This is a genomic window from Pseudomonas mangiferae, from assembly GCF_007109405.1.
Taxonomy (GTDB): Bacteria; Pseudomonadota; Gammaproteobacteria; order Pseudomonadales; family Pseudomonadaceae; genus Pseudomonas_T; species Pseudomonas_T mangiferae.
The window spans coordinates 224272-278796 of the sequence record NZ_VJOY01000002.1; the positions used below are offsets into that span (position 1 = coordinate 224272).

Sequence of the window (54525 nt, forward strand, 5' to 3'; positions counted from 1 at the left end):
ACAGCCGCGGGCGCTATCGCGAGTCGGACGACTATGCTTTCGGAAATCGCGTGGTGGTGGCGGACACGCCAGTGGGGCGGCTGGGACTGACGGTCTGTTACGACTTGCGCTTCCCGGAGTTGTACACCGCGCTGCGCGAAGCCGGCGCCGAGCTGATCACGGCGCCCTCGGCCTTCACCGCCGTCACCGGCGCGGCGCACTGGCAGGTGCTGGTGCGGGCGCGGGCCATCGAGACCCAGTGCTACCTGCTGGCCGCGGGGCAGGGCGGGCTTCACCCCGGCGGCCGCGAGACTTTCGGCCACTCGGCGATCGTCGATCCCTGGGGCCGGGTGCTCGCCGAGCAGGCCCAGGGCGAGGCGGTCCTGCTGGCTCGCGTGGACGCCGCCGAGCAAGCGGCGATCCGGCAGCGCATGCCGGTCGCCGGCCATCGAAGATTCACCGCATCGGCCGATCCCCGGCCGATGGCAACGAAACGGGACCCGGATTCATGAGCGATCTGTTGTTAACCGTCGGCGAGCATCTGCTGGCCCCGGGCGAATTGAGTATCGAGGCGCTGCCGGCGTTCCTCGGCGATCTGGCCGGGCCGGGCATCGACGCCGCCGACCTGTATTTCCAGAGCCAGATATCCGAGACCTGGGTGCTGGAGGACGGCATCGTCAAGGACGGCAGCTTCAACCTGGACCAGGGGGTCGGCGTGCGGGCGCAGTCCGGTGAAAAGACCGGGTTCGCCTACAGCAACGCCATCACCGCCGAGGCCCTGAGCCAGGCGGCGCGGGCCGCGCGCTCCATCGCCCGCACCGGGCAGAGCGGCACGGTCCGGGCGTTCGCCCGCCCGGGCTTCACCCCGCTGTATGCGCCGGACAACCCCCTGGACGTGCTGGCGCGCGCGGAGAAGGTCGAACTGCTCAAGCGCATCGACGTCGCCACCCGCGCCCTCGACCCGCGCATCAAGCAGGTCACGGTCAGCCTCTCCGGCGTCTGGGAGCGCATCCTGGTGGCCGCCGCGGATGGCGGCCTGGGGGCGGACATCCGGCCGCTGGTGCGCTTCAACGTCAGCGTGATCGTCGAGCAGAACGGTCGCCGCGAGCGCGGTGGCCACGGCGGCGGCGCCCGCACCGACTACCGCTATTTCCTGGAGCAGGACGCCAACGGCGAGGAGCGGGCCATGAGCTACGCCCGCGAGGCCTTGCGCCAGGCGCTGGTCAACCTGGAGGCGGTTCCCGCACCGGCCGGCACCCTGCCGGTGGTGATGGGCGCCGGCTGGTCCGGGGTGCTGCTGCACGAGGCGGTGGGGCACGGCCTGGAAGGCGACTTCAACCGCAAGGGCAGCTCCGCCTACAGCGGCCGGGTCGGCGACAAGGTGGCGTCCAGCCTCTGCACCATCGTCGACGACGGCACCCTGCCGGGGCGCCGCGGCTCCCTGAGCATGGACGACGAGGGCACACCGACCCAGTGCACCACGCTGATCGAGAACGGCGTGCTCAAGGGCTACATGCAGGACAAACTCAATGCGCGCCTGATGGGCGCGGCCCGGACCGGCAATGGCCGTCGCGAATCCTACGCCCACCTGCCCATGCCGCGGATGACCAACACCTACATGCTGGCCGGGCAGAGCGAACCGGAGGAAATCATCGCCTCGGTAAAGCGGGGCATCTACTGCGCCAACCTGGGTGGCGGCCAGGTGGACATCACCAGTGGCAAGTTCGTCTTTTCCACCAGCGAGGCTTACCTGATCGAGGACGGGCGGATCACCGCTCCGGTGAAGGGCGCGACCCTGATCGGCAACGGGCCGGAGGCCATGAGCCAGGTGTCCATGGTGGGCAACGATCTGGCCCTGGACAGCGGCGTGGGAACCTGTGGCAAGGATGGGCAATCGGTGCCGGTGGGCGTGGGTCAGCCGACCCTGAAGATCGACGCCATCACCGTCGGCGGAACGGGCACCTGAGGCACGGTGCCCGGCGAGGGGTCAGCGCAGGCCGCGCTTGGCCTCGTCCAGTTCCCGCAGGTACTTGAACAGCTTGCGGGCGGCGGCAGGGGGCTTGTCCTGGGCGGCCTCGTGCTGGGCCTGGCGGGTCAGCTGGCGCAGGTGCTGGCGGTCCGACTCGGGGTACTCGGTGAAGAACGCATCCAGGGCCGCGTCGCTGCCTTCCAGCAGCCGGTCGCGCCAGCGCTCCAGGGCGTGGAAGCGCTCGTTGTACTGGCGGGTGGAGGCGTCCAACTGGTCTACCAGGGCGAGGATCGCCTCGATGTCCTGGTCGCGCATCAGCTTGCCGATGTACTGGATGTGGCGCTTGCGAGCGATGTGGGCCTTGTGTTTCGGCGCGTCCTCCAGGGCCCGGCGCAGGGCGTCGCTCAGAGGCAGGCGCGCCAGCAGGTCGGGCTTGAGGGTCGTCAGGCGTTCGCCCAGTTCCTGCAGGGCATGCAGCTCACGCTTGACCTGGGATTTGCTCTTCTCGCCGGAGAAGTCGTCGTCGAGGTAATCAGACATGGGGACGGTCCAAAGGAAAACGTCGCCATGATAGCAGCAGGTCGTGGACCGCAGGGGCGAGCGCCCCGCCGCCCGCGGCCGCAAACGGGAGTTCACATGAGTTCAGTCGAGAATATCGGGCCCCAGGCCTTGCCGGACTTGCAGGAGCAGGTGGAGCGGATCATCGCCGAGGCGGCCCGGCAAGGCGCCAGTGCCTGCGAAGTGGCGGTGTCCCTGGAGCAGGGGCTGTCCACCTCGGTGCGCCAGCGCGAAGTGGAGACGGTCGAATTCAACCGCGACCAGGGCTTCGGCATCACCCTCTACCTCGGCCAACGCAAGGGCTCGGCCAGTACGTCGGCGTCCGGCGACGCGGCGATCCGGGAAACCGTGGCCGCCGCCCTGGCGATCGCCCAGCACGCGTCCGAGGATGAGTCCGCCGGCCTGGCCGAGCCGTCGTTGATGGCCCGCGACCTGCCGGAGCTGGACCTGTACCACCCCTGGGCGATCACCCCGGAGCGGGCCATCGAGCTGGCCCTGGCCTGCGAGGCGGCCGCCCTCGATACCGATGCCCGGCTCAAGGCCGATGGCACCAGCCTGAGCACCCATCAGGGCTGCCGCGTATACGGCAACAGTCACGGTTTCGTCGGGGGCTATGCCAGCACCCGTCACAGCCTGAGCTGCGTGATGATCGCCGAGCAGGACGGGCAGATGCAGCGCGATTACTGGTACGACATCAACCGCCAGGGCGAGGCCCTGGCCGATCCCGCCCACATCGGCCGGCACGCCGCCGAGCGCAGCGTTCGGCGCCTGGGCGCGCGACCGGTTCCCACCTGCGAGGTGCCGGTGCTGTTCTGCCCGGAACTGGCCACCGGCCTGATCGGCCATTTCCTTTCGGCGGTCTCCGGCGGCAGCCTGTACCGCAAGACCTCGTTCCTCGAAGGCACCCTCGGGCAGCAGCTGTTCCCGTCCTGGCTGACCCTCGACGAGCGCCCCCACATCCCCCGCGCCCTCGGCAGCGCCGCGTTCGACGCCGACGGGCTGGCCACCTACGCCAAGCCGTTCGTCAAGGACGGCGAGCTGGTGTCCTACGTACTGGGCACCTATTCGGGCCGCAAGCTGGGCATGCCCAGCACCGCCAACTCCGGCGGCGTGCACAACCTGCACGTGAGCCATGGTGATGACGACCTCGACGCACTGGTGAAGCGCATGGGCCGCGGCCTGCTGGTCACCGAACTGATGGGGCACGGCCTCAACCTGGTGACCGGTGATTACTCACGGGGCGCGGGCGGCTACTGGGTGGAAAACGGCGAGATCCAGTTCCCGGTTCAGGAAGTGACCATCGCCGGCAATCTGAGGGACATGTTCAGGCAGATCGTCGCCATCGGCAGCGACGTGGAGTGGCGCAGCAACATCCGCACCGGTTCGATCCTCATCGAGCGCATGACCGTCGCCGGCCGCTGAGCCGCGATCAATCGCTGGCGCCCGGGGCAGGGTGCCAGCGCATCCCCCTCCATCCCCGGTAGGTGCGGGCGTCTGGCCTGAGCGCCTCGGTAACCTCATCCACTCGCAGTCATGACAGGTGTGTCTTCAGGCGCCTGTGCCTCTTTCCATCGGTATGAATTGTCCTCGGGCTAGGCTGCCCTGGCGCGAACGCCTGCACACGAAATAAATTCTTGATTATCATTACCGATTAAGAATAATTATCAGTATCACTGCAGGATGGTGCCCTCTCATGCGCAAGCTGCCCTCCCTCGATCACTGGTACTGGATGAAAGCCCGCATTCGTTGCGCGCTGGCGGCAGACGAACCGCGGTTAATCCGCCGTTTCATCAGCGAAAGCGATGCCATGGTGCATTGCGGGTTGCTGGACGACTGGCGGGCCGGCGAGGGCGCCTTCCGCCTGTTTCTGGACACTGCTACCGACACCGCCTTGCCTTGGCATTGGCGCTGCCTGTGCCTGGACCACGCCTACCGCCCCCTCGACGCCCTGCAGCGCCTGGCCACCGACGCCGGGCGGCGGCTGCGCTTGAGCCAGCTCAACCGGCAGCTGGCCATGACGGTGCTGGCGCCGTCTCTCATCTACAGCGAAAGGAACCTCTCATGACTTCGACCCGTATCGAACGCGACAGCATGGGCGAGCTGGCCGTGCCGCAGGACGCCCTGTACGGCGCCCAGACCCAGCGCGCGGTGAACAACTTCCCCATCAGCGGCCAGTCCATGCCGGAGTCCTTCATCCGCACCCTGATCCTGGCCAAGGCCGCGGCGGCCCGCGCCAACGTCGAGCTGGAACAGATCGCCCCGGCCATCGGCGATGCCATCGTCGCCGCGTGCCAGCAACTGCTGGCGGAACCGTTCATGGCGCACTTCCCGGTGGATGTGTTCCAGACCGGCTCCGGCACCAGTTCCAACATGAACGCCAATGAGGTCATCGCCACCCTGGCCAGCCGCCAGCTGGGCGAACCGGTGAACCCCAACGACCACGTGAACTGTGGCCAGAGCAGCAACGACATCATCCCCACCACCATCCATGCCAGCGCCGCCATCGAACTCAACGAGCGCCTGCTGCCCGCCCTCGGCCACCTGCTGACGGTGCTCTGCGACAAATCCCTGGAAGTGCAGCCCTACGTGAAGACCGGGCGTACCCACCTGATGGACGCCATGCCGGTGCGCATGAGCCAGGTGCTGGACGGCTGGGCCCAGCAGATCCAGGCCAATATCGAGCACCTGCGCGCCCTGCTGCCCAGCCTGCGCGCCCTGGCCCAGGGCGGCACCGCGGTGGGGACCGGCATCAATGCCCATCCGCGCTTCGCCGAGCGGTTCTGCGCCGAGCTGGGGGCCCTGACCGGGCAGCCGTTCACCCCGGGCAACAACTTCTTCGCCCTGATCGGTTCCCAGGACACCGCGGTGGCGGTCTCCGGCCAGTTGAAGACGGTGGCCGTCTCGCTGATGAAGATCGCCAACGACCTGCGCTGGATGAACTCCGGCCCGCTGGCCGGCCTCGCCGAGATCGAACTGGAGGCGCTGCAGCCCGGCTCGTCCATCATGCCCGGCAAGGTCAACCCGGTGATTCCCGAAGCCACCGCCATGGTGGCGGCCCAGGTGATCGGCAACGACGCGGCCATCGCCATCGCCGGCCAGTCCGGCAACTTCGAGCTGAACGTGATGCTGCCGGTGATCGCCCACAACCTGCTGGGCAGCATCGGCCTGCTGACCCGCGCCAGCCGCCTGCTGGCCGATCGCGCCATCGCCGGCTTTCGGGTGAACGCGCCGAAGCTGCGCGAAGCGCTGGACCGCAACCCGATCCTGGTCACCGCGCTCAACCCCATCATCGGCTACCTCAAGGCCGCGGAAATCGCCAAGCAGGCCTACCGCGAAGGCCGGCCGATCCTCGACGTGGCGGTGGAGCGCACCGACCTGGATCGCGCGACGCTGGAACGCCTGCTGGACCCCGAGGTACTGACTGCCGGCGGCCTGTAGCACCGGCCGTTCCACGCGCCGGCCCGGGGGCCGGCGTCCCATTCCCCCTCAACCCGGAGCTGGCCATGGAACACTGGAAACGCACCATCGAAGCAGGCAACCACTGTTTCGCCGCGGGCAACTGGGTCGAGGCCCGGGAGCATTACCTCCAGGCCCTGGCGCTCGCCCAGGTGCTCTACCAGCGCTGGGCGGACGCCGACGCTGCGGTCGCCGCGTTCGTCGTGTCCCACCACAACCTGGCCGACCTGCACCTGTGCCTCGGCCAGCCGGAAGAAACTGCCGAGTACCTCTGCGCCAGCCACGAGCGACTGTTGCAGAGCGTCGCCGACGAGACCCTGCCCCAGGCGCTGCGCGACGCGGCCCTGCGGCACAGCCGCACCACCTACCTGGAATTGCTGCAGTTCATCGGCGAGCACGGCGCCTATCCCCGTACCGAGCGGCTGCTGGGGCAACCGGTTCCCGGCTCGCCGCGCACCGCGCCCGCCACCTCCCGCCGCTATCACTGAGGAGTCACCATGCCTTACGTCCTGCCCGAGTTGCCCTACGCCTACAACGCCCTGGAGCCGCACATCGATGCGCAGACCATGGAAATCCACTACACCAAGCACCACCAGACCTACGTCAACAACCTGAATGCCGCGCTGGACGGGAATCCCCTGGCCGAACGTCCGGTGGAGGAGCTGCTGACGCGGCTGGCGGAGCTGCCCGACGGCGTGCGCGGTGCAGTGGTCAACAATGGCGGCGGCCATGCCAACCACTCGCTGTTCTGGCGCGTCATGTCGCCCCAGGGCGGCGGCCAGCCCCAGGGCCAGGTGGCGAGCGCCATCGAGACCGAACTGGGCGGGTTCGAGGCGTTCAAGGATGCGTTTACCAAGGCCGCGTTGACCCGCTTCGGCAGTGGCTGGGCCTGGCTCAGCGTGACGCCGCAGAAGACCCTGGTGGTGGAAAGCAGCGGTAACCAGGACAGCCCGCTGATGCACGGCAACACGCCGATCCTCGGGCTGGATGTCTGGGAACACGCCTACTACCTGCGCTACCAGAACCGCCGGCCGGAATACATCGCGGCGTTCTACAACGTCATCGACTGGGCCGAAGTGGAGCGACGCTACCGCGACGCGGTGGCATGAGCTCGCCGAACCAAGCTCCGGCCAGCGCTGTCAGGATTCTCATGAATACATTTCCCTTCAGCGTGTCCGGGCAGCGTGCCGGTCGCTACGCGATCGGCCTGTGCGTGGTGCTGTCCGCCCTGGCCTGGTTGCTGATGCAGAACCGTGCCGCAGTGCTGCCCATGGTCGAGGCGCCCATCTGGCATGCCCTACGGGGCGGCGTGCTGTGTGCGCTGGGCACCGCGCTGGGCGCAGTGCCAGTGCTGTTCCTGCGGGGGCTGTCCCAGCGGCTGAGCGACATGCTGCTGGGCTTCGGGGGCGGCGTGATGCTGGCGGCCACCGTCTTCTCGCTGCTGATGCCAGCCCTGAATTCGGCCAAGGACCTGGGTTTTTCCGCCTGGGGCGCGGGCTTCCTGGCCAGCTTCGGGCTGCTGCTGGGGGCTACCATCCTGTTCGGCCTGGGCCGGCTGTTGCCCCAGCAGCCGCTGGTAGTGGGGGAGGGGAGCGACCGTCAGACCCTGGCGCCGCGTATCCTGCTGTTCGTGGTGGCAATCGTTCTGCACAACATCCCGGAAGGCATGGCCGTGGGGGTCTCGGCGGGTGCCGGGCTGCCCGGCTCGGACAGCCTGGCCCTGGGCATTGCCCTGCAGGATTTGCCGGAAGGCCTGATCATCTCGCTGGTGCTGGTGGGGGCGGGTATGTCCCGGGGCAAGGCCTTGCTGATCGGCGCTGCGTCGGGGCTGGTGGAGCCGGTGGCCGCGGTGGTCTGCGCCTGGCTGGTGGGTGTGTCCGCCACCGTGCTGCCCTGGGGGCTGTCGCTGGCGGCGGGGGCCATGCTCTTCGCCGTCACCCACGAGATCATTCCGGAGTCCCATGCCAAGGGCCACGCCACCGAGGCCAGCCTGGGGCTGGCAGCGGGGTTCTGCCTGATGATGGTGATGGATACCGCGTTGGGTTGAGGCGGGGCCTCACTCGCCTTCGTCGAAGCGGTTGTTGATCAGCTCGACCAGGGCGGCCAGGGCGTCGTCCGCCTGGTCGCCCTCGGCTTGCAGCTGCAACGAGGTGCCCTTGCCCGCGGCCAGCATCATCACCGCCATGATGCTCTTGCCGTCCACCAGGGAGTCCACCGAGCGCCCGACCCTGACCTGGCACGGAAAGCGACCGGCGACGCCTACGAACTTGGCTGCGGCGCGTGCATGCAGGCCGAGTTTGTTGATGATGAGGATTTCGCAGGCGGGCATCGCGGCTTCATTCCTTTTAGACGAGGTCGCGGTGGCGAACCTGGACATTCTTCAAATGGGGTTTCAAGGCCTCGCCCAGCCGCTCGGCGAGGTAGACCGAGCGATGATGGCCGCCGGTGCAGCCGATGGCGATGGTGACATAGGCGCGGTTGCTGGCGGCGAAGCGCGGTAGCCACTTGTTCAGGTAGCCGAGGATGTCCTGGTACATCTCTTCCACCTCGGGCTGCGCCGCGAGGTAGGCGATCACCGGCGCGGTACGTCCCGAATGCTCGCGCAGGTCCGGTTTCCAGTATGGGTTCGGCAGGCAGCGCACGTCGAACACCGTATCGGCATCCACCGGAATGCCGCGCTTGAAACCGAAGGACTGGATCAGGAAGGCGGTACCCGGCTCCGGCTGTTCCAGCAGGCGCTGCTTGAGGATATCCCGCAACTGGTGAAGGTTGAGCCGGGCGGTGTCGATCTTCAGGTCGGCGAGATCGGCGATCAGCCCCAGCAGGGCCGCCTCGTCCTTGATCGCCTCCGCCAGGGAACGGTGTTCGTTGGTGAGGGGATGGCGACGGCGGGTTTCCGAGAAACGCTTGAGCAGGGTCTCTTCGTCCGCATCCAGGTAGAGCACGTCGCACTGGATATGACGGGCGCGGACCTCGGCCAGGATCTGCGGGAAACGCTCCAGTTGGCTGGGCAGGTTGCGGGCGTCGATGGAAACCGCCACCAGCGGCTGCGCCAGCTCGGTGTGCAGCAGGGTGCGCTCGGCGAGCTGGGGCAGCAGCCCGGCCGGCAGGTTGTCGATGCAATAGAAGCCGTTGTCCTCCAGGACATCGAGGGCGGTGCTCTTACCTGAGCCGGAGCGTCCGCTGACGATGATGAGGCGCATGGCTATCGTCCGTTCTGGGCGTCCACGACGACGGCGTACAACGCGTCGTTGTCCGGCGCCTGGCGCAGGCGCTCGCGAACGTCGCCACGGTCGAGCATGCTGGCGATCTGGCGGAGCAGCTCGAGGTGCTCGTCGGTAGCAGCCTGAGGCACCAGCAGCACGAACAGCAGGTCAACCGGCGCACCGTCGATGGCGTCGAAATCCACGGGCGCTTCGAGCCGCAGCACGGCGCTGATGGGCGAAGCGCACCCGGCGAGACGGCAGTGGGGAATGGCGATACCGTTACCGAAACCGGTGGAGCCGAGTTTCTCCCGGGCGATGAGATTCTCGAAGAGGGTCTGGGCGTCGAGGTCGGGAAGCTCGCGAGCGATCAGCTGAGCGATCTGTTCGAGGACGCGTTTCTTGCTGCCACCCGGCACGTTCACCAGGGAACGGCCGGGGGTCAGGATTTGCTCGAGTCGGATCATAGAAGGAGGGGGGTGATCAGCGGGCGGTTGCGCCCTGCTGGCGGTTAATCTGCTTCTCCTTGTGCTTGATCAGCTGTCGATCGAGCTTGTCGGTGAGCAGGTCGATGGCGGCGTACATGTCTTCGTGCTCCGCATTGGCCACCACCTCGCCGCCGGCGACGTGGAGCGTGGCTTCGATCTTCTGTTTCAGCTTCTCGACCTCCATGATCACCTGAACGTTGGTGATCCGGTCGAAGTGGCGCTCCAGTCGGCCGAGTTTTTCGACGACGTAGTCGCGCAGGGCGTCGGTCACATCCAGTTGGTGTCCACTGATGTTGACTTGCATACCGCTTTCTCCTTGTTGCCCGTGTAAGAGAGACAGGCTGGGCGACCTGTCACCGGAACACTGGTGCGTCACATCAGTCGCTTGCGTTCGCTGGAGGGCGCGATTCCCAGGGATTCCCGGTACTTGGCGACAGTGCGACGGGCTACTTGAATGCCTTGTGCTTCCAGTAAACCAGCGATCTTGCTGTCACTCAACGGCTTTTTCGGATTTTCCGCGGCCACCAGTTTCTTGATGATCGCGCGGATCGCGGTGGACGAGCATTCCCCGCCTTCCGCCGTGCTGACGTGGCTGGAGAAGAAGTATTTCAGCTCGTAAATGCCCCGCGGGGTGTGCATGTACTTCTGCGTGGTCACCCGGGAAATGGTGGATTCGTGCATGCCCACCGCCTCGGCGATGTCGTGCAGCACCAAGGGCTTCATGGCCTCGTCGCCGTACTCCAGGAACCCCCGCTGGTGCTCGACGATCTGGGTCGCCACCTTCATCAGGGTCTCGTTGCGGCTCTGCAGGCTCTTGATGAACCAGCGGGCTTCCTGCAACTGGTTGCGCATGAAGGTGTTGTCGGCGCTGGAATCGGCGCGTTTGACGAAGCCGGCATAGTGGGGATTGACCCGCAGGCGCGGCATCGACTCCTGGTTCAGCTCCACCAGCCAGCGCTCGTTGTGCTTGCGCACGATGACGTCGGGCACCACGTATTCCGGCTCGCTGGACTCGATCTGCGAGCCCGGGCGGGGGTTGAGGCTCTGGATCAGTTCGATGATCTGCCGCAGTTCCTCTTCCTTCAGGCGCATGCGGCGGATCAGCTGCGCGTAGTCGCGGCTGCCGAGCACGTCCAGGTAGTCGCTGACCAGCCGCTGCGCATCGCTCAGCCAGGGCGTGTCGGCCGGCAACTGGCGCAGTTGCAGCAACAGGCACTCGCGCAGGTCGCGGGCGGCCACGCCGGCCGGCTCGAACTGCTGGAGGCGGTGCAGCACGGCCTCCACTTCGTCCAGCTCGATGTCAAGCTCCGGGTCGAAGCCCTCGGTGATCTCTTCCAGGCTTTCTTCCAGATAGCCCTGGTTGTTGATGCAGTCGATCAGGGTGACGGCGATCAGCCGGTCGGTGTCGGACATGGGCGCCAGGTTGAGCTGCCACAGCAGATGGCTCTGCAGGCTCTCGCCGGCGGACGTGCGGGACGTGAAGTCCCACTCGTCGTCATCGTTGCTGGGCAGGCTGCTGGCGCTGGTCTGGTAGACGTCTTCCCAGGCAGTGTCCACCGGCAACTCGCTGGGGATGCGGTCGTGCCATTCGCCGTCTTCCAGGCTGTCAGCATTGGCGGTGGTTTCGGTGAAGGTGTCCTGGGTGGGCGTGTTGCTGACGGACGCGGCCTCTTCCTTGTCGGCCATGGGGTCGGACGTGTCGAAGTCGTCGCCTTCTTCCTGGCGCTCCAGCATGGGGTTGGATTCGAGCGCCTCCTGGATTTCCTGCTGCAGGTCCAGGGTCGAGAGTTGAAGGAGGCGGATGGCCTGTTGCAGCTGCGGGGTCATCGTCAGCTGCTGGCCCATCTTGAGGACTAGCGATGGTTTCATGGCAGAGGGCTACGCACCTAGATTCGCCGGCGCAGATGCGCCATTCCACAACAGGGCGCCGAGGCGCCGCCAGGAAGCAAATTACATGCCTGAATTTGGCCTATTTTTCCGGTCGGCGCAACTCTTGACAGCCCTGGAACGGCGTTTTAGAGGCGGAACTCGTGACCCAGGTAGACTTCCTTCACCAGCTGATTGGCGAGGATTGCATCGGAATCGCCTTCGGCAATGAGCTTACCGTCGCTGACGATATAGGCGGTCTCGCAGATGTCCAAGGTTTCGCGGACGTTGTGATCGGTGATCAACACGCCGATTCCCTTTTCCTTGAGGTGATGGATGATCTGCTTGATGTCCCCCACCGAGATGGGGTCGACGCCGGCGAAGGGTTCATCCAGCAGGATGAACTTCGGTGAGGTGGCCAGGGCCCGGGCGATCTCGACGCGCCGGCGCTCGCCGCCGGACAGGCTCATGCCCAGGTTGTCGCGGATGTGGCTGATATGGAATTCCTGCAGCAGGGCTTCCAGTTCCTTGCTGCGCGCGGCGCGGTCCAGGTCCTGGCGGGTCTCGAGGATCGCCATGATGTTGTCGGCGACGCTGAGCTTGCGGAAGATCGAGGCTTCCTGTGGCAGGTAGCCGATACCGGCCCGGGCACGACCGTGCATGGGCTGGTAGCTGACGTCCAGGTCGTCGATCAGCACACGGCCCTGGTCGGCCCGTACCAGGCCGACGATCATGTAGAAACAGGTGGTCTTGCCGGCCCCGTTGGGGCCGAGCAGCCCGACGATCTGCCCGCTCTCGATGGAGAGGCTGACGTCGCGGACCACCTGGCGGCCCTTGTAACTCTTGGCCAGGTGCTGGGCTTTAAGAGTCGCCATTACGGGGCCGCGCCTTCTTTTTTCTTCGGCTGGATGACCATGTCGATGCGCGGCCGCGGCGTGGTCACGTTGGTGCCCTTGGCGCGGCCGGCGTTGACGATCTGGCGCTTGGTGTCATAGACGATCTTCTCGCCTTCGAAGGTGTTGCCTTCCTGGATCACCTTGGCCTGGTCGATCAGCACGATGCGGTCGTTGTTGGCGAAGTACTGGATGGTCAGGCCGTAGGCCTTGACGATGTCCTTGTCCGGGGCCGGCCTCTGCTCGTAGTAGGCGGGCTTGCCCTGGGAGGTGAAGGTCTCGATCTCGCCGTTGGCGTTACGGGTGATGGTCACGGTGTTGCCGGTGATCTTCATGGTGCCCTGGGTGATCACCACGCCGCCGTGGTAGACCGCCACGCCTTGCTTGTCGTCGAGTTCGGCGCTGTCGGCCTGGATGCGGATCGGCTGATCGCGGTCGGTGGGCAGGGCCCAGGCGCCATGGCTGCCGAGCGCACCGCCCAGGCCGATCAGCAGGGACAGGGTCCGGACGGAAGAAAAGTTAACGAACCTCATGCTGGCCTCTTACGTTGGACAGCAGGTGCATCCGGCTGTCGTTCAAGTACGCTTTCATTCCTGTCGCCGTGGTGACCCCATTGGCGGCCTCGATTCTAACGTCTTGCTCGGTCTGAGCATATTGCCGGTCCGGGAAGACCGTGAGGCGCGAGGTGGTCAGGACGACGGGACGTTCCTTGGCATCGGTGCGGGCGACCCGCACGTTGTCGATCAATTCGACCTGCTCGCCTTTCGGCCCCACTTCGCCCCGGTCGCTCTGCACGTGCCAGGGGTACTCGGTGCCGCGGTACATCTGCAGGTCCGGCTTGGTCAGCAGGGTGACGTCGCTGGCCTGCACATGGTCGAGCTTGTCGCTGGTCATCTCGTAGCGCATAGCGCCGTCGGGCATGTACTCCACGCTGCGGCCGTTGATGACGTAATAGTCGATGGCATTGGGATCGGCCGCCACCGGGGTGGCGTCGTCCATGAAGCTCTCGGGCCGGATGTTCCAGTAGCCGAGGGCGATCAGCAGCGCGGCGATCGGCAGCAGGATCAGGGCGAGGCGCAGGTTCTTCGGCATGGGAAAAGCCTATAGATAGGCGGCCTGGGCCGCGTCGAGGGTGCCTTGGCCACGCATGATCAGTTCGCAGAACTCCCGGGCGGCGCCTTCGCCGCCGCGGGCCCGGGTTACCCCGTGGGCATGCTCGCGGACGAAGGCGTCGGCGCTGGCCACCGCCATGCCCAGGCCCACCCGGCGGATCACCGGCAGGTCGGGCAGGTCGTCGCCCAGGTAGGCCACCTGGTGCAATTCGAGTCCCAGTTGGCCGCGCAGTTCGTCGAGGACCGCCATTTTGTCTTCGCGACCCTGATAAAGGTGGCGGATGCCCAGGTTGCGCGCGCGGCGTTCCACCACCGGCGTCTGCCGCCCGCTGATAATGGCGGTGTCGACGCCGCTGGCGATGAGCATCTTGATGCCGTGGCCGTCCAGGGTATTGAAGGTCTTGAATTCGCTGCCGTCGACCAGGAAATACAGGCGTCCGTCGGTGAGCACGCCATCGACGTCGAAGATCGCCAGGCGGATGGCCTGGGCACGCTGCAGCAGGCTGGCGTCGTTCATCAGATCACTCCGGCGCGGGTCAGGTCATGGATGTGTAGGGCGCCGATCGGTCGGTTGTCCGCGTCCACCACCACCAGGGCGCTGATCTTGTGGTCGTCCATGATCTTCAGCGCCTCCGCGGCGAGCATATCGGCCAGGGCGGTCTTGCCGTGGCGGGTCATCACATCGTCGATGCTGGCGTTGCGCACGTCGATGCCGCGGTCCAGGGTCCGGCGCAGGTCGCCGTCGGTGAAGATCCCGGCCAGGGTGCCATCGTTCTCCACTACCACGGTCATGCCCAGGCCTTTGCGGGTCATTTCCAGCAGGGCGTCCTTGAGCGGCGTGCCGCGGGTCACCTGAGGCAGCTCGCCGCCGCGGTGCATGATGTTCTCCACCTTCAGCAGCAGGCGCCGGCCGAGGGCACCGCCCGGGTGGGAAAAGGCGAAATCCTCGGCGGTGAAGCCACGCTCCTCCAGCAGAGCGATGGCCAGGGCGTCGCCCAGTACCAGGGATGCCGTGGTGGAGGAGGTGGGCGCCAGGTTCAGCGGGCAGGCTTCCTGGGCGACCCGGGCGTCCAGGTTGACCTCGGCGGCGCGAGCCAGGGGCGAGTCGGGGTTGCCGGTCATGCTGATGAGGGTAATGCCCATGCGCTTGATCAGCGGCAGCAGGGTGACGATTTCGGCGGTGGAGCCGGAGTTGGACAGAGCCAGCACCACGTCCTCCCGGGTGATCATGCCCATGTCGCCGTGGCTGGCCTCGGCCGGGTGGACGAAGAACGCCGGCGTGCCGGTGCTGGCGAGGGTGGCGGCGATCTTGTTGCCGATGTGGCCGGACTTGCCCATGCCCACCACGACCACGCGGCCTTTGCTCGCCAGGATCAGCTGGCAGGCCCGTTCGAAGTCGTCGCCGATCCGCTCCAGCAGTGCCTCGATGGCCTCGATTTCCAGGCGTATGGTGCGGCGGGCGGACTCGAGGGGGTGGCAGGTCGACGTCATGGCAAGGGCGGTCGCTGGGATGAAAAGGCGGGGATTATAGCCAGAAAGCGATCAAGGCTCACCCATCCACTCTGTGAGCCGCGGCGCAAAGCTGTCACGGCGCTGAACGAACGCAGGGGCAACCTTGGGAGGCACGAGCGGTCGATGCTATATTGCGCGCCCCGTTCGGCCCGCCCCGGTTCGTTGCAGGTGTCCCCATCTCCGGGTGCGTCGTCTGCCGGGAATGGATGCATGCAAGGAGTTCTGATGAGCGCCGAAAACGGCTACGCGGTCGAGCTGAAGGGGGTCACCTTCAAGCGCGGCGCGCGAAGCATCTACAACGATGTCGATATTCGCATTCCCCGTGGCAAGGTGACCGGCATCATGGGGCCTTCCGGCTCCGGCAAGACCACCTTGCTGCGCCTGATCGCCGCCCAGCTCAAGCCCGATCGCGGCGAGGTGTGGGTGAACGGCCGCAACCTGCCGACCCTGTCCCGTCCCGACCTGTTCGACATGCGCAAGGAATTCGGTGTGCTGTTCCAGAGCGGTGCGCTGTTCACCGACTTGGACGTGTTCGAGAACGTCGCCTTCCCCCTGCGGGTGCATACCAAGCTGCCCGAGGAAATGATCCGCGACATCGTCCTGATGAAGCTGGAGGCGGTCGGCCTGCGCGGTGCCATCGAGTTGATGCCGGACGAGCTGTCCGGCGGCATGAAGCGTCGGGTGGCGCTGGCCCGGGCCATCGCCCTGGACCCGCAGATCCTCATGTACGACGAACCCTTCGTGGGCCAGGACCCCATTTCCATGGGCATGCTGGTGCGCCTGATCCGCCTGCTCAACGATGCCCTGGGCATCACCAGCATCGTGGTCTCCCATGACCTCGCCGAGACCGCCAGCATCGCTGACTACCTCTATGTGGTGGGTGATGCCCAGGTGCTCGGCCAGGGGACGCCGGCCGAGCTGATGGAGTCGGACAACCCGCGTATCCGGCAATTCATGAAAGGCATCCCGGACGGCCCGGTCCCGTTCCACTATCCCGCGCCCGATTACCGCGCCGACCTGCTGGGGAGCGCTGATGCGTAACCGAACTCTACTGGAACGCATCCGCCTGCTGGGCGCCGCCGGCATCGCCGTGGTGGGGGCCCTGGGCCGCTCGACGATCTTCCTGCTGCGGGCCCTGTTCGGCCGCGGGTCCCTGGGCAACGGTACCCAACTGCTGGTGCGCCAGCTGTACGCAGTGGGTGTGCTGTCCCTGCCGATCATCCTGGTGTCCGGCGTGTTCATCGGCATGGTCCTGTCGCTGCAGGGCTACAGCATCCTCAACAAGTACGGCTCGGAGCAGGCGGTGGGGCAGATGGTGGCCCTCACGCTGCTGCGGGAGCTGGGCCCGGTGGTGACCGCGCTGCTGTTCGCCGGCCGTGCCGGTTCCGCGCTGACCGCCGAGATCGGCAACATGAAGTCCACCGAGCAGCTCTCCAGCCTGGAGATGATCGGCGTGGACCCGCTGAAATACATCGTCGCGCCGCGCCTGTGGGCCGGCTTCATTTCCCTGCCGATGCTGGCCACCCTGTTCAGCGTGGTGGGCATCTGGGGCGGGGCGATGGTGGCGGTGGACTGGCTGGGTGTCTACGAAGGCTCGTTCTGGTCGAACATGCAGAACAGCGTGGAATTCGGCAACGACGTGCTCAACGGCGTGATCAAGAGCGTGGTGTTCGCCTTCGTGGTGACCTGGATCGCCGTGTTCCAGGGCTACGATTGCGACCCCACCTCCGAAGGCATCAGCCGCGCCACTACCCGCACCGTAGTCTATGCCTCCCTGGCCGTCCTCGGCCTCGACTTCATCCTCACCGCCCTGATGTTTGGAGACTTCTGATGCAAACCCGCACCCTGGAAATCGGTGTCGGCCTGTTCCTCCTGGCCGGCCTGCTGGCCTTGCTGCTGCTGGCCCTGCGCGTCAGCGGGCTGTCCGTCAGCGGCAACACCGAGACTTACAAGCTGTACGCCAATTTCGACAATATCGCCGGCCTCACGGTCAGAGCCAAGGTGACCATGGCCGGCGTGACCATCGGCAAGGTCACCGCCATCGACCTGGACCGCGACCGCTACACCGGTCGGGTCACCATGGAGCTGGAGAAGAAGGTGGACAACCTGCCGGTCGATTCCACCGCATCGATCCTCACCGCCGGGCTGCTGGGCGAGAAGTACATCGGCATCAGCGTGGGGGGCGACGAAGAGCTGTTGAAGGACCGCGGCACCATCCGCGACACCCAGTCGTCGCTGGTGCTGGAAGACCTGATCGGCAAGTTCCTGCTCAACTCGGTAAGCAAGGATTCCAAATGAGGAGATTCGCCATGATCGATACCCTGCGTCGCGGCCTGCTGGTGCTGCTGGCCCTCCTGCCGCTCGTCGCCACCGCGGCCCAAACGCCCCAGCAGGTGGTGCAGGACACCACTGACCGGCTGCTGGCCGACATCCAGGCCAATCGCGACAAATACCGCAGCGATGCCGATGCCTTCTACAACGCCCTCAACGGCATCCTCGGCCCGGTGGTGGACGCCGAAGGCATCGCCAAGGGCGTGATGACCGTGAAGTACAGCCGCCAGGCTACCCCGGAGCAGATCAAGCGCTTCGAGGAAGAGTTCAAGCGCAGCCTGATGCAGTTCTATGGCAACGCCCTGCTGGAGTACGACAACCAGAGCATTCGCGTGCTGCCGAGCGCCGGCAAGCAGGACCCGGAACGGGCCAGCGTGAACATGGAAGTGAAGGACAAGAAGGGCACGGTATACCCGGTGTCCTACACCCTGGTGAACCAGGGCGGCGCCTGGAAAGTGCGTAACGTCATCATCAATGGCATCAACATCGGCAAGCTGTTCCGCGACCAGTTCGCCGACGCCATGCAGAAGAACGGCAACGACCTGGAAAAAACCATCGCCGGCTGGTCAAGCGTGGTGGCCAAGGCCAAGGAAACCGCCACCGCCGAGCAGGCCGGCGCGAAATGAGCGACGCCAGCCTGAGCGCCGACGGCGCGCGCCTGCTGCTGCGCGGCGTGCTCGACTACCGCAGCGGCCCGCAGTTGCGGGAAGCTGGCGGCGAGGCGATCCGTGGCGCCAGTGCTTCGGCGCTGGTGCTGGATTGCAGCGGCGTGGAGAAATCCAGCAGCGTGGGCCTGTCCCTGCTGCTGGCCTTCATGCGCGACGCCGCCCGGGCTGGCAAATCCCTGACCATCCAGGCGCTCCCCGAGGAGATGCAGGTGATCGCCCAGGTCTCCGGCCTCACCGGGCTGTTGCCGCTCCAGGCCTGAGTGTCCGGCGGGGGTCCCTCCGTCCGCCGGGGTTCGCAGGCTAGGGGCTTTTTTGTATGATGTCGGCCCCGCGAGCCCCAGGGGCTCCTCCCGAACAACCCCGCTCCGAGTCAACCCGCCGCCTGGTCGCCGCCTTTTCACGTGCCGGCCGCGGCCACGGAGCGACAGGCGACGCTATTCCCGCGAGGTCGAGCATGCAGGCCGTAGAAGTGAAGAACCTCCTGGAAGCCCAATTGCCCGGGACCCAGGTCGAAGTGGAAGGCGAGGGCTGCAATTTCCAGCTCAACGTGATCAGCGACGAACTGGCCGGCCTCAGCCCGGTCAAGCGCCAGCAGCAGATCTACGCCCATCTCAACCCCTGGATCGCCGATGGCCGCATCCATGCGGTGACCATGAAATTCTACAGCCGCACGGCCTGGGTCGAGCGCGCCTGACGCGCCCCCGCTCACTGCATTCCCACCCTGCGCCGGCCCACGTCCGGCGGGCGACGAGATAGCTATGGACAAACTGATCATCACCGGCGGCCATCGCCTCGAGGGCGAAATCCGCATTTCCGGGGCGAAGAACTCCGCCCTGCCGATCCTGGCCGCGACCCTGCTGGCCGACACCCCGGTCACCGTCTGCAACCTGCCGCACCTGCACGACATCACCACCATGATCGAGCTGTTCGGCCGCATGGGCGTGCAGCCGGTGATCGACGAGAAGCTCAGCGTTGAGGTGGACGCCAGCAGCATCAAGACCCTGGTGGCGCCCTACGAGCTGGTGAAGACCATGCGCGCCTCGATCCTGGTCCTCGGGCCCATGGTGGCGCGCTTCGGCGAGGCCGAGGTGGCCCTGCCCGGCGGCTGTGCCATCGGGTCACGCCCGGTGGACCTGCACATCCGCGGCCTGGAAGCCATGGGTGCGCAGATCGACGTCGACGGCGGCTACATCAAGGCCCGGGCGCCGGCCGGCGGCCTGCGTGGCGCCAACTTCTTCTTCGACATCGTCAGCGTGACCGGCACCGAGAACATCATGATGGCGGCCTCGCTGGCGAACGGTCGCACCGTGCTGGAGAACGCCGCCCGCGAGCCGGAGGTGGTCGACCTGGCCAACTTCCTCAATGCCATGGGCGCGCGCATCCAGGGCGCCGGCACCGACACCATCGTCATCGACGGGGTGAAGCGCCTCGGCGGCGGCCGCTACAGCGTGATGCCCGACCGCATCGAGACCGGCACCTACCTGGTGGCGGCGGCGGCCACCGGCGGCCACGTCAAGCTCAAGGACACCGACCCGAGCATCCTCGAAGCGGTGCTGGTCAAGCTGCAGGAGGCCGGCGCCCAGATCGCCACCGGCATCGACTGGATCGAGCTGGACATGAAAGGCCGCCGTCCCAAGGCGGTGAACGTGCGCACCGCGCCGTACCCGGCGTTCCCCACCGACATGCAGGCCCAGTTCATTTCCCTGAACACCGTGGCCGAGGGCACCGGTACGGTGATCGAGACGGTGTTCGAGAACCGCTTCATGCACGTCTACGAGATGAACCGCATGGGCGCCCAGATCCTCGTGGAGGGCAACACCGCCATCGTCACCGGCGTGCCGTGCCTGAAGGGCGCCCCGGTGATGGCCACCGACCTGCGCGCCTCCGCCAGCCTGGTGATCGCCGCGCTGGTGGCGGAAGGCGAGACCCTCATCGACCGCATCTACCACATCGACCGTGGCTACGAGTGCATCGAGGAAAAACTGCAGTTGCTCGGCGCCAAGATCCGCCGCGTCCCGGGCTAGCCCGCTGGCCGCGGCGGCCCGTCCGCCCTAAGGATTCCCGTTCATGCTGACCATCGCCCTGTCCAAAGGCCGTATTCTCGACGACACCCTGCCGCTGCTGGCCGCGGCCGGGATCGTGCCCAGCGAGAACCCGGACAAGAGCCGCAAGCTGATCATCCCCACCAGCCAGGACGACGTGCGCCTGCTGATCGTCCGCGCCACCGACGTGCCCACCTATGTGGAGCACGGCGCCGCGGATCTCGGCGTAGCCGGCAAGGACGTGCTGATGGAGTACGGCGGCCAGGGGCTCTACGAGCCCCTCGATCTGAAGATCGCCAACTGCAAGCTGATGACCGCCGGGGCGGTGGGCGTGCCGGAACCCGAAGGGCGCCTGCGGGTGGCCACCAAGTTCGTCAACGTCGCCAAGCGCTACTACGCCGAGCAGGGCCGCCAGGTCGAAGTGATCAAGCTCTACGGCTCCATGGAGCTGGCACCCCTGGTGGGCCTGGCCGACAAGATCATCGACGTGGTGGATACCGGCAACACCCTGCGCGCCAACGGCCTGGAGCCCCAGGAGTTGATCGCCCCCATCAGCTCGCGGCTGATCGTCAACAAGGCCGCCATGAAGATGCAGCACGCCCGCATTCAGGCGCTGATCGAAACCCTTCGCCAGGCGGTCGCCTCCCGATGACCGTTCGGGCCCTCCCGCGCGCCGCCCTGGCGCGCTCCGGCACTCGACACCGTCGCTGAACCTCCGAGGCGCGGCCCCGCCGCGCGGCCTATCCGTGTCATAGCCATTTTCTCGGGCGTCCATGCGGTGGGCTTGGTAGGCTAGCGACGCCCGAGCACATGCCATACGAGAGGCCCGTCATGACCCGTCCCACCGCCATCCGCCGACTCAATGCCGCCGACCCGCAGTTCGCGCGCCATCTGGATCATCTGCTGAGCTGGGAAAGCGTGTCCGACGAGGCGGTCAACCAGCGGGTGCTGGATATCATCGCGGCGGTGCGCGAGCGCGGCGACGAGGCCCTGGTGGAATTCACCAAGCGCTTCGACGGCCTGGACGTGGCCCGCATGGCCGACCTGATCCTGCCGCGCGAGCGCCTGGAGCTGGCCCTCACCCGCATCAGCCCCGAGCAGCGCCAGGCCCTGGAAAGCGCCGCGGCGCGGGTGCGCAGCTACCACGAGAAACAGAAGCAGGACTCCTGGCGCTACACCGAGGCCGACGGCACGGTGCTCGGCCAGCAGGTGATGCCCCTGGATCGCGCCGGCCTGTACGTGCCGGGGGGCAAGGCGTCCTACCCGTCCTCGGTGCTGATGAACGCCATCCCGGCCAAGGTCGCCGGCGTCGCCGAAGTGGTGATGGTGGTGCCGACGCCCCGTGGCGAGGTCAACGAACTGGTGCTGGCCGCCGCGGCCATCGCCGGGGTCGACCGGGTCTTCACCCTGGGCGGCGCCCAGGCGGTGGCGGCCCTGGCCTATGGCACCCAGAGCGTGCCCCAGGTGGACAAGATCGTCGGCCCGGGCAACATCTACGTGGCCACCGCCAAGCGCCACGTGTTCGGCCAGGTGGGCATCGACATGATCGCCGGGCCGTCGGAAATCCTGGTGGTCTGCGACGGCCAGACCGATCCGGACTGGATCGCCATGGACCTGTTCTCTCAGGCCGAGCACGACGAGGACGCCCAGTCGATCCTGGTCAGCCCGGACGCCGCCTTCCTCGACCGGGTGGCGGCCAGCATCGACCGGCTGCTGCCCACCCTGGAGCGCGCGGAGATCATCCGCACCTCCCTGGAGGCTCGGGGCGCCCTGATTCAGGTGGCGGACCTGGAGCAGGCCATCACCGTGGCCAACCGCATCGCCCCGGAGCACCTCGAATTGTCGGTGGCGGAGCCCGAGCAGTGGCTACCGCGCATCCGCCACGCCGGTGCGATCTTCCTCGGCCGCTACACCGCCGAAGCCTTGGGCGACTACTGCGCCGGCCCCAACCACGTGCTGCCCACCTCGGGCACCGCGCGCTTCTCCTCGCCGCTGGGGGTGTACGACTTCCAGAAGCGCTCGTCGATCATCTTCTGCTCGGCGGAAGGCGCCTCGGCCCTGGGCCATACCGCCTCGGTGCTGGCCCGCGGCGAGTCCCTGACCGCCCATGCCCGCAGCGCCGAATACCGGATCAAGGACTGATCGCCTGTGGAGGCCCCCGCCGTTCGCGGCGGCCTCCGGCCCGACCCTTCATGCATTTCGAGGAGAGCAGACGATGAGTCGCTTCTGGAGCCCCTTCGTCAAGGACCTGGTGCCCTACGTGCCAGGCGAGCAGCCGAAACTGAGCCGGCTGGTGAAGCTGAACACCAACGAGAACCCCTATGGCCCGTCGCCCCAGGCGCTGGCCGCCATGCAGGCCGTGCTGAACGACGACCTGCGGCTGTACCCGGACCCCAACGCGGACCGCCTGAAGCAGGCGGTGGCCGCCTTCCACGGCATGCGGCCGGACCAGGTGTTCGTCGGCAACGGCTCCGACGAGGTGCTCGCCCACGTCTTCTACGGGTTCTTCAAGAATGACCGGACCCTGCTGTTCCCGGACATCAGCTACAGCTTCTACCCGGTCTATTGCGGGCTCTACGGCATTCCCCACGAAACCGTGCCCCTGGACGAGGCGTTCCGCATCCGGGTCGAGGACTACGCGCGCCCCAATGGCGGCATCATCCTCGCCAACCCCAACGCTCCCACCGGCTGCCTGCTGGGCCTGGCGGACGTGGAGCGCCTGCTGCAGGGCAGCCCCGACTCGGTGGTGGTGGTGGATGAGGCCTACGTCGACTTCGGCGGCGAGAGCGCGGTGGCCCTGGTGGACCGCTATCCGAACCTGCTGGTGACCCAGACCCTGTCCAAGTCACGCTCCTTGGCCGGGCTGCGGGTGGGCCTGGCGGTGGGGCATCCCGATCTCATCGAGGCGCTGGAGCGGGTGAAGAACAGCTTCAACTCCTACCCGCTGGACCGCCTGGCCCTCGCCGGGGCGTCGGCCGCCTTCGAGGACGTGGCCTACTTCGAGAAGACCTGCCAGGCGGTGATCGACAGCCGCACGGCGCTGACCGCCGAGCTGGAGGCCCTGGGCTTCGAGGTGCTGCCGTCGGCGGCCAACTTCGTGTTCGCCCGCCACCCGCAGCGGGATGCCGGCGAACTGGCAGCGGCGCTGCGGGAGCAGGGGGTGATCGTGCGTCACTTCCGCCAGCCGCGGATCGCCCAGTTCCTGCGCATTACCATCGGTACGCCGGAGCAGAACGCCGCGCTGGTGGAGGCGTTGCAGGGCATCCTCTGACAGGGGGGGTACCGCAACGAAAAAGCCGGAGCATCGCTCCGGCTTTTTTCATCATTTCTCGCGGCTGGCTGCCGGTGGCGGAGGCGGGCGCAGCCCCACCTCGGCCGTCAGCTTGAGGGTCTCGCCGTTGCGCATCACCTCGATGGCGATCTTCTCGCCGGGCTTGGTGCGCGCCACCTGGTTCATGGAGCGGCGGCCATCGCCGGCCTGTTGCCCGGCGATGTTGAGGATGATGTCGCCCGGCTGCAGCCCGGCGCGCTGGGCCGGCCCGTCGCGGTAGATGCCGGCCACCACGATGCCGGCGCGGTCCTGCAGGCCGAAGGACTCCGCCAGTTCGGCGGTGAGCGGCTGCACCTCGATGCCCAGCCAGCCACGGATCACCTGGCCGTGCTCGATGATCGCCTTCATCACCTCCAGGGCCAGCTTGGTGGGGATGGCGAAGCCGATGCCCTGGGAGCCGCCGGACTTGGAGAAGATCGCCGTGTTGATGCCGATCAGGTTGCCGTAGGCGTCCACCAGGGCGCCGCCGGAATTGCCCGGGTTGATGGCCGCGTCGGTCTGGATGAAGTCCTCGTAGGTGTTGAGGCCCAGCTGGTTGCGCCCGGTGGCGCTGATGATGCCCATGGTCACGGTCTGCTGCAGGCCGAACGGGTTGCCAATGGCCAGGGCAACGTCGCCGATCTGGATGTCCTCGGAGTGCCCGAGGGTGATGGCCGGCAGGCTGTCCAGGTCGATCTTCAGCACCGCCAGGTCGGTCTCCGGGTCGCTGCCCACCAGGCGCGCGATGGTCTCGCGGCCGTCCTTGAGGGCCACCACGATCTGGTCGGCGCCGGAGGTCACGTGGTTGTTGGTCAGCAGGTAGCCTTCCGAACTCATGATCACCGCCGAGCCCAGGCTCGACTCCATGCGCCGCTGGCGGGGCAGGTTGTCGCCGAAGAACTTGCGGAACTGCGGGTCCTCGAACAGCGGATGAGATGGCTTGCTGACCACCTTGGTGGTGTAGAGGTTGGCCACCGCCGGCGAGGCGAGGTTCACCGCGTCGGCATAAGAGGCCGGGCCCTGGCGCGGCTGGTCGAAGCGCGGTGCGACGTTCAGCTGGACATCCTGGCGGGGCAGCCCGACCCACTGGGGAAAGCGCTCGATGATCAGCAGCGCGACCAGCACGCCGACCAGCAGCGGCCAGCCGAAGTAACGCAGGGCCTTGAACATGGGTGGATATCCTGGAGAGTTGCCGGAGCGCGGGCGGCCCCTTTAAGGTGCGGCATTATACGAGGGCGCCCGCCAATAAAGGAGGTGCCGGCAACAGCTTGTGAGGATCGTCATGGCCATCGCGCTGACCACCCTGGTGGAAGAAACCGACCGTTACCTGAACATCGCCCGCATCGCCGACTACTGCCCCAACGGCCTGCAGGTGGAGGGCCGGCCCCAGGTGCGGCGGATCGTCAGCGGGGTCACCGCCAGCCAGGCGCTGCTGGAGGCCGCGGTGGCCGCCGAGGCCGACGCGGTGCTGGTGCACCACGGCTATTTCTGGAAGGGCGAGAACCCCTGCGTCACCGGCATGAAACAGCGTCGGCTGAAGACCCTGCTGGCCCACGACATCAGCCTGCTCGCCTATCACCTGCCCCTGGACCTGCACCCCGAGGTGGGCAACAACGTGCAACTGGCCCGGCAGTTGGACATCGAGGTGGAAGGCCCCCTGGAGCCGGACAACCCGAAGACCGTCGGCCTGGTGGGCGCCCTGGCGGAACCCATGAGCGCGCGGGACTTCGCCCGGCGGGTGGCCGAGGTGCTGGGGCGCGAGCCGCTGCTGGTGGAGGGGGCCGGCAGCGTACAGCGGATCGGCTGGTGCACCGGCGGCGGCCAGGGCTACATCGACACCGCCATTGCCGCTGGGGTCGACCTCTACCTTACCGGCGAGGCGTCGGAGCAGACCTTCCACAGTGCCCGTGAGAATGACGTGGCGTTCATCGCCGCCGGCCACCACGCCACCGAGCGCTACGGCGTGCAGGCCCTGGGCGATTATCTGGCGAAGCGTTTCGCCATCGAGCACCTGTTCATCGACTGCCCGAACCCCGTCTGACACCTCGATTCCGGCGCTATAACGCTAGATCGTTTCGTTCTAGTTGGCCGCCTGATTAGAAGAGGGTGCTGTGCTAGAGTCGCAGGCTCGTCCGCGGCCCGCTGGCCGTCCCGCTCGACCCAACCGTGAGTTGCCATGCTGGATAAACTGACCCACCTGAAACAGCTGGAGGCGGAAAGCATCCACATCATTCGCGAGGTGGCCGCCGAGTTCGATAACCCGGTGATGCTCTACTCGATCGGCAAGGACTCGGCCGTGATGCTGCACCTGGCGCGCAAGGCCTTCTTCCCCGGCAAGCTGCCGTTCCCGGTGATGCACGTCGACACCCGCTGGAAATTCCAGGAGATGTACCGCTTCCGCGATCGCATGGTCGCCGGAATGGGCCTGGACCTGATCGTCCACATCAACCCGGACGGCGTCGCCCAGGACATCAACCCCTTCACCCACGGCAGCGCCAAGCACACCGACGTGATGAAGACCGAGGGCCTAAAGCAGGCCCTGGACAAGCACGGCTTCGATGCCGCCTTCGGGGGCGCCCGCCGCGACGAAGAGAAGTCCCGGGCCAAGGAGCGGGTCTATTCCTTCCGCGACAGCAAGCACCGCTGGGACCCGAAGAACCAGCGGCCCGAGCTGTGGAACGTCTACAACGGCAAGGTGAAGAAGGGCGAGTCCATCCGGGTCTTCCCGCTCTCTAATTGGACCGAACTGGACATCTGGCAATACATCTACCTGGAACAGATTCCCATCGTGCCGTTGTATTTCGCCGCCGAACGCGACGTGATCGAGAAGAATGGCACGCTGATCATGATCGATGACGCGCGCATCCTCGAACACCTGTCCGACGAGGAAAAGGCGCGCATCCAGAAGAAGACTGTGCGCTTCCGCACCCTGGGCTGCTACCCGCTGACCGGTGCGGTGGAGTCGGCCGCCGCCACGCTGCCGGAGATCATCCAGGAAATGCTCCTGACCCGGACTTCGGAACGCCAGGGCCGCGTCATCGACCATGATGCCGCCGGTTCCATGGAAGAGAAAAAGCGCCAGGGGTACTTCTAAGATGTCGCACCAATCCGATCTGATCAGCGAGGACATCCTCGCCTACCTGGCCCAGCACGAGCGCAAGGAACTGCTGCGCTTCCTCACCTGCGGCAACGTCGACGACGGCAAGAGCACCCTGATCGGCCGCCTGCTGCACGACTCCAAGATGATCTACGAGGATCACCTCGAGGCCATCACCCGAGATTCCAAGAAGGTCGGCACCACCGGCGACGAGGTGGACCTGGCGCTGCTGGTGGATGGCCTGCAGGCCGAGCGCGAGCAGGGCATCACCATCGACGTGGCCTACCGCTACTTCAGCACCGCCAAGCGCAAGTTCATCATCGCCGACACCCCCGGCCACGAGCAGTACACCCGCAACATGGCCACCGGCGCGTCCACCTGCGACCTGGCGATCATCCTCATCGACGCCCGCTACGGCGTGCAGACCCAGACCCGCCGGCACAGCTACATCGCCTCGTTGCTGGGCATCCGCCACATCGTGGTGGCCATCAATAAGATGGACCTCAAGGGCTACGACCAGGGCGTGTTCGACGCCATCCGTGCGGACTACCTGGACTTCGCCGAACGCATCGGCCTGGCGCCCACCACTCTGCACTTCGTGCCCATGTCCGCTCTGAAGGGCGACAACGTGGTGAACCGTAGCGCCGACACGCCGTGGTACGACGGCGTCCCGCTGATGGAAATCCTCGAGACCGTGGAGATCGCCGGCGATCGCAACCTCACCGACCTGCGCTTCCCGGTGCAGTACGTGAACCGGCCGAACCTCAACTTCCGCGGCTTCGCCGGCACCCTGGCCAGTGGCATCGTGCGCAAGGGCGACCAGGTGGTGGCGCTGCCCTCGGGCAAGGCCAGCCGGGTGAAGTCCATCGTTACTTTCGAGGGCGAACTGGAACAGGCCGGGCCGGGACAGGCAGTGACCCTGACCCTGGAAGACGAGATCGACGTCTCCCGCGGCGACATGCTGGTGCACGCCGACGACCGCCCGCAGGTCACCGACTCGTTCGAGGCGATGCTGGTGTGGATGGCCGAGGAGCCCCTGCGTCCGGGCAAGAAGTATGACATCAAGCGCGCCACCAGCTACGTGCCGGGCTCGATCCCCAGCATCGTCCACCGGGTCGACGTGAATACCCTGGAGCAGGGCGCGGCCAGCGAACTCAACCTCAACGAGATCGCCCGGGTGCGGGTGAGCCTCGATGCACCCATCGCCCTCGACGGCTACGGGCAGAACCGCACCACTGGAGCCTTCATCGTCATCGACCGGCTGACCAACGGCACCGTCGGCGCCGGCATGATCATCGCCGAGCCGGTGCAGGGCGGCGCCCATGCCTGTCATGGCGATCACGTGGCCGATGAAGAACGGGCCGCGCGCTTCGGCCAGCAGCCCGCCACGGTGCTGTTCACCGGGCTGTCCGGGGCCGGCAAGAGCACCCTGGCCTATGCCGTGGAGCGCACGCTGTTCGACGCCGGTCGGGCGGTTTTCGTGCTGGATGGGCAGAACCTGCGTCACGACCTGAACAAGGGCCTGCCCCAGGACCGCGCCGGGCGTACCGAGAACTGGCGCCGCGCGGCCCAGGTCGCCCGTCAGTTCAACGAGGCCGGGCTGATCACCCTGGCCGCGTTCGTCGCCCCGGATGCCGAGGGCCGGCGCCAGGCGCGGACATTGATCGGCACGGAGCGGGCCCTGACCGTCTACGTGCAGGCCTCGCCCCAGGTATGCCGCGAGCGCGACCCCCAGGGGCTGTACGCCGCCGGCCAGGACAACATCCCCGGCGAGTCCTTCCCCTACGACGTGCCACTGGACGCCGACCTGGTGATCGACACCCAGCGGCAGACGGTGGAGGAGGGCGTCAAGGCCGTCCTCGACCTGCTGCGCCAGCGCGGCGTGATCTGACCATTCCCGCGCTGTGAAAAAGCCCCGCATTCGCGGGGCTTTTTTTGGCTCGAGAGGTGAGCTGCCTGGCCTTGCACCGAAACCCGGAAGGGCGGTGGCAGATAGCTATTGCCGACCCGTGACCGCTCCCTATAATGCGACTGATTATTATTGGCTGATGGTGCTGCGGTGTCACTGGGTCCTACACAGCTTGCGGATCACGACGTGCACCGCCTCTATGCCGACCACCATGGCTGGCTGCAGGCCTGGATTCGTCGCAGGACCGGCTGTTCGCAGCGCGCCGCCGATCTCGCCCAGGATACGTTTCTGAGGGTGCTTTCAGCGCGGGCGAAGGGCATCGCCGTGTACCTCGAACAGCCGCGCGCCTATCTCGCGACCATCGCCCGCGGCCTGGTGGTCGACCAGTGGCGGCGTCAGCAACTGGAGCAGGCCTGGCTGGACACCGTGGCCGCGCATCCCGGCGCGGTGCAGGCTTCTCCCGAGCATTCGGCGCTCATCCTTGAAACCCTGCACGAAGTCGACGCCATGCTGCGTGGCCTGCCTGGCAAAGTGCGTCGGGCCTTCCTGCTGGTACAGCTCGAGGGACTGCCTCATCGTGTCGTCGCCTCGCAGCTTGGCGTGTCCGACCGGATGGTAAAGAAATACCTCGCCCAGGCCCTCGTGCATTGCGCGGTGCTTGAGGCCGAGCTCGATGGGCTGCTGGTGGAATGAGCGGCAAGCTCAGCTACGCCAGCCTGCAACAGGCGGCGCGGTGGTACGTGTTGCTGCAGGATGATCCCCCCTCCGCGCAGGTGCAGGTGCAATGGCTCCAGTGGCTGGACCAGCATGCCGAGCACCGTGCGGCCTGGCAGTATGTGCAGCGGGTCGGCAAGCGGCTCGCGCCGTTGCAGGACGAGGATCGCCAGTTGGCGACGCGCGCGCTGGAGGTTCATGGCGAACGCCAGCTGTCGCGCCGGCAGGGCCTCAAGAGCCTGGTGATACTGGGCGCCGGCACGATGCTCGGCTGGGGTACCTGGCGCGGCACCGCGTTGCCGCGCTGGGTGGACGGATGGCGCGCGGACTACAGCACTGGCACTGCGCAGACCCGCGAGACCGTCCTGGCCGACGGCACGCATCTATGGCTCGCGGCGATCAGTGCGGTCGACGCCGATTATGGCCAGGCCCAGCGGCGCTTGCGCCTGCACTTCGGTGAGATCCTGGTGGACACCGCCAACGATGCGGCCAACCGGCCTTTCGTCGTGGACACCGGGCAGGGCCGCCTGCGGGCAGCGGGCACGCGCTTCGCGGTCAAGCAATGGGAAGGGACCACTCAACTCAACGTCTACCGCGGAGCGGTGGAGATCTGCACGGCCGGGAGCGGTGAGCGAAGGGTCCTGGAGGCGGGCCAGCGCATGGCCTTCACCCATCGGGCGCTGGGTGAGGTGGCGACGGCGCAGACGGCCGGGGAGTCCTGGGTGCGCCATGTGCTCATGGCCGACGACATGCCACTGGGCCAGTTGGTCGAGACGCTGTCGCGGTACCGCCACGGTTACCTGGGTTGCGATCCGGCGATCGCCGAGCTGCCCGTGATGGGCGCCTTCCCGTTGGACGACACCGACCGTGCCCTGCGCCTGTTGGCGGCCGCGTTGCCGGTGAAAGTTCAGCGCTTGACCTCCTGGTGGATCAGCGTCGAGTCCGCTTGAACGGCCAGGTAAATAGTGCTGCAACATGGTTCCCTTTTTCCGTTTTCGTTCGGTCATCCCAGAGAACAGCCTCTCCACCTACCGCACCGAACCCGGGACCATCATGCATTTGCCCTTTTCTTCCTCGCGTCGTCTCGCCCGGCCGTCACTGACGCTGGCCGTTTCATTTTCGCTCTGTACCTTCACGGCGCTGAGCCTGTCGTCATTGTCAGCCAGGGCGGCTTCCGGCGTGCAGCAGGCCGCTCCGCAGGACTATCACATCGCCCCCGGCGCCCTGGCGTCGTCGCTCAATCAGTTCAGCAGTCAGGCGGGTATCTACCTGGCCGGCCACAACACCCTCACCGCCGGCAAGACGAGCAAGGGGCTCGAAGGGCGCTATAGCGTCGAACAGGCCTTGGCCGTGTTGCTCGATGGCACCGGTCTGCAGGCCGTCGCCCAGGATGTGGGCAGTTACGTGTTGCAACCCGGCACGCAGAGCGCCGCGCTGCACATAGAGTCGACGTCGATCGTCGGCTCCGGCCTCGCCGGCGAGCAGTTGGATGACAGCGGTTACAACGCCAAGGCCAGTTCCACCGCCAGCAAGACCCTTACGTCCCTTGCGGAGACGCCCCGCGCGATCTCGGTGGTGACCCGCCAGCGAATGGACGACCAACGGTCCCAGACGCTGACCGACCTGCTCGGCTACGTGCCGGGTATCTTCGCGCCGCCATTCGCCGCCGGCGACGGCCTGGCCGGTGATCTGTTCTTCATCCGGGGGTTCAATGCCACCGACTGGGGCTATGGCCTGTTGCGTGATGGCCTGCGCGTGCAGGGCAACCGCTACGACACCACCAGCGAGCCTTACGGACTCGAGCGTGTGGAGGTCTTCCGCGGTCCGACCTCGATCCTCTACGGCGAAAACGCGCCCGGTGGCATCGTCAATCTCGTCAGCAAGCGCCCGACCGCTGAGGCGCGCGGCGAGGTTCAGCTTTCCTACGGTTCCCATGATCGCAAGCAAATGGGTGTCGACGTTTCCGGCCCCTTGGTCGAAGGCACCGTCCTCGGTCGGCTGGTGGTACTGGGCCGGGACGCCGGTACACAGGTGGATCATCAGCCCGACGACCGCCTCTACATCGCGCCCTCGTTGACCTTCAACGTCGACGACGACACGTCACTGACGCTGCTCTCCACGTACCAACGCGATCGCACGCTGATGGAGCTGGGCTACCCGGCCGCGGGAACCCTGCTGCCTAACCCGAACGGCAAGATCGACGCGGACGAGCTGTCCGGCAATCCAGACTGGGACACGTTCGAGCGCGAAACCTGGACCCTTGGCTACGAATTCAGCCATCGGCTCAACGATGCCTGGCAATTCCGCCAGAACTCACGCTACATGCAGTCGCGCATCGACCGCCGGGAGATGTGGCCAGGCAGCCTCGACGACAGCGGCTTCGGCACCCACCTCAGCTATACCGCCTATGACCGGTACAACCGGTCCATGGCCTACTCCCTGGACAACCAGTTCGAGGGCCATTTCGACAGCGGGGCGTTGAGCACTACCCTGCTGCTGGGTGCGAGCCTGGACCGCACGTCGTTCAGCCAGGATTGGGCGGCGGGCGCAGGCGGTTCGGTGAACGTGTTCGAGCCTGTCTGGACCGCGACGCCGAGCACACCGATCCAGGTCCAGAACGCTTTGCTGAACCAGGACATGTACGGCCTCTACGGTCAGGTGCAGACCCGCTACGACAACTGGATCGCGTTGCTCGGCGGTCGCGTCGACCGGGTCAATAGCCAGTACCGCAACCGTTCCGGCACGACCAACGGCCTGGCCGACCTCGACTACTGGGACCACGACTTCACCTGGCAAGCGGGCCTGATGTACGCGTTCGATAACGGTCTGTCGCCTTACGTCAGTTATTCCACCGCCTTCGCCCCGACCCAACAGACGTCGAGCAAGTCCGGCACGCTCGATCCGACCACCAGCGAGCAGTACGAGATCGGCCTGAAGTATGAACCCGAGGGATGGCATACCGCTGTAACGGCCTCGCTCTACGACTTGCGGAAGACCGATGATGTGATCTACGACAGCGCCGTGGGCGACTACCGGCAGGTGGGAGAAAGCCGCTCCAGAGGCGCGGAGCTGGAGCTCACCAGCGACCTCAGCGAGAACCTGAGCGTCACCGCTGCCTACACCTATACCGACTCTCGCATCACCCGCGATGCGCCGGGCTCGTTGCTGGAGGATCACCAGATGACGGGCGTACCGCGCAATCAGGTGTCGGCCTGGGCCACCTATCGCGTCCTCGAGGGTTCTCTCAAGGGGCTGCGCGTAGGCGGTGGCGTTCGCCACTTCGACAGTGCCTTCGCCTATACCCCCACCTCGCTGTACGGCCGCCTGGACACCGGCGACGTGACCCTGGTGGACGCCATGGTCGGGTATCAGCTCGACGCGCACTGGTCTGCCGAGGTGAATGCCAAAAACCTGTTGAACAAGGAATACGTCGCCGGCTGCAACAATGCCGGGCGCTGTTACTGGGGCGAAGAGCGGACCCTGCTGGGCAGCGTGACGTTCCGCTGGTGATGCCTGCGTTTCCTCGCCATAAAAAAAGCCCCGCACACGCGGGGCTTTTTGCATGACGGCACCGGCTCAGTACTTGCCCTTGAGGCCGTAGCTCTTGTCCAGGGTGCCGGGGGCATCGGGCGCCTTCGGCGCGTAGTCCTTGGGAGCCTCGTGGATCGGCGGCGCGGACAGGCGCTCGCGGTTGGCGCCGCTGGTGTCCTCGGCGTGCAATGCCGCGAGCAGACGCTGGCGGGTCAGTTCGTCCAGGGCCAGGCGATCGACACCGCTGGACAGGTGTTCCTGCACGTCCTGATAGCTCTGGGTGAGCTTGCGGACCATGGTGGCGGTGGTGTTGAAGTGGGTCACCACCTCGCTCTGGTAGGCGTCGAAGCGTTCCTGCAGGTCGTCCAGCTGACGCTGGGTGCGACCCGCGGGCGTGCCGGGGGACAGGCGGGCGATCAGGAAACCGATACCGATACCAGCGAGCAGGGCGAGGGCCGGTAACAACCAGGCGGTGAGCGACTGTTCCACGAATCCTTCCTCTATAAGCGGCTTTGTTTTACGTTAACGGCTCGAAACCGCGCTGTATACCGCGACGCAAGCCCGGGATGGCGGCACGTGCCGCCGCGCAGCGATCCCGCTGCAACCGCGCCGGCGAGCGGGCGGTCGGCGCCGAGCGCGCCGACAGGGCAGCGCTCAAGCCCAAAGTAGACGAGTCGACCCGAGCCAGGGTCACGGAGTTCCCGTTGTCCACCCGCGAAACCCCCCTCATGCTGGACGGCCCCTGCGGCCCGCTGGAAGCCCTTTACCTGGAGGCGCCCGAGCCGAAGGGCCTGGCGCTGATCTGCCATCCCAACCCGGTCCAGGGCGGCACCATGCTCAACAAGGTGGTGTCGATGCTGCAGCGTTGCGCTCGGGATGCCGGCTACAGCACGCTGCGTTTCAACTACCGCGGGGTGGGCGCCAGCTTCGGCAGCCATGACATGGGTAGCGGCGAAGTGGACGATGCCGAGGCCGCCGCCCGCTGGCTGCAGGCCCGGGAGCCGGCTTTGCCACTGACCCTGTTCGGTTTCTCCTTCGGCGGTTTCGTCGCCGCCAGCCTCGCTGGCCGCCTAGAGCGCCAGGGCCACGCCCCGAGCCAGCTGTTCATGGTGGCGCCGGCGGTGATGCGCCTGGAGGGCGAGCACGTGCCCCCGGCGGCTTGCTCGCTGACCCTCGTCCAGCCCGATGCCGACGAGGTGGTGGACCCGGCAGCGGTCTACGCCTGGTCCGACGCCCTGGGCCGCCCCCACACCCTGCTGAAAATGGCAGAATGCGGGCACTTCTTCCATGGCAGGCTGACCGAGCTCAAGGAGCTGGTCCTGCCGCGTCTCTGATCCGCCTGCACAAGCGATAACCCATGACCACGCGCATCCTCACCGGCATCACCACCACCGGCACCCCGCACCTGGGCAACTATGCCGGGGCGATCCGCCCGGCCATCGTCGCCAGCCGCGCTGCCGACGCCGACTCTTTCTATTTCCTCGCCGACTACCACGCCCTGATCAAGTGCGACGACCCGCAGCGCATCCAGCGCTCGCGCCTGGAGATCGCCGCCACCTGGCTGGCCTGCGGCCTCGACACCGACAAGGCGACCTTCTACCGGCAGTCGGATATCCCCGAGATCCCCGAGCTGACCTGGCTGCTCACCTGCGTGGCCGGCAAGGGCCTGCTCAACCGCGCCCACGCCTACAAGGCGTCGGTGGACAAGAACGTGGAGGTCGGCGAGGACCCGGATGCGGGCGTCACCATGGGGCTGTTCAGCTACCCGGTGCTGATGGCCGCGGACATCCTCATGTTCAACGCCCACAAGGTGCCGGTGGGCCGCGACCAGATCCAGCACGTGGAGATGGCCCGCGACATCGGCCAGCGCTTCAACCACCTGTTCGGCCAGGGCCGTGAACTGTTCACCCTGCCCGAGGCGGTGATCGAGGAGGACGTGGCGACCCTGCCGGGCCTCGACGGCCGCAAGATGTCCAAGAGCTACGACAACACCATCCCGTTGTTCGGCAGCGCCAAGCAGCTCAAGGATGCCATCGCCCGGATCGTCACCGACTCCCGGGCACCGGGCGAGCCCAAGGACCCGGACGCCTCGCACCTGTTCACCCTGTACCAGGCATTCGCCACGCCGGCGCAACTGGCCGAGTTCCGCGCCGAGCTGGTGGACGGCCTGGCCTGGGGCGAGGCCAAGCAGCGCCTGTTCGAACGGCTGGACGCCGAGCTGGGCGAGGCCCGGGAGCGCTACCACGGTCTGATCACCCGGCCCGGCGACCTGGAGGACATCCTCCAGGCCGGCGCCGCCAAGGCCCGGCGCCTGGCCACGCCGTTCCTGGGCGAGCTGCGCGAGGCGGTGGGCCTGCGCTCCTTCCGCAGCGACGTGGCGAGCGCCGGGGAAGGCCGCAAGAAGGCGGTGAAGAGCGCGCGCTTCGTCAGCTTCCGCGAGGACGACGGCAGCTTCCGCTTCCGCCTGCTGGATGCCCAAGGTGAGCAACTGCTGCTGTCCAAGGGTTTCGCCGACGGCAAGGCCGCGGGCCAGGCCAGCAAGCGCCTGCAGGCCGGCGAGCCCCTGGACCTGCGGGACGAGGGCGATGCCTTCGGCGTCTGGCTGGACGACGAGTGCATCGCCCTGAGCCCGGCGTTTGGCGACGCCCAGGCCCGGGACGCCGCCCGCCAGCGCCTGCGCGACGCCCTGGACGCCTGACCTTCGCCGCGCCGCTTCCCGGTGGAGCGGCGCCACCGGTGTCGATTTGCCATTCACTGGGGCCGTCGCTAAAGTGACCGCCCCCGATTTTTCGTTGCCTCGCTACCGATATGACCCCCCTAGAACGCTATCAGGCCGATCTCAAACGCCCGGACTTCTTCCGCGATGCCGCCCAGGAAAACGCTGTCCGGCACCTGCAACGCTTGTACGACGACCTGGTGCACAACGCCCGCCACAAGCCCGGCCTGCTGGCCAAGCTGTTCGGCGGCGACGCGCCGCGACCGACCAAGGGCCTGTATTTTTGGGGTGGGGTCGGGCGCGGCAAGACCTATTTGGTGGATACCTTCTTCGAGTCCCTGCCGTTCAAGGAAAAGGTCCGCACCCACTTCCACCGCTTCATGAAGCGCGTCCACGAGGAACTCAAGACCCTCAAGGGCGAGAAGAACCCCCTGACCATCATCGGCAAGCGCTTCGCCGCCGAGGCGCGGGTGATCTGCTTCGACGAGTTCTTCGTCTCCGACATCACCGACGCGATGATCCTGGCGACCCTGCTGGAAGAGCTGTTCAAGAACGGCGTGACCCTGGTGGCCACCTCCAACATCGTGCCGGACGGCCTGTACAAGGATGGCCTGCAGCGGGCGCGCTTCCTGCCGGCCATCGCCCTGCTCAAGGAGCACACCGAGGTGGTCAACGTCGACAGTGGCGTCGATTACCGCCTGCGCCACCTGGAACAGGCCCAGCTCTACCACTGGCCCCTCGACCAGGCCGCCGAGGACAGCTTGCGCAAGAGCTTCCGTGCCCTGACCCCGGAATGCACCCAGGCCCAGGAAAACGAGCAGCTGATGATCGAGAACCGGCCGATCCGCGCGCGACTCACCTGCGACGATGTGGCCTGGTTCGACTTCCGCGAGCTGTGCGACGGGCCCCGCAGCCAGAACGACTACATCGAGCTGGCGAAGATCTTCCACGCGGTGCTGGTGTCCGGCGTGGAGAAGATGAACGCGTCGAAGGACGACATGGCGCGGCGCTTCATCAACCTGGTGGACGAGTTCTATGACCGCAACGTCAAGCTGATCCTCTCCGCCGAGGTGGAGCTGAAGGACCTCTACGCCGGCGGCCGTCTGGAGTTCGAATTCCAGCGCACTCTCAGCCGCCTGCTGGAAATGCAGTCCCACGAGTTCCTCTCGCGTCCGCACCGGCCCTGACGGCCGGGTGCGTCACTCGCTCCGCTGGTGCCGCTGCCGCCGGTACGGGTTGGGCGACAGCCCGGTGTGCTGGCGGAACAGCCGGGCGAAGAAGCTGGCGTCGTCGTAGCCCACCTCGTAACTGATGGTCTTGATGCTCTTGCGGCTGTTGCTCAGCAGCCCCTTGGCGGTCTCCACACGCAGCCGCTGCAGGTAGTGCAGCGGCTTGTCGCCGGTGGCCGCCTGGAAGCGCCGCATGAAGTTGCGGATGCTCATGCCGTGGTCCCGGGCCACGTCCTCGAAGCGGAATTTCTCCGAGAAATGGTTTTCCAGCCACTGCTGGATCTGCAGGATGGCCACGTCCTGGTGCAGCTTCTGCCCGCCGAACCCCATGCGCCCCGGCGTATAGCTGCGCTGCACCTCGTAGAGGATGTCGCGGGCCACCGCCTGGGCCACGTCCGGGCCGCAGTAGCGCTCGATCAGGTGGATGTAGAGGTCGCAGGCGGAGGTGACGCCGCTGGCGCAATACAGGTTGTCGGCGTCCGACAGGTGTTTGTCGGGGTTCAGCTGCACCTGGGGAAAGCGCTCGCCGAATTCCCGGAAGAAGCGCCAGTAGGTGGTGGCCTCCTTGCCGTCCAGCAGGCCGGCGCCGGCCATCCAGAACACCCCGGTGGCTTCCCCGCACAGGGCCGCGCCTGCGCGGTGCCGCGCCCGCAGCCAGTCGAACACCTGGGGATAGCGCGCCACCAGCGCGTCGAAATCGTCCCAGAAGGCCGGAATCACCACGATGTCGGCCTCGTCCGGCGCCCCGTCCACCGGGATCGGCACGCCGCTGAAGGTGCGCACCGGCTGGCCGTCCGGGCTGACCAGGCGGGTGGCGAAGGTAGGCGTCAGGCCCAGTCCGCTGAGCTTGCCGTGGCGCAGGCTGGCCATGTGGAAGAAATCCTTGGCCTGCATCAGTGTCGAGGCGAAGGCGCCGTCGGTCGCGAGGATGCTGACCCGGCGCAGGGGGAGAGGGGCTCTGCTGCTCATTGGATTTATTGGACTTATCAGGGGGTATAGCGGACAAGGCGTGGCGGGATCGTCCTGTTTTTTGTCCCGACTGTCCAGTGTGGGGCAGACGGCTTCTGGTTACAGTCGGGCATTCCGTCCCCGCCAGGTGAACCGCCATGCTCCCACGCCCCTTGTTCGGCTCCGACCACGAACTGTTCCGCGACAGCGTTCGCCGTTTCCTCGAGGCGGAGGCCGTGCCGTTCCATGCCCAGTGGGAGAAGGACGGCCACGTGGACCGGGCGCTGTGGCGCAAGGCGGGCGAGCAGGGCCTGCTCTGTTCCCACTTGCCCGAAGCGTACGGCGGCATGGGCGCGGACTTCCTCTACAGCACCGTGGTGATCGAGGAGATCGGTCGCCTGGGGCTGACCGGCATAGGCTTCTCCCTGCACTCCGATATCGTTGCGCCCTACCTCCTGCACTACGGCACCGAGGAACAGAAGCAGCGCTACCTGCCGCGCCTGGTCAGCGGCGAGCTGATCGGCGCCATCGCCATGACCGAGCCCGGCGCCGGCTCCGACCTGCAGGGCATCAAGACCAGTGCGGTGCTGGACGGCGATCACTACGTGATCAACGGCTCGAAGACCTTCATCACCAACGGCTACCTGGCGGACCTGGTGATCGTGGTGGCCCGCACCGATCCTGCCGCCGGCTCCAAGGGCATCAGCCTGTTCGTGGTGGAGGCCGGCACGCCCGGCTTCGACAAGGGCAAGCGCCTGGAAAAGGTGGGGATGAAGGCCCAGGACACCGCCGAGCTGTTCTTTCAGGACGTGCGCGTGCCCAAGGACAACCTGCTGGGCCAGGCCGGCTCCGGCTTCGTCTACCTGATGCAGGAACTGCCTCAGGAGCGCCTCACCGTGGGCATCGGCGCCCTGGCCTCGGCGGAGGCCGCGCTGCGCTGGACGCTGGACTACACCCGGGAGCGCAAGGCCTTCGGCAAGGTGGTCGCGGACTTCCAGAACACCCGCTTCAAGCTGGCGGAAATGGCCACCGAGGTGCAGGTGGGCCGGGTATTCCTCGACCGCTGCCTGGAGCTGCACCTGCGTGGCGAGCTGGACGTGCCGACCGCGGCGATGCTCAAGTACTGGAGCACCGACCTGCAATGCAAGGTCCTGGACGAGTGCGTCCAGCTGCACGGCGGCTATGGCTTCATGTGGGAGTACCCGGTGGCACGGGCGTGGGCCGACGCCCGGGTGCAACGCATCTACGCCGGCACCAACGAGATCATGAAGGAAATCATCGCCCGCTCCCTCTGAAGCCAGCGGGCGAACCGCCCGTGCAGCGGACCGGTCTACCCTTCTGAACAACCGAGGAGCGACCGATGTTTTCCGACCCCTTCACGGAGTGGGATGGCAGTGCGCAGCAGGCCCGCCGCCTGCAGCGTGAACTCGCCGCGCGGGTCAGCCTGGTGGACGATTTCCCACCCCTGCGAGTGGTGGCTGGCGTGGATGTGGGCTTCGAGGACGAGGGCCGGGTCACCCTGGCCGCCGCGGTCCTGCTGGATGCCGCGACCCTGGCGCCCCTGGCCCAGAGCGTGGCGCGCATTCCCACGCGAATGCCCTACATTCCCGGGCTGCTGTCTTTCCGCGAGCTGCCGGCCCTGCTGCAGGCGCTGAACGAACTGCCGTCCACGCCCGACCTGATCTACTGCGACGGCCAGGGCATCGCCCACCCGCGGCGCCTGGGCATCGCGTCCCACCTGGGCGTGGTGACCGGCCTGCCGACCATTGGCGTGGCGAAGAACATCCTGGTGGGCGAACACGACGAGCTGCCCCCGCAGCGCGGCGCCCGGGCGCCGTTGCGGCATGGGAGCGACCTGATCGGCTGGGTGTTGCGCAGCAAGGATCGCGTACGGCCGCTGATCGTGTCCCCAGGCCATCGGGTGAGCATGGATACCGCGGTCGAACTGGTCCTGGCGTGTGGGCGCGGCTATCGGTTGCCTGAGCCGACCCGGCTGGCGGACCGCCTGGCCTCGCGCCGCGGCGCCATGCCGGCGATGCCGCAGGCCGAGGGCGTGACTCCCGACCTGTTCGGCTGAGGATCAGGGCGCCGGGTTGGGCTGCTCCCGATGGATGGCGTCGATGGCCTCCAGCAGGTCGTCGCTCAGGTGCAGTTCACTGCTGCGCAGGTTGCTTTCCAACTGCTCCAGGGAGGTGGCGCCGATGATGTTGCTGGTTACGAAGGGCCGCGACGTCACGAACGCCAGGGCCATCTGCGCCGGGTCCAGGCCGTTGTCCCGGGCCAGGCGCACGTAGCGGGAACAGGCGGCCTGGGCCTGGGGGTTGGTGTAGCGGGTGAAGCGACTGAAGCGGGTGATGCGCGCGCCTTCCGGGCGGGCGCCGTCTTCGTACTTCCCGGACAGCATGCCGAAGGCCATGGGCGAGTAGGCCAGCAGGCCGCATTGCTCGCGGATGGCGATCTCCGCCAGGCCGACTTCGAAGGTGCGGTTGAGCAGGTTATAGGGGTTCTGGATCGAGACCGCCCGCGGCCAGCCGCGACGCTCGGCCAGCTCCAGGAATTTCAGGGTGCCCCAGGGCGTTTCGTTGGATAGGCCGACATGACGGATCTTGCCCGCCCGTACCTGCTCGTCCAAGGCCTCCAGGGTGTCCTCCAGCGCGGTGAACGACTCGTCTTTGTGGCGGTAGCCCAGCTGGCCGAAGAAATTGGTGCTGCGCTCGGGCCAGTGCAGCTGGTAGAGGTCGATCCAGTCGGTTTGCAGCCGTTGCAGGCTGGCGTCGACGGCGGCGGCGATGTGCGGGCGGTCGTGACGCAGCTGGCCGCCGCGGATGTAGTCGATGCCGTTGCCTGGCCCGGCGATCTTGCTGGCCAGTACCCAGTCGGCGCGGTTGCCGCGCTGGCGGAAGTAGCTGCCGATGATCCGCTCGGTGGTGGCGTAGGTGTCCGCGCGCGGCGGCACCGGGTACATCTCCGCGGTATCGACGAAATTGATGCCGTAGGCCTTGGCGCGGTCCAGTTGGGCGAAGGCCTCGGCCTCGTCGTTCTGCTCACCCCAGGTCATGGTGCCCAGGCACAGCGCGCTCACGTCGAGGTCGGTCCGACCCAATCGGCGAAATTCCATGAATGACTCCTTCAGCAGCATGAAGCCCGCAGGCTAGAGGCCGCCAAGCTTAGCCGAACGGCCGCGGGCATGGCTGCCTGTCGGCGGAGAAGGGCGCCCTTGTGAAAAAGCGGATTGCTATTTTCGCCGTAACCGGCATAATTCCGCGGCTTTCTCGACGGGAATGCCTAGCTCGTCGCAGAAGGAAGGTGGGGATGCCTAGCCTGCCGAACCCCTGCCGTAGCGGACGCGCTGACCCGAGCCCCCGATAGCGTCTGTTTCCGGCCGTCCTGATCTTGTCAGGGCACGCACTATTCAGTAAGATCCGCCGTCTTATTTTCAGGGCGGCCCCTGAGGCTATAAAGCGAATGAAGACTTTTACTGCAAAACCGGAAACTGTTAAGCGCGACTGGTATGTCGTCGACGCTGCCGGTCAGACCCTGGGTCGTCTGGCCACCGAGATCGCCAGCCGTCTGCGTGGCAAGCACAAGCCGGAATACACCCCGCACGTCGACACTGGCGACTACATCGTGGTGATCAACGCCGAGCAGGTGCGCGTCACCGGTGCCAAGACCACCGACAAGATGTACTACTCTCACTCCGGTTTCCCGGGCGGTATCAAAGAGATCAACTTCGAGAAGCTGATCGCTCGAGCGCCTGAGCGCGTCATCGAGACCGCTGTCAAGGGCATGCTGCCGAAGAATCCTCTGGGTCGCGACATGTATCGCAAGCTGAAGGTGTACAAGGGTGCCGCTCACCCGCACACCGCCCAGCAGCCCCAAGAACTCAAGATTTAACGGGATAGTTGATTATGTCGGCGACTCAAAACTACGGCACTGGCCGTCGTAAGACTTCCACCGCTCGCGTGTTCCTGCGCCCGGGCAATGGCAAGATCTCCATCAACAACCGCAGCCTGGACGAGTTCTTCGGCCGCGAGACCGCTCGTATGGTCGTGCGTCAGCCGCTGGAGCTGACCGAGACTCTCGAGAAGTTCGACATCTACGTCACCGTGCTCGGTGGTGGTGTCAGCGGTCAGGCAGGCGCCATCCGCCACGGCATCAGCCGTGCGCTGATCGAGTATGACGAGTCCCTGCGCAGCTCGCTGCGCCGCGCTGGCTTCGTCACTCGCGATGCCCGTGAGGTCGAGCGCAAGAAAGTCGGCCTGCGCAAAGCTCGTAAGCGTCCGCAGTACTCCAAGCGCTAATACGGCGCTGGCGAAAAAACGCCCAGCCTCCTTCGGGATGCTGGGCGTTTTTTTTGCGGCTTCAATACACCGTGCGACAGCGTGTCGCACGGCCAAAGTCCCCAGGTATCAAGGGTTGCGGCGGATTTGTATCCGGCTATTACCTTGTCAGGAAAGGGGCTTTTCTTTACCATTTGGCGAATTTTTTGCGCGGCAAGTTCTTTACTTAGTAGAGGCCTGAACAACAGGCCACCAGTAGCTGATGGGAGACGACTGAATGAGCAATGACGGCGTGAATGCAGGCCGGCGTCGCTTCCTGGTAGCAGCCACATCCGTGGTGGGTGCTGCAGGAGCGGTGGGTGCTGCGACCCCGTTCGTGGGGTCATGGTTCCCCAGTGCGAAGGCCAAGGCCGCGGGTGCGCCCGTGAAAGTGAACATCGGCAAGGTCGAGCCAGGCCAGCAGATCGTCGCCGAGTGGCGCGGTCAGCCAGTGTTCATCGTGCGCCGTACGCCGGAGATTCTGAGCAACCTGGAGAAGGTCGCCGCGCAAGTGGCAGACCCTGAGTCCAAGGCTTCCGTCCAGCCGACCTACGTGGACCCGAAGAGCCGCTCGATCAAGCCGGAAATCCTGGTGCTGGTGGGGATCTGCACCCACCTGGGTTGCTCCCCGTCCTTCCGTCCCGAAGTCGCACCCGCCGACCTGGGCGCGGACTGGTTCGGTGGCTACCTCTGCCCCTGCCATGGCTCCCGCTATGACCTGGCAGGCCGCGTGTACAAGTCCCAGCCGGCACCGCTGAACCTCCCGGTTCCCCCGCATTCGTACGAATCGGACACCGTGATCATCGTCGGCGTGGACCAGGAGAAAGCCTGATGAGCAAATTCATGGATTGGGTCGATGCGCGCTTCCCCGCGACCAAGATGTGGGAAGACCATCTCGCCAAGTATTACGCACCCAAGAACTTCAACGTTCTGTACTTCTTCGGCTCCCTGGCACTGCTGGTGCTGGTCAACCAGATACTCACCGGCATCTGGCTGACCATGAGCTTCACCCCGTCCGCCGAAGAAGCGTTCGCGTCCGTCGAATACATCATGCGCGACGTGGAATTCGGCTGGATCATCCGCTACATGCACTCCACCGGTGCGTCGGCGTTCTTCATCGTGGTCTACCTGCACATGTTCCGCGGCCTGCTGTACGGCTCGTACCAGAAGCCCCGCGAACTGGTGTGGATCTTCGGCATGATGATCTACCTGGCGCTGATGGCCGAGGCCTTCATGGGCTACCTGCTGCCCTGGGGCCAGATGTCCTACTGGGGTGCCCAGGTGATCATCTCGTTGTTCGGCGCCATTCCGGTCATCGGCGACGACCTGACCCAGTGGATCCGCGGTGACTACCTGATCTCTGGCATCACCCTGAACCGCTTCTTCGCACTGCACGTCATCGCGTTGCCGGTGGTCCTGCTGGGCCTGGTGGTGCTGCACATCCTGGCGCTCCACGAAGTCGGCTCCAACAACCCGCTGGGCGTGGACATCAAGAAGACCAAGGACGAGGCCGGCGTGCCCCTGGATGGCATTCCGTTCCACCCGTACTACACCGTCAAGGATATCGTCGGCGTGGTGGTGTTCCTCTTCGTGTTCTGCGCGGTGATCTTCTTCTTCCCGGAAATGGGCGGCTATTTCCTCGAGAAGCCCAACTTCGAAGTGGCGAACGCCTTCAAGACCCCCGAGCACATTGCCCCGGTGTGGTACTTCACGCCGTTCTACGCAATCCTGCGCGCGGTGCCGGACAAGCTGATGGGCGTTATCGCCATGGGCGCCGCCATCGCCATCCTGTTCGTTCTGCCCTGGCTCGACCGTAGCCCGGTGAAGTCGATGCGCTACAAGGGCTGGCTGAGCAAGATCGCTCTGCTCGTGTTCTGCGTCTCCTTCATTATTCTTGGCTACCTCGGCGTGCTGGCTCCGACTCCGGAGCGCACCTTGGTCTCGCGGATCTGTACGTTCCTGTATTTCGCATACTTCGTCCTGATGCCGTTCTATACCAAGCTCGAGAAGACCAAAGTGGTTCCGGAAAGGGTGAATGGCTGATGAAAAAGCATCTCGTTGCATTGATGTTCGCGCTGTTGCCGGCGCTGGGCTTCGCCGAAGGCCATGACCTGCAGCTGGACAAGGTCGACATCGACCTGACCGACAAGGCGGCGATGCAGGATGGTCTGCGGACCTTCGCCAACTACTGCATGGGCTGCCACGGCGCCCAGTTCCAGCGCTACGAACGTGTCGCCACCGACCTGGGCATCCCGGAAGACGTGATGATGGAAAACATCGTCTTCACCGGCGCCAAGATCGGCGACCACATGAAGAATGGCATGCACGCCGCCGACGCCAAGGGCTGGTTCGGCGCGGCGCCGCCGGACCTGACCCTGGTAGCCCGTGTTCGCGGCAACGACTGGCTGTACAGCTACCTGCGCAGCTTCTACGAAGATCCGGCGCGTCCGTGGGGCGTGAACAACAAGGTCTTCCCGAACGTCGGCATGCCCAACGTGCTGGCGCCGCTGCAAGGTCGCCAGGTCATCGGGTGCAAGCAGATCCAGGCCGTGGAAGGCGGCAAGAAGCAGTACGACCCGCTCACCGGCACGCCGATCACCCATGAAGCGTGTGACCAACTGACTGTCCTGCCGAAGACCGGCAGCCTCTCCGAGGAGCAGTTCGACGAGAAGGTCAAGAACCTGGTGACCTTCCTCGCCTACTCGGCGAACCCGGTCAAGCTGGAGAGCCAGCGCATCGGGACCTACGTGCTGCTGTACCTGGCCTTCTTCTTCGTCTTCGCCTACCTGCTCAAGCGCGAATACTGGAAGGACGTCCACTGATCCGAAACGCTTCGGATGTCATGACACGCGCCCTACGGGGCGCGTGTGTCTTTTCGCCTCCCACACGTCGAACCTGCGCGGAGGAGCCTTGATGGGCGCCATCAACAAGCTGACCTGTTTTTCCGATCCGGCCGACCAATACAGCCATCGCGTACGCATCGTGCTGGCGGAGAAGTCGGTGGTCGCCGAGATCGTCGAGGTCGTGGCCGGCCAGTGCCCACCACGCTTGGCCGAGCTCAACCCCTACGGCACCCTGCCGACCCTGGCCGACCGTGATCTGATACTGTACGAGTCGACGGTGGTAATGGAGTACCTCGACGAGCGCTACCCGCACCCGCCGCTGATGCCGGCCTATCCGGTATCACGCTCCAACACCCGGTTGTTGATCCATCGTATCCAGCGCGACTGGTGCAGTCAGGTCGAGCGGATCCTCGATCCGCGCGCCAAGGATGCGGTGAAGGCGCAAGCCCGCAAGGAGCTGCGCGAGAGCCTGACCGGCGTGTCGCCGCTGTTCGCCGACAAACCGTTTTTCCTGAGCGAGGACTTCAGCCTGGTGGATTGCTGCCTGTTGCCGATCCTCTGGCGCCTGCCGCAGCTGGGCATCGAACTGCCGCGGCCGGCCAAGCCTCTGCTCGATTACATGGAGCGCAATTTCGCCCGCGATACCTTCCAGGCCAGCCTGTCCGGTGTCGAGCGCGCGATGCGCTGAGGAGACCGCGATGAATTCCAGTCGTCCCTACCTGGTCCGCGCGCTATATGAGTGGATCGTCGACAACAACTGCACCCCACACCTGCTGGTGAATGCGGAATACGCCGGTGTGCGCGTGCCGCCGGGTTTCGCCAGCGATGGGCAGATCGTGCTGAACGTGTCGCCCACCGCGGTGCGCCACCTGCAGATGGACAACGAGGCGGTGAGCTTCGAGGGGCGCTTCGGCGGCGTGGCTCACAGCCTGTATATCCCCACTGCCGCACTGATGGCGATCTACGCCCGCGAGAACGGCCAGGGCATGGTGTTCGACCTGGAGCCGCCCGTGGGCGAGGATGAGCAGCCCGAGCCGGACGATGACGGCCCCTCCGGCGGTGGCAGCGAGCCGCCACGGCCCAGCGGACGTCCCAGCCTCAAGGTCGTCAAATGAGAAAGGGCCGTATCGCCACTGGCGGTACGGCCCTTTCCCTTTCTGCCGGTGCTGCCTCGCGGCAGCCTTCGGCCTCAGTTGGTGTATTCGAACAGCTTCACGATCTTCTGCACGCCGGATGTCTGCTGCACCACGTTGGTCGCCAGCGCCGCTTCCTGGCGGCTCACCAGTCCCAGCAGGAAGACCACGCCGTTCTCCGTCACCACCTTGATCCGCGACGTGGGGATGTTGCCGTCGGCGAACATCTGCGTCCGCAGCTTGCTGGTGATGGTGCTGTCGTTCATACGCGCCAGCCCCGAAACGGAGGAGGGCGCCATCACCTGGAGCTCGTTGTAGAGCTTCTTCACCCCGGCCACCGAGCGCGCGGCCTCTTCGGCCTTGCTCTTCAGCTCGGCGGTGGGGGTCTGGCCCGCCAGCAGCACCACGCCGTTGTAGCTGGCCACGATGATGTGGGAGTTGGTCTTCAGGTCGGGGCTGGTCTCGGCGATCCGTGCGCTCACCTTCGAGGGGGTGAACTGGTCGTCGATGGTCTTGCCGATAGTCCTGGCGCAACCGCTCAGCACCAGGCTGGCGGCGAGGCAGGCAACGAGCAGTGGGGAACGCTTCATTCTTCACTCCCGAACAGTTGACGATCGATCAGGTCGCAGAGGCAATGGATGGTCAGCAGATGGACCTCCTGGATGCGCGCGGTGACCTTGGCCGGCACGCGGATTTCCACGTCTTCCGGCAGTAGCAGGGAGGCCATGCCGCCGCCGTCGCGGCCGGTCAGGGCAACCACGATCATTTCGCGATCATGGGCGGCCTGGATGGCCTGGATCACGTTGGCGGAATTGCCGCTGGTGGAAATCGCCAGCAGCACGTCGCCCGGCTGGCCGAGGGCGCGGATCTGCTTGGAGAAGACCTCGTTGTAGCTGTAGTCGTTGGCGATGGAGGTGATGGTCGAGCTGTCGGTGGTCAGGGCCACCGCCGGCAGGCTGGGGCGCTCGCGCTCGAAGCGGTTCAGCAATTCGGAGGAGAAATGCTGGGCGTCGCCGGCGGAGCCGCCGTTGCCGCAGGTGAGGATCTTGCCCTCGTTGAGCAGGGCGTTGACCATCACCATGCTGCCTTGCTCGATGTACGGCGCCAGCACTTCCATGGCCTGTTGCTTGGTCTCGATGCTGGCCTGGAACATCTGGCGGATACGGTTCTGCATGTCCATGAATAGACCTTCGGGTAAACGACGGGAGCGGATCAGGCGTCGAAAGCGTTCTGAATCCAGTCCAGGCGCGGAGAGGAGCGGCCGTCACCGGGGCTGATGGCCACGACGTCGAAACGGCACGGGTGTCGGGCCCAGCGCGTTTCCTTCTGCAGGAACTGCTGGGCGGCGGTGGCGAGCTTGGCGCGTTTGCGCGCATCGACGCTTTCCAGCGCGCCGCCCCAGGCGGCGTGCCGCCGGTAACGGACCTCGACGAATACTACTGTATCGCCGGCGAGCATGACCAGATCGAGCTCGCCCAGGCGACTGCGCCAGTTCTGCGCCAGCAGGCGCAGGCCCTGGCGCTCCAGGTGGTCGCGGGCGAGCGCCTCGGCGGCTTGCCCGCTCTGTTGGCGCAGGCTCAAGAGTCGCTGTCGGGAAGGCGCTCGACCCGGCCGTTGCGGAACTCCGCCCAGGGCAGGTGGCGCTCGATGCGTTGCGCGGGGTTCAGGGTCAGCCGGCCGGACAGGCCATCCACCGAGCTGTCGGGCAGGGCTTTCAGCTGGCTGAGGCGCGGCGCGAGGCGGAAGGCGTCGACGCCCATGGCGTACAGCCGGCCGAGGCTGCCGGCGGCCTGGGGCCACTGGCCGCTCACCTGCTGGCGCAGCGGGTCCTCGGCGTCCAGCAGCCAAGGCGTCTCGCAGAAACGGATGCCGCTCAGGTCGTTGTACTGGGCCTGGTCGTTGAGCCCGCTGAAGACGTGGGACGTGGCATACACGGGCAGGTCGCCGGCGTACTGGAAGGCCAGGGTCGGCTTGATCTGCTGGGCCTGCTGCGGTGTGGCGGCGAGGAAGATGAAGTCCACGTCCTGGCGCGGCGAAGGCTGCGCAGTCACCGGGACCCCCAGCGTTCCCTGCACCTGCTGCGCCCGCGTGTCGCTCTGGCGCAGCCGCAACAGGTCGGCAATCTGCTGGGCCATCTGCACCGGCGGCGCGATCCGCTGGGAAGCCAGCAGCGTGCCGCCGTTGGCTTGCCAGCTCTGCTGGAACGCGCTCAGCACCCGGTCTCCCCACTCGCCGCTGGGCACGAGGGCGATGGCCCGGCGCAGCCCGTCGGCCCACGCGCGATGAGCTGCCTCGCGGGCCTCGTCTTCCGCGGCTAAGCCGAACTGGAAGAGTTGGGGCGGGCTCTTCTGCCCGGCGTCACTGTAGTTGAGGGCGAGGGTGGTGAGGGGCAATTGGGCGCGGTCGCCCAGCTGTTTCACTAGCGGCTTCTCCAGAGGGCCGACCACCAGTTGGACGCCGTCGGCCTGGGCCTGGCGATAGAAGTCGTCCAAAGACGTCAGGCGCGAGCTGTCGTAGACCTGGATCGCCGGCGGATTCTGACCGGCCTGCTTCGCCTGGTACTGGGCGGCGAGGAAACCGTCGCGCAGCGCCCGGGCGACGCCGGCGAGCTGGCCGTCTTGGGGTAGTAGCAGGGCGATCTTGGTGAGCGGCTGGCTGGCCAGCTCCTTCAGCTTCACCAGCGGTTCCGGAAGCTGCACCGCCGCCGGGTGCTGCGGGTTCTGCTCGCGCCAGGTATCGATGGCGGCCTGCTGCTGTTGCAGGGTCGACGCGCTCTTGCTGATACGCGCCAATTCCAGCCAGCCGTTGAGGTCGGCGTCGCCGCCGGGCTGGAGCTGGTCGCTGGGCAGACCGGACACCAGTTTCCAGATGGCTTCATGGTTCGCCTTGGCCGCATCGCCCGAGAGCAGCGGGGCGATGAACACCCGCTCGCGCGCCGCCTGCAGCGGCTGGCTGTCGGCTTCGAAGGCCTGTGCGCGGGTCAACTCGGTGCGGATCTGCTGGTCCACCGGCAGTTCGGCGAGACGCTCCAGGCTCGGGTGGCTCAAGGCCTTGATCGCCGCCTTGGCATCCTTGCGCGCCAGGGCCAGTTCCGCCACCAGGGTGCTGGCATAGACCTGCTGGGCGGGCTTGAGGGTCTCCAGGGGGATGCCCTCGAGGATGCTCGAGGCGCGTGCGTAGTCCTGCTGGCGATAGGCCTGGTCGGCTGCGGAAAGGCGCAGCAGGTTGGCCTGTTCCGGTTTGCTTTCGTTCGCCTGCTGCAGCAGTTGTTCGACGCTGGCGTGAGGCGTGCGGGGCAGTTCGCCGAGGTTGGAAGAGGGCGACGTAGCGCAGGCGACCAGCAAGCTGGCGAGGCTGAGAGCGAAGAGCGGGCGCAGGCAAGCGATCATGTAAGCGTTCCCGGTGCTTGAGCGAATGAGCGGGAATTGTACCCAAGCCCCGGGGCAGGCGCGATGCCGGGTACCGGAAACGGGCTACAATGCGCGTTTTCGCTTCCGAGGTATGGCAGTGGCGGGCTCCAATTCCCAGGGTGGTGCACCCGGTACGCTCTACGTGGTCGCAACCCCGATCGGCAACCTCGACGACATCACTGCCCGCGCCCTGCGCATCCTGGGCGAGGTGGCGCTGGTGGCGGCGGAGGACACGCGGCATTCGTCGCGCCTGATGCAGCACTTCGGCATCCGCACGCCGTTGGTGGCGTGCCACGACCACAACGAACGCGAGCAGGGCGGGCAGATTCTCGCCCGCCTGCAGGCCGGCGACGACGTGGCGCTGGTGTCCGACGCCGGCACGCCGCTGATTTCCGACCCGGGTTTCCACCTAGTGCGGCAGGTGCGCGCCGCGGGCGTGCGGGTGGTACCGGTGCCGGGCGCCTGCGCGGTGATCGCCGCGCTCTCGGCGGCAGGCCTGCCTTCCGATCGCTTCATCTTCGAAGGCTTCCTGCCGGCCAAGACCACCGCCCGGCGGACTCGCCTCGAGCATATAAAGGAAGAATCGCGCACCCTGATCTTCTACGAGGCGCCCCATCGCCTGCTGGAAACTCTCCACGATATGGCCGCGATCTTTGGCGATGCGCGCCAGGCGGTGCTAGCGCGGGAGCTGACCAAGACCTTCGAAACGTTGAAGGGCGCGCCCCTGGCGGAGCTGTGCGACTGGGTGGCCGCCGATGCCAACCAACAGCGTGGCGAATGCGTGGTGCTGGTGGCTGGCTGGCAGCCTCCCGAGGGAGAGGAGGCCCTGAGTGCGGAGGCCCTGCGGGTACTCGACCTCCTACGGGCAGAAATGCCGGTGAAGCGCGCGGCCGCCCTGGCGGCGGAGATCACGGGCGGGCGCAAGAATCTGCTCTATCAAGCGGCTCTGGAGCGTCAGGCGGAAGACTGAGCTTGTCGTGGAGGCACCGGGTCGGTACTCTTGGCGGCGGAGAGTCGGCTGGACAGTCGCCGTCGCAATTCGTTCCGCGAATCGCGAGGGAGGAAAGTCCGGGCTCCATAGGGCAGAGTGCCAGGTAACGCCTGGGAGGCGCGAGCCTACGGAAAGTGCCACAGAAAACAACCGCCTAAGCGCTTCGGCGCCGGTAAGGGTGAAAAGGTGCGGTAAGAGCGCACCGCACGGCTGGCAACAGTCCGTGGCTAGGTAAACCCCACTCGGAGCAAGACCAAATAGGGATCCATTGGCGTGGCCCGCGCTGGATCCGGGTAGGTTGCTAGAGGCGTCCAGCGATGGCCGTCGTAGAGGAATGACTGTCCTCGACAGAACCCGGCTTACAGGCCGGCTCTCCCCTCCTTTTCCTCCCCGCCTGATTTTCGCGTCTTCTCATACCCAAAAAGTCTTACTCCTCATAAAGCACTTTAACTTTGAAGTTCTAGCTGCTTGATTTTTCTATTCTTCTCCTCTTTCTGTCGGGCCTGCGATGGCTCGAACTGCCCCGTAGTTCCGCTAAATCGCCGTTCTGTAAGGATTTTTCCCGATTTACGCGCCTTGACGGTGGGGTAGCGCGATTTCTATAGTGTGCGGAAGTGGTACAAAGTGGGATGAAGTGGATAATTCAGGGCACGGATAGCTAATTCTCAGGGGACGCGCAGCCTTGTTTCGCGGAGCTAACGCCATCAGTCTCGACGCCAAAGGGCGCCTCGCGATGCCGAGTCGGTATCGTGACGAGCTCGTTTCGCGTTGCGCCGGCCAGCTCATCGTCACCATCGACGCCGTCGACCCCTGCCTGAGCATCTACCCTCTTCCCGAATGGGAACTCATCGAAGCGAAACTTCGCGAACTGCCTTCCCTGCGCGAGGAAACCCGCCGCCTGCAGCGTCTGCTGATCGGTAATGCGGTGGACCTGGAGCTGGATGGCAGCGGCCGCATTCTGGTGCCACCGCGCCTGCGGGAGTACGCGAAGCTGGACAAGCACGCGATGCTGGTTGGCCAACTGAACAAGTTCCAGCTGTGGGATGAATCCAGCTGGAATGCCCTTGCCGAAGCCGACTTGGCGGCAATCAAACAACCCGGTGGCCTGCCGGACGAACTGCGTGACCTGATCCTGTGAACATGACCAACGGCTTTCGCCATATCACCGTGCTGCTGGACGAGGCCGTCGACGCGCTCGACGTCCGCGCCGACGGCTGTTACCTGGACGGCACCTTCGGCCGCGGCGGACACAGCCGGGCGATCCTGGAACGGCTCGGCCCAGCGGGGCGCCTGCTGGGGTTCGACAAGGACCCACAGGCGATCGCGACGGGAGAAGCACTGGCGGCCGCTGACGGCCGCTTCGTCATTGTGCAGCGCAGCTTCGCCGAGCTGGGTGCCGAGGCCTCGGCCCGTCAGCTCGAGGGCGCCGTCCAGGGTGTTCTGCTCGACCTGGGGGTGTCCTCGCCGCAACTGGATGACCCGGAGCGCGGCTTCAGCTTCCTCAACGACGGCCCGCTGGACATGCGCATGGATCCGAGCCGGGGTGTCAGCGCGGCGCACTGGATCGCCGAAGCGGGAGAGGAGGAGATCGCCGAGGTCTTCAAGGAATATGGGGAAGAGCGCTTCGCCAAGCGCATGGCCCGCGCCGTGGTGCAGCGCCGCGTCGAGCGCCCTTTCCAGCGCACCGCCGACCTCGCCGCGGTGCTCAGCGAAGCCAACCCCGCCTGGGAAAAGGGCAAGCATCCGGCGACCCGCGCCTTCCAGGGCCTGCGGATCAAGGTCAACAACGAGCTCGGCGATCTGCGCCATGGCCTGGACGCCGCGCTGGAATGCCTCGCGGTGGGCGGACGGCTGGTAGTGATCAGTTTCCATTCCCTCGAGGACCGCATCGTCAAGCAGTTCATGCGTCGCCACGCCAAGGGCGAGGCCGACACGCTGCCCCGCGACCTGCCCATCCGGCCCGCCGCGTTCGAGCCACGCCTGAAACTGCTGGGCAAGCCGATCTACGCCTCTGCCGACGAAGTGAAGGCCAATCCCCGTTCCCGCAGCGCGGTGATGCGTGTCGCGGAGAAATTGAAATGACCGGCAACCCGGCCAAGACGCTGCCAGCCGGCAGCCTGCTGATGCTGGTGCTGTTCATCGGTGTCCTGCTGTCTGCCATTGCCGTGTCCTACAGCGCCCACTGGAATCGCCAGTTGCTCAATACCCTCTACGGCGAGATGAACATCCGCGACAAGGCCCAGGCCGAGTGGGGCCGGCTGATCCTGGAGCAGAGCACCTGGACTGCCCACAGCCGCATCGAGACCCTGGCCACCGAGCAGCTCAAGCTGAGGGTGCCGGAGCCGGGCGAAGTGCGGATGGTCGCGCCATGATGAAGCTCGAAGGCGCTCTTTATCCCTGGCGTTTCCGCCTGGTGCTGGCCTTGCTGGCCCTGATGGTGGGCGCCATTTCCTGGCGCATCGTCGACCTGCACGTGGTGGACCACACCTTCCTGCAGGGCCAGGGCGATGCCCGCAGCATGCGCCACATCCCGATTCCGGCCCACCGTGGCCTGATCACCGACCGCAACGGCGAGCCGCTGGCCGTCAGTACGCCGGTTGTCACTCTCTGGGCCAACCCCAAGGAGATGCTCGGCTCCCGCGAGCGCTGGTCGGACCTGGCACGCGCCCTGGGGCAGGACCCCAAGGCCTTTGCCGAGCGCATCGAGCAGAACAGCAACCGCGAATTCCTCTACCTGGTGCGCGGGCTGACCCCCGAGCAGGGACAGAGCGTCCTGCAACACAAGGTGCCCGGGGTGTACTCCATCGAGGAGTTCCGCCGCTTCTACCCGGCTGGCGAAGTGACCGCCCACGTAGTGGGTTTCACCGACGTCGACGACCGTGGCCGGGAAGGGGTCGAGCTGGCCTTTGACCAGTGGCTGGCGGGCGTGCCCGGCAAGCGGCAGGTGCTCAAGGACCGCCGCGGCCAGCTGATCCGTGACGTCCAGGTGACCAAGAACGCCAAGCCGGGCAAGACCCTGGCGCTGTCCATCGACCTGCGCCTGCAATACCTGGCGCACCGGGAACTGCGCAACGCCTTGGTGGAGAACGGTGCCAAGGCCGGCAGTCTGGTGATGGTGGACGTGAAGACCGGCGAGATCCTCGCCATGGCCAACCAGCCCACCTACAACCCCAACAACCGCCGCAACCTGCAGCCGGCGGCCATGCGCAACCGGGCGATGATCGACGTGTTCGAGCCGGGCTCCACCATGAAGCCGTTCTCCATGAGCGCCGCCCTGGCGAGCGGCCGCTGGAAGCCCAGCGACACCGTGGAGGTCTGGCCGGGCTCCCTGCAGATCGGCCGCTACACCATCAAGGACGTGTCCAAGACCGAAGGCCGCATCCTCGACCTCACCGGGATCCTGATCAATTCCAGTAACGTCGGCATGAGCAAGATCGCCTTCGATATCGGCGGCGAGTCCATCTACAACGTGATGCAGCAGGTGGGCCTGGGCCAGGACACCGGCCTGGGTTTCCCCGGCGAGCGGGTCGGCAACCTGCCCAACTACCGCGAATGGCGCAAGGCCGAGACCGCCACCCTGTCCTACGGCTACGGCTTGTCGGTGACCGCGGTGCAAATGGCCCACGCCTACTCGGTGATCGCCAACGGCGGCCGCAGCGTACCCCTCACCATGACCCGTGCCGACCGTGTTCCGGATGGCACCCAGGTCATCAGCGAAGACGTCGCCAAGACCATGCAGGGCATGCTCCAGCAGGTGGTCGAGGCACCCCGCGGCGTGTTCCGCGCCCAGGTGCCTGGCTATCACGTGGCCGGCAAGAGCGGGACCGCGCGCAAGGCCACCGTCGGCGCGGTGGGCTACACCCAGAACGCCTATCGCTCCCTGTTCGCCGGCTTCGGCCCCATGAGCAACCCGCGCATCGCCATGGTGGTGGTGATCGACGAGCCCAGCAAGGCTGGCTACTTCGGTGGCCTGGTATCGGCGCCGGTGTTCGGCAAGGTGATGGCCGGCGCGCTGCGCCTGATGAACATCGCCCCGGACAACCTCAAGGCGGAAGAACAGGCCGTCGCGCAGAACGCCGCTAAAAAGGGGCCGCTCTGATGCCGATGCCGCTGAATCAATTGCTGCCCCAGGCGGAAAGCGCGGTGCTGATCCGCGAGCTGACCCTGGACAGCCGCACGGTACGGCCGGGTGACCTGTTCCTGGCTGTGCCCGGTCTGCGCCAGGATGGCCGTGCCCACATCGCCGACGCCCTGACTCGCGGCGCCGCCGCCATCGCCTACGAAGCGGAAGGCGCGCC

Annotated in this window: 61 protein-coding genes and 1 other RNA gene (2 of these 62 cut by a window edge); 43 read left to right on the top strand and 19 right to left on the bottom strand. The window is 66.3% G+C overall.

Annotated elements, in window-relative coordinates; translation table 11 throughout:
- Positions 1-491 carry the 3' portion of a carbon-nitrogen hydrolase family protein gene (locus FM069_RS03280; RefSeq protein WP_143486852.1) on the top strand. 373 nt of this gene lie to the left of the window's left edge, so only the last 491 of its 864 coding nucleotides appear in the window; its start codon lies beyond the left edge, outside the window; its stop codon occupies positions 489-491.
- The gene (gene tldD / locus FM069_RS03285) at positions 488-1945 is read left to right on the top strand and encodes a metalloprotease TldD (RefSeq protein WP_143486853.1); all 1458 of its coding nucleotides are present in this window, start codon (positions 488-490) and stop codon (positions 1943-1945) included. The genes FM069_RS03280 and tldD overlap by 4 nt, the downstream gene beginning before the upstream one ends.
- Before the next feature lie 21 nt (positions 1946-1966).
- On the opposite strand, the gene yjgA is transcribed toward tldD, so the two are convergent.
- Positions 1967-2488, bottom strand: a complete 522-nt coding sequence (gene yjgA, locus FM069_RS03290) for a ribosome biogenesis factor YjgA (protein WP_143486854.1) — start codon at positions 2486-2488, stop codon at positions 1967-1969.
- A gap of 96 nt (positions 2489-2584) precedes the next feature.
- On the opposite strand from yjgA, the gene pmbA reads away from it, so the two are divergent.
- From pmbA to FM069_RS03320, 6 genes are all read left to right on the top strand, one after another.
- On the top strand, positions 2585-3928 hold the full coding sequence (gene pmbA / locus FM069_RS03295) for a metalloprotease PmbA (RefSeq protein WP_143486855.1): 1344 nt from the start codon (positions 2585-2587) through the stop codon (positions 3926-3928).
- Positions 3929-4199: 271 nt separating this feature from the next.
- Positions 4200-4571 carry a FagA protein gene (locus FM069_RS03300; RefSeq protein WP_143486856.1) on the top strand — a complete coding sequence of 124 codons (372 nt, stop codon included), beginning with the start codon at positions 4200-4202 and terminating at the stop codon, positions 4569-4571.
- Entirely contained in the window at positions 4568-5944 is a 1377-nt protein-coding gene (locus FM069_RS03305) for a class II fumarate hydratase (RefSeq protein ID WP_143486857.1), read from the top strand. Before FM069_RS03300 ends, FM069_RS03305 begins: the two co-directional genes overlap by 4 nt.
- Before the next feature lie 65 nt (positions 5945-6009).
- Positions 6010-6450 (top strand): hypothetical protein, encoded by a 441-nt coding sequence (locus tag FM069_RS03310; protein WP_143486858.1) that lies wholly within the window; start codon positions 6010-6012, stop codon positions 6448-6450.
- Between the two features lie 9 nt (positions 6451-6459).
- Entirely contained in the window at positions 6460-7071 is a 612-nt protein-coding gene (locus tag FM069_RS03315) for a superoxide dismutase (RefSeq protein ID WP_143486859.1), read from the top strand.
- A gap of 41 nt (positions 7072-7112) precedes the next feature.
- Entirely contained in the window at positions 7113-8009 is an 897-nt protein-coding gene (locus tag FM069_RS03320) for a ZIP family metal transporter (protein ID WP_143486860.1), read from the top strand.
- A 9-nt stretch (positions 8010-8018) separates the two neighbouring features.
- Here FM069_RS03320 and FM069_RS03325 read toward each other — a convergent pair whose 3' ends face one another.
- The 10 genes from FM069_RS03325 to FM069_RS03370 form a co-directional block, all read right to left on the bottom strand.
- Complete coding sequence (locus FM069_RS03325; RefSeq protein ID WP_143486861.1) at positions 8019-8291, bottom strand: HPr family phosphocarrier protein; 273 nt, start codon at positions 8289-8291, stop codon at positions 8019-8021.
- 16 nt (positions 8292-8307) lie between these two features.
- The gene (gene rapZ, locus FM069_RS03330) at positions 8308-9165 is read right to left on the bottom strand and encodes an RNase adapter RapZ (protein ID WP_143486862.1); all 858 of its coding nucleotides are present in this window, start codon (positions 9163-9165) and stop codon (positions 8308-8310) included.
- Between the two features lie 2 nt (positions 9166-9167).
- Positions 9168-9632 (bottom strand): PTS IIA-like nitrogen regulatory protein PtsN, encoded by a 465-nt coding sequence (gene ptsN, locus FM069_RS03335; RefSeq protein ID WP_143486863.1) that lies wholly within the window; start codon positions 9630-9632, stop codon positions 9168-9170.
- A gap of 16 nt (positions 9633-9648) precedes the next feature.
- On the bottom strand, positions 9649-9957 hold the full coding sequence (hpf, locus tag FM069_RS03340; protein ID WP_143486864.1) for a ribosome hibernation-promoting factor, HPF/YfiA family: 309 nt from the start codon (positions 9955-9957) through the stop codon (positions 9649-9651).
- Between the two features lie 68 nt (positions 9958-10025).
- Complete coding sequence (locus FM069_RS03345) at positions 10026-11522, bottom strand: RNA polymerase factor sigma-54 (RefSeq protein WP_143486865.1); 1497 nt, start codon at positions 11520-11522, stop codon at positions 10026-10028.
- Between the two features lie 146 nt (positions 11523-11668).
- Positions 11669-12394: an LPS export ABC transporter ATP-binding protein gene (gene lptB / locus FM069_RS03350; RefSeq protein ID WP_143486866.1), complete on the bottom strand. Its 726-nt coding sequence runs from the start codon at positions 12392-12394 to the stop codon at positions 11669-11671.
- A complete protein-coding gene (lptA, locus tag FM069_RS03355) occupies positions 12394-12945 on the bottom strand; it encodes a lipopolysaccharide transport periplasmic protein LptA (protein WP_143486867.1) in 552 nt (183 codons plus the stop codon). Before lptA ends, lptB begins: the two co-directional genes overlap by 1 nt.
- Positions 12932-13504 carry an LPS export ABC transporter periplasmic protein LptC gene (lptC, locus tag FM069_RS03360; protein ID WP_143486868.1) on the bottom strand — a complete coding sequence of 191 codons (573 nt, stop codon included), beginning with the start codon at positions 13502-13504 and terminating at the stop codon, positions 12932-12934. Before lptC ends, lptA begins: the two co-directional genes overlap by 14 nt.
- A gap of 9 nt (positions 13505-13513) precedes the next feature.
- Entirely contained in the window at positions 13514-14041 is a 528-nt protein-coding gene (locus FM069_RS03365) for a KdsC family phosphatase (RefSeq protein WP_143486869.1), read from the bottom strand.
- Positions 14041-15015, bottom strand: coding sequence for a KpsF/GutQ family sugar-phosphate isomerase (locus FM069_RS03370; protein ID WP_143486870.1), 975 nt, complete (start codon positions 15013-15015; stop codon positions 14041-14043). Before FM069_RS03370 ends, FM069_RS03365 begins: the two co-directional genes overlap by 1 nt.
- Positions 15016-15261: 246 nt before the next feature.
- Here FM069_RS03370 and FM069_RS03375 point away from each other — a divergent pair, with 246 nt between their 5' ends.
- The 10 genes from FM069_RS03375 (at position 15262) to hisC (ending at position 23348) form a co-directional block, all read left to right on the top strand.
- Positions 15262-16077: an ATP-binding cassette domain-containing protein gene (locus tag FM069_RS03375; protein ID WP_143486871.1), complete on the top strand. Its 816-nt coding sequence runs from the start codon at positions 15262-15264 to the stop codon at positions 16075-16077.
- Positions 16070-16867 (top strand): lipid asymmetry maintenance ABC transporter permease subunit MlaE, encoded by a 798-nt coding sequence (gene mlaE, locus FM069_RS03380; protein ID WP_143486872.1) that lies wholly within the window; start codon positions 16070-16072, stop codon positions 16865-16867. The genes FM069_RS03375 and mlaE overlap by 8 nt, the downstream gene beginning before the upstream one ends.
- Positions 16867-17334 carry an outer membrane lipid asymmetry maintenance protein MlaD gene (gene mlaD / locus FM069_RS03385; protein WP_143486873.1) on the top strand — a complete coding sequence of 156 codons (468 nt, stop codon included), beginning with the start codon at positions 16867-16869 and terminating at the stop codon, positions 17332-17334. Before mlaE ends, mlaD begins: the two co-directional genes overlap by 1 nt.
- An 11-nt stretch (positions 17335-17345) precedes the next feature.
- A complete protein-coding gene (locus tag FM069_RS03390; protein ID WP_143486874.1) occupies positions 17346-17993 on the top strand; it encodes an MlaC/ttg2D family ABC transporter substrate-binding protein in 648 nt (215 codons plus the stop codon).
- Positions 17990-18295, top strand: coding sequence for an STAS domain-containing protein (locus FM069_RS03395; protein WP_143486875.1), 306 nt, complete (start codon positions 17990-17992; stop codon positions 18293-18295). Before FM069_RS03390 ends, FM069_RS03395 begins: the two co-directional genes overlap by 4 nt.
- Before the next feature lie 194 nt (positions 18296-18489).
- Entirely contained in the window at positions 18490-18729 is a 240-nt protein-coding gene (locus FM069_RS03400) for a BolA family protein (RefSeq protein ID WP_143486876.1), read from the top strand.
- 64 nt (positions 18730-18793) lie between these two features.
- Complete coding sequence (murA, locus tag FM069_RS03405) at positions 18794-20059, top strand: UDP-N-acetylglucosamine 1-carboxyvinyltransferase (protein WP_143486877.1); 1266 nt, start codon at positions 18794-18796, stop codon at positions 20057-20059.
- A 43-nt stretch (positions 20060-20102) separates the two neighbouring features.
- Positions 20103-20729, top strand: coding sequence for an ATP phosphoribosyltransferase (gene hisG, locus FM069_RS03410; protein ID WP_143486878.1), 627 nt, complete (start codon positions 20103-20105; stop codon positions 20727-20729).
- Positions 20730-20908: 179 nt separating this feature from the next.
- On the top strand, positions 20909-22219 hold the full coding sequence (hisD, locus tag FM069_RS03415) for a histidinol dehydrogenase (RefSeq protein ID WP_143486879.1): 1311 nt from the start codon (positions 20909-20911) through the stop codon (positions 22217-22219).
- Between the two features lie 73 nt (positions 22220-22292).
- Positions 22293-23348, top strand: coding sequence for a histidinol-phosphate transaminase (gene hisC, locus FM069_RS03420; protein WP_143486880.1), 1056 nt, complete (start codon positions 22293-22295; stop codon positions 23346-23348).
- A 51-nt stretch (positions 23349-23399) separates the two neighbouring features.
- On the opposite strand, the gene algW is transcribed toward hisC, so the two are convergent.
- Positions 23400-24557: a Do family serine endopeptidase AlgW gene (algW, locus tag FM069_RS03425; protein ID WP_143486881.1), complete on the bottom strand. Its 1158-nt coding sequence runs from the start codon at positions 24555-24557 to the stop codon at positions 23400-23402.
- 112 nt (positions 24558-24669) lie between these two features.
- Here algW and FM069_RS03430 point away from each other — a divergent pair, with 112 nt between their 5' ends.
- The 6 genes from FM069_RS03430 (at position 24670) to FM069_RS03455 (ending at position 32617) form a co-directional block, all read left to right on the top strand.
- A complete protein-coding gene (locus FM069_RS03430; RefSeq protein WP_143486882.1) occupies positions 24670-25428 on the top strand; it encodes a Nif3-like dinuclear metal center hexameric protein in 759 nt (252 codons plus the stop codon).
- 135 nt (positions 25429-25563) lie between these two features.
- Complete coding sequence (gene cysD, locus FM069_RS03435; protein ID WP_143486883.1) at positions 25564-26481, top strand: sulfate adenylyltransferase subunit CysD; 918 nt, start codon at positions 25564-25566, stop codon at positions 26479-26481.
- A gap of 1 nt (position 26482) precedes the next feature.
- Entirely contained in the window at positions 26483-28375 is a 1893-nt protein-coding gene (cysN, locus tag FM069_RS03440; protein ID WP_143486884.1) for a sulfate adenylyltransferase subunit CysN, read from the top strand.
- 204 nt (positions 28376-28579) lie between these two features.
- Positions 28580-29086 (top strand): sigma-70 family RNA polymerase sigma factor, encoded by a 507-nt coding sequence (locus FM069_RS03445; protein ID WP_233281971.1) that lies wholly within the window; start codon positions 28580-28582, stop codon positions 29084-29086.
- Entirely contained in the window at positions 29083-30057 is a 975-nt protein-coding gene (locus FM069_RS03450; protein WP_143486885.1) for a FecR domain-containing protein, read from the top strand. Before FM069_RS03445 ends, FM069_RS03450 begins: the two co-directional genes overlap by 4 nt.
- Before the next feature lie 103 nt (positions 30058-30160).
- Positions 30161-32617 (top strand): TonB-dependent siderophore receptor, encoded by a 2457-nt coding sequence (locus FM069_RS03455; protein WP_143487065.1) that lies wholly within the window; start codon positions 30161-30163, stop codon positions 32615-32617.
- Between the two features lie 66 nt (positions 32618-32683).
- Here the strand turns inward: FM069_RS03455 and FM069_RS03460 are convergent, their stop codons facing one another.
- Positions 32684-33127, bottom strand: a complete 444-nt coding sequence (locus FM069_RS03460; RefSeq protein ID WP_143486886.1) for a YhcB family protein — start codon at positions 33125-33127, stop codon at positions 32684-32686.
- A 239-nt stretch (positions 33128-33366) separates the two neighbouring features.
- On the opposite strand from FM069_RS03460, the gene FM069_RS03465 reads away from it, so the two are divergent.
- The 3 genes from FM069_RS03465 (at position 33367) to zapE (ending at position 36541) form a co-directional block, all read left to right on the top strand.
- The gene (locus FM069_RS03465) at positions 33367-33972 is read left to right on the top strand and encodes an alpha/beta hydrolase (protein WP_143487066.1); all 606 of its coding nucleotides are present in this window, start codon (positions 33367-33369) and stop codon (positions 33970-33972) included.
- Between the two features lie 23 nt (positions 33973-33995).
- Positions 33996-35336: a tryptophan--tRNA ligase gene (locus FM069_RS03470; RefSeq protein WP_143486887.1), complete on the top strand. Its 1341-nt coding sequence runs from the start codon at positions 33996-33998 to the stop codon at positions 35334-35336.
- Positions 35337-35446: 110 nt separating this feature from the next.
- The gene (zapE, locus tag FM069_RS03475; RefSeq protein ID WP_143486888.1) at positions 35447-36541 is read left to right on the top strand and encodes a cell division protein ZapE; all 1095 of its coding nucleotides are present in this window, start codon (positions 35447-35449) and stop codon (positions 36539-36541) included.
- 12 nt (positions 36542-36553) lie between these two features.
- On the opposite strand, the gene FM069_RS03480 is transcribed toward zapE, so the two are convergent.
- Positions 36554-37453, bottom strand: a complete 900-nt coding sequence (locus FM069_RS03480) for a GlxA family transcriptional regulator (protein ID WP_178106660.1) — start codon at positions 37451-37453, stop codon at positions 36554-36556.
- A 236-nt stretch (positions 37454-37689) separates the two neighbouring features.
- Between FM069_RS03480 and FM069_RS03485 the strand changes: the two genes are divergently transcribed.
- Together FM069_RS03485 and nfi are read left to right on the top strand one after the other, a co-directional pair.
- Positions 37690-38826 carry an acyl-CoA dehydrogenase family protein gene (locus FM069_RS03485; protein ID WP_143486890.1) on the top strand — a complete coding sequence of 379 codons (1137 nt, stop codon included), beginning with the start codon at positions 37690-37692 and terminating at the stop codon, positions 38824-38826.
- 65 nt (positions 38827-38891) lie between these two features.
- The gene (nfi, locus tag FM069_RS03490; RefSeq protein ID WP_143486891.1) at positions 38892-39608 is read left to right on the top strand and encodes a deoxyribonuclease V; all 717 of its coding nucleotides are present in this window, start codon (positions 38892-38894) and stop codon (positions 39606-39608) included.
- 3 nt (positions 39609-39611) lie between these two features.
- Here nfi and FM069_RS03495 read toward each other — a convergent pair whose 3' ends face one another.
- Positions 39612-40649, bottom strand: a complete 1038-nt coding sequence (locus FM069_RS03495; RefSeq protein WP_143486892.1) for an NADP(H)-dependent aldo-keto reductase — start codon at positions 40647-40649, stop codon at positions 39612-39614.
- Between the two features lie 347 nt (positions 40650-40996).
- On the opposite strand from FM069_RS03495, the gene rplM reads away from it, so the two are divergent.
- The 7 genes from rplM (at position 40997) to FM069_RS03530 (ending at position 45808) form a co-directional block, all read left to right on the top strand.
- A complete protein-coding gene (gene rplM, locus FM069_RS03500) occupies positions 40997-41425 on the top strand; it encodes a 50S ribosomal protein L13 (protein WP_143486893.1) in 429 nt (142 codons plus the stop codon).
- A gap of 14 nt (positions 41426-41439) precedes the next feature.
- The gene (gene rpsI / locus FM069_RS03505) at positions 41440-41832 is read left to right on the top strand and encodes a 30S ribosomal protein S9 (protein WP_143486894.1); all 393 of its coding nucleotides are present in this window, start codon (positions 41440-41442) and stop codon (positions 41830-41832) included.
- Positions 41833-42088: 256 nt separating this feature from the next.
- Positions 42089-42682: a ubiquinol-cytochrome c reductase iron-sulfur subunit gene (gene petA, locus FM069_RS03510; protein WP_143486895.1), complete on the top strand. Its 594-nt coding sequence runs from the start codon at positions 42089-42091 to the stop codon at positions 42680-42682.
- Complete coding sequence (locus FM069_RS03515; RefSeq protein WP_143486896.1) at positions 42682-43893, top strand: cytochrome b; 1212 nt, start codon at positions 42682-42684, stop codon at positions 43891-43893. Before petA ends, FM069_RS03515 begins: the two co-directional genes overlap by 1 nt.
- Positions 43893-44672 carry a cytochrome c1 gene (locus FM069_RS03520; RefSeq protein WP_143486897.1) on the top strand — a complete coding sequence of 260 codons (780 nt, stop codon included), beginning with the start codon at positions 43893-43895 and terminating at the stop codon, positions 44670-44672. The genes FM069_RS03515 and FM069_RS03520 overlap by 1 nt, the downstream gene beginning before the upstream one ends.
- Before the next feature lie 91 nt (positions 44673-44763).
- Positions 44764-45381, top strand: coding sequence for a glutathione S-transferase N-terminal domain-containing protein (locus tag FM069_RS03525; RefSeq protein ID WP_143486898.1), 618 nt, complete (start codon positions 44764-44766; stop codon positions 45379-45381).
- Between the two features lie 10 nt (positions 45382-45391).
- The gene (locus FM069_RS03530; protein ID WP_143486899.1) at positions 45392-45808 is read left to right on the top strand and encodes a ClpXP protease specificity-enhancing factor; all 417 of its coding nucleotides are present in this window, start codon (positions 45392-45394) and stop codon (positions 45806-45808) included.
- A 74-nt stretch (positions 45809-45882) separates the two neighbouring features.
- Here FM069_RS03530 and FM069_RS03535 read toward each other — a convergent pair whose 3' ends face one another.
- From FM069_RS03535 to FM069_RS03550, 4 genes are read right to left on the bottom strand one after another with little or no spacing between them, the layout of a single operon-like run.
- On the bottom strand, positions 45883-46416 hold the full coding sequence (locus FM069_RS03535; RefSeq protein WP_143486900.1) for a BON domain-containing protein: 534 nt from the start codon (positions 46414-46416) through the stop codon (positions 45883-45885).
- The gene (locus FM069_RS03540) at positions 46413-47006 is read right to left on the bottom strand and encodes a phosphoheptose isomerase (protein WP_143486901.1); all 594 of its coding nucleotides are present in this window, start codon (positions 47004-47006) and stop codon (positions 46413-46415) included. Before FM069_RS03540 ends, FM069_RS03535 begins: the two co-directional genes overlap by 4 nt.
- A gap of 32 nt (positions 47007-47038) precedes the next feature.
- A complete protein-coding gene (locus FM069_RS03545; protein WP_143486902.1) occupies positions 47039-47407 on the bottom strand; it encodes a YraN family protein in 369 nt (122 codons plus the stop codon).
- A complete protein-coding gene (locus FM069_RS03550) occupies positions 47404-49215 on the bottom strand; it encodes a penicillin-binding protein activator (RefSeq protein WP_143486903.1) in 1812 nt (603 codons plus the stop codon). Before FM069_RS03550 ends, FM069_RS03545 begins: the two co-directional genes overlap by 4 nt.
- Positions 49216-49327: 112 nt before the next feature.
- On the opposite strand from FM069_RS03550, the gene rsmI reads away from it, so the two are divergent.
- The 7 genes from rsmI to FM069_RS03585 form a co-directional block, all read left to right on the top strand.
- On the top strand, positions 49328-50206 hold the full coding sequence (gene rsmI, locus FM069_RS03555; RefSeq protein WP_143486904.1) for a 16S rRNA (cytidine(1402)-2'-O)-methyltransferase: 879 nt from the start codon (positions 49328-49330) through the stop codon (positions 50204-50206).
- A gap of 40 nt (positions 50207-50246) precedes the next feature.
- An RNA gene (gene rnpB / locus FM069_RS03560) (RNase P RNA component class A) lies at positions 50247-50605 on the top strand.
- A gap of 304 nt (positions 50606-50909) precedes the next feature.
- The gene (mraZ, locus tag FM069_RS03565; protein WP_143486905.1) at positions 50910-51365 is read left to right on the top strand and encodes a division/cell wall cluster transcriptional repressor MraZ; all 456 of its coding nucleotides are present in this window, start codon (positions 50910-50912) and stop codon (positions 51363-51365) included.
- Between the two features lie 2 nt (positions 51366-51367).
- The gene (gene rsmH, locus FM069_RS03570) at positions 51368-52309 is read left to right on the top strand and encodes a 16S rRNA (cytosine(1402)-N(4))-methyltransferase RsmH (RefSeq protein ID WP_143486906.1); all 942 of its coding nucleotides are present in this window, start codon (positions 51368-51370) and stop codon (positions 52307-52309) included.
- A complete protein-coding gene (gene ftsL / locus FM069_RS03575) occupies positions 52306-52599 on the top strand; it encodes a cell division protein FtsL (RefSeq protein ID WP_143486907.1) in 294 nt (97 codons plus the stop codon). The genes rsmH and ftsL overlap by 4 nt, the downstream gene beginning before the upstream one ends.
- On the top strand, positions 52599-54326 hold the full coding sequence (locus FM069_RS03580) for a peptidoglycan D,D-transpeptidase FtsI family protein (protein ID WP_143487067.1): 1728 nt from the start codon (positions 52599-52601) through the stop codon (positions 54324-54326). The genes ftsL and FM069_RS03580 overlap by 1 nt, the downstream gene beginning before the upstream one ends.
- Positions 54326-54525 carry the 5' end (the start) of a UDP-N-acetylmuramoyl-L-alanyl-D-glutamate--2,6-diaminopimelate ligase gene (locus FM069_RS03585; protein ID WP_143486908.1) on the top strand. The gene runs 1264 nt beyond the window's last position, so only the first 200 of its 1464 coding nucleotides appear in the window; its start codon is at positions 54326-54328; its stop codon lies off the right edge, out of view. Before FM069_RS03580 ends, FM069_RS03585 begins: the two co-directional genes overlap by 1 nt.

Excerpts from the sequence above, each read along its gene's own strand:
- tldD (WP_143486853.1), top strand. The coding sequence starts at position 488 with ATGAGCGATCTGTTGTTAACCGTCGGCGAGCATCTGCTGGCCCCGGGC.
- yjgA (WP_143486854.1), bottom strand. The coding sequence starts at position 2,488 with ATGTCTGATTACCTCGACGACGACTTCTCCGGCGAGAAGAGCAAATCC.
- pmbA (WP_143486855.1), top strand. The coding sequence starts at position 2,585 with ATGAGTTCAGTCGAGAATATCGGGCCCCAGGCCTTGCCGGACTTGCAG.
- FM069_RS03300 (WP_143486856.1), top strand. The coding sequence starts at position 4,200 with ATGCGCAAGCTGCCCTCCCTCGATCACTGGTACTGGATGAAAGCCCGC.
- FM069_RS03305 (WP_143486857.1), top strand. The coding sequence starts at position 4,568 with ATGACTTCGACCCGTATCGAACGCGACAGCATGGGCGAGCTGGCCGTG.
- FM069_RS03310 (WP_143486858.1), top strand. The coding sequence starts at position 6,010 with ATGGAACACTGGAAACGCACCATCGAAGCAGGCAACCACTGTTTCGCC.
- FM069_RS03315 (WP_143486859.1), top strand. The coding sequence starts at position 6,460 with ATGCCTTACGTCCTGCCCGAGTTGCCCTACGCCTACAACGCCCTGGAG.
- FM069_RS03320 (WP_143486860.1), top strand. The coding sequence starts at position 7,113 with ATGAATACATTTCCCTTCAGCGTGTCCGGGCAGCGTGCCGGTCGCTAC.
- FM069_RS03325 (WP_143486861.1), bottom strand. The coding sequence starts at position 8,291 with ATGCCCGCCTGCGAAATCCTCATCATCAACAAACTCGGCCTGCATGCA.
- rapZ (WP_143486862.1), bottom strand. The coding sequence starts at position 9,165 with ATGCGCCTCATCATCGTCAGCGGACGCTCCGGCTCAGGTAAGAGCACC.
- ptsN (WP_143486863.1), bottom strand. The coding sequence starts at position 9,632 with ATGATCCGACTCGAGCAAATCCTGACCCCCGGCCGTTCCCTGGTGAAC.
- hpf (WP_143486864.1), bottom strand. The coding sequence starts at position 9,957 with ATGCAAGTCAACATCAGTGGACACCAACTGGATGTGACCGACGCCCTG.
- FM069_RS03345 (WP_143486865.1), bottom strand. The coding sequence starts at position 11,522 with ATGAAACCATCGCTAGTCCTCAAGATGGGCCAGCAGCTGACGATGACC.
- lptB (WP_143486866.1), bottom strand. The coding sequence starts at position 12,394 with ATGGCGACTCTTAAAGCCCAGCACCTGGCCAAGAGTTACAAGGGCCGC.
- lptA (WP_143486867.1), bottom strand. The coding sequence starts at position 12,945 with ATGAGGTTCGTTAACTTTTCTTCCGTCCGGACCCTGTCCCTGCTGATC.
- lptC (WP_143486868.1), bottom strand. The coding sequence starts at position 13,504 with ATGCCGAAGAACCTGCGCCTCGCCCTGATCCTGCTGCCGATCGCCGCG.
- FM069_RS03365 (WP_143486869.1), bottom strand. The coding sequence starts at position 14,041 with ATGAACGACGCCAGCCTGCTGCAGCGTGCCCAGGCCATCCGCCTGGCG.
- FM069_RS03370 (WP_143486870.1), bottom strand. The coding sequence starts at position 15,015 with ATGACGTCGACCTGCCACCCCCTCGAGTCCGCCCGCCGCACCATACGC.
- FM069_RS03375 (WP_143486871.1), top strand. The coding sequence starts at position 15,262 with ATGAGCGCCGAAAACGGCTACGCGGTCGAGCTGAAGGGGGTCACCTTC.
- mlaE (WP_143486872.1), top strand. The coding sequence starts at position 16,070 with ATGCGTAACCGAACTCTACTGGAACGCATCCGCCTGCTGGGCGCCGCC.
- mlaD (WP_143486873.1), top strand. The coding sequence starts at position 16,867 with ATGCAAACCCGCACCCTGGAAATCGGTGTCGGCCTGTTCCTCCTGGCC.
- FM069_RS03390 (WP_143486874.1), top strand. The coding sequence starts at position 17,346 with ATGATCGATACCCTGCGTCGCGGCCTGCTGGTGCTGCTGGCCCTCCTG.
- FM069_RS03395 (WP_143486875.1), top strand. The coding sequence starts at position 17,990 with ATGAGCGACGCCAGCCTGAGCGCCGACGGCGCGCGCCTGCTGCTGCGC.
- FM069_RS03400 (WP_143486876.1), top strand. The coding sequence starts at position 18,490 with ATGCAGGCCGTAGAAGTGAAGAACCTCCTGGAAGCCCAATTGCCCGGG.
- murA (WP_143486877.1), top strand. The coding sequence starts at position 18,794 with ATGGACAAACTGATCATCACCGGCGGCCATCGCCTCGAGGGCGAAATC.
- hisG (WP_143486878.1), top strand. The coding sequence starts at position 20,103 with ATGCTGACCATCGCCCTGTCCAAAGGCCGTATTCTCGACGACACCCTG.
- hisD (WP_143486879.1), top strand. The coding sequence starts at position 20,909 with ATGACCCGTCCCACCGCCATCCGCCGACTCAATGCCGCCGACCCGCAG.
- hisC (WP_143486880.1), top strand. The coding sequence starts at position 22,293 with ATGAGTCGCTTCTGGAGCCCCTTCGTCAAGGACCTGGTGCCCTACGTG.
- algW (WP_143486881.1), bottom strand. The coding sequence starts at position 24,557 with ATGTTCAAGGCCCTGCGTTACTTCGGCTGGCCGCTGCTGGTCGGCGTG.
- FM069_RS03430 (WP_143486882.1), top strand. The coding sequence starts at position 24,670 with ATGGCCATCGCGCTGACCACCCTGGTGGAAGAAACCGACCGTTACCTG.
- cysD (WP_143486883.1), top strand. The coding sequence starts at position 25,564 with ATGCTGGATAAACTGACCCACCTGAAACAGCTGGAGGCGGAAAGCATC.
- cysN (WP_143486884.1), top strand. The coding sequence starts at position 26,483 with ATGTCGCACCAATCCGATCTGATCAGCGAGGACATCCTCGCCTACCTG.
- FM069_RS03450 (WP_143486885.1), top strand. The coding sequence starts at position 29,083 with ATGAGCGGCAAGCTCAGCTACGCCAGCCTGCAACAGGCGGCGCGGTGG.
- FM069_RS03455 (WP_143487065.1), top strand. The coding sequence starts at position 30,161 with ATGCATTTGCCCTTTTCTTCCTCGCGTCGTCTCGCCCGGCCGTCACTG.
- FM069_RS03465 (WP_143487066.1), top strand. The coding sequence starts at position 33,367 with ATGCTGGACGGCCCCTGCGGCCCGCTGGAAGCCCTTTACCTGGAGGCG.
- FM069_RS03470 (WP_143486887.1), top strand. The coding sequence starts at position 33,996 with ATGACCACGCGCATCCTCACCGGCATCACCACCACCGGCACCCCGCAC.
- zapE (WP_143486888.1), top strand. The coding sequence starts at position 35,447 with ATGACCCCCCTAGAACGCTATCAGGCCGATCTCAAACGCCCGGACTTC.
- FM069_RS03480 (WP_178106660.1), bottom strand. The coding sequence starts at position 37,453 with ATGGCCAGCCTGCGCCACGGCAAGCTCAGCGGACTGGGCCTGACGCCT.
- FM069_RS03485 (WP_143486890.1), top strand. The coding sequence starts at position 37,690 with ATGCTCCCACGCCCCTTGTTCGGCTCCGACCACGAACTGTTCCGCGAC.
- nfi (WP_143486891.1), top strand. The coding sequence starts at position 38,892 with ATGTTTTCCGACCCCTTCACGGAGTGGGATGGCAGTGCGCAGCAGGCC.
- FM069_RS03495 (WP_143486892.1), bottom strand. The coding sequence starts at position 40,649 with ATGGAATTTCGCCGATTGGGTCGGACCGACCTCGACGTGAGCGCGCTG.
- rplM (WP_143486893.1), top strand. The coding sequence starts at position 40,997 with ATGAAGACTTTTACTGCAAAACCGGAAACTGTTAAGCGCGACTGGTAT.
- rpsI (WP_143486894.1), top strand. The coding sequence starts at position 41,440 with ATGTCGGCGACTCAAAACTACGGCACTGGCCGTCGTAAGACTTCCACC.
- petA (WP_143486895.1), top strand. The coding sequence starts at position 42,089 with ATGAGCAATGACGGCGTGAATGCAGGCCGGCGTCGCTTCCTGGTAGCA.
- FM069_RS03515 (WP_143486896.1), top strand. The coding sequence starts at position 42,682 with ATGAGCAAATTCATGGATTGGGTCGATGCGCGCTTCCCCGCGACCAAG.
- FM069_RS03520 (WP_143486897.1), top strand. The coding sequence starts at position 43,893 with ATGAAAAAGCATCTCGTTGCATTGATGTTCGCGCTGTTGCCGGCGCTG.
- FM069_RS03525 (WP_143486898.1), top strand. The coding sequence starts at position 44,764 with ATGGGCGCCATCAACAAGCTGACCTGTTTTTCCGATCCGGCCGACCAA.
- FM069_RS03530 (WP_143486899.1), top strand. The coding sequence starts at position 45,392 with ATGAATTCCAGTCGTCCCTACCTGGTCCGCGCGCTATATGAGTGGATC.
- FM069_RS03535 (WP_143486900.1), bottom strand. The coding sequence starts at position 46,416 with ATGAAGCGTTCCCCACTGCTCGTTGCCTGCCTCGCCGCCAGCCTGGTG.
- FM069_RS03540 (WP_143486901.1), bottom strand. The coding sequence starts at position 47,006 with ATGGACATGCAGAACCGTATCCGCCAGATGTTCCAGGCCAGCATCGAG.
- FM069_RS03550 (WP_143486903.1), bottom strand. The coding sequence starts at position 49,215 with ATGATCGCTTGCCTGCGCCCGCTCTTCGCTCTCAGCCTCGCCAGCTTG.
- rsmI (WP_143486904.1), top strand. The coding sequence starts at position 49,328 with ATGGCAGTGGCGGGCTCCAATTCCCAGGGTGGTGCACCCGGTACGCTC.
- rsmH (WP_143486906.1), top strand. The coding sequence starts at position 51,368 with ATGACCAACGGCTTTCGCCATATCACCGTGCTGCTGGACGAGGCCGTC.
- ftsL (WP_143486907.1), top strand. The coding sequence starts at position 52,306 with ATGACCGGCAACCCGGCCAAGACGCTGCCAGCCGGCAGCCTGCTGATG.
- FM069_RS03580 (WP_143487067.1), top strand. The coding sequence starts at position 52,599 with ATGAAGCTCGAAGGCGCTCTTTATCCCTGGCGTTTCCGCCTGGTGCTG.